Here is a 57,671-nt window from a genome sequence, read left to right as displayed (position 1 = left end):
TGGTTCTTTTGGGCGGCGATGGAACGCACTTGGGCCGTTCCCAGTACATGAGCGAGATTCTGGGCCGTGAAGAAGGTGCACCTCCTTCAGTTGATCTGGCGAAGGAAAAGCGAATCGGAACCTTTGTACGTGAAGCCATTCAAGAGGGCCATTTGAGCGCCGCCCATGATATTTCGGGTGGTGGACTTGCTGTGGCTCTGGCGGAAATGGCAATTTCAGGTAATATGGGCGCTTCCCTAAAAGTTTCTGGGGACGACTTGCACGCAATTTTGTTCGGCGAAGACCAAGGCAGATATGTTAGTGTGTTGAAAGCCGATCAGGTTTCCGCCTTTTTGAGCGATGCCAAGAAGAATGGCATCAAAGCTCAGGAGCTGGGAACAACTGGCGGCACGGATTTGACCTTTGCAGATGTTACCACCATATCCGTGGCGGACCTTGCGAAGGCCCACGGCAGTTGGTTCCCTGACTATATGGCGGGTAATCAGTAGAACTGCTTGTGCAATGGAAATGCCCCTGAGTTTCAGGGGCTAACGGGATAGATAAGGAGGCCGCTTATGGCTATGGACGCTGGCGAAATCCAGTTGCTGATCAAGGAAGCTTTGCCGGACGCGCATGTTGAAATCCGCGATCTTGCTGGAGATGGCGACCATTACGCGGCAGTTGTAATTTCCAAGGAATTTACAGGAAAATCCCGTGTACAGCAGCACCAAATGGTTTACAAAGCCCTCAAGGGACGTATGGGCGGCGAGTTGCATGCTCTCGCCCTGCAAACATCGGCTCCAGAATAATCACCAGCAATACTGCTGGTAAAAACCGCCGATTTTATTTACCGGTCATCAGGCCTTGACCCTGATAGAGCGAAGAAGGACTATATTAAATGAGTGATATCCAAAGCTGGATCAAGAACGAAGTAGAAAACAACGACGTGGTACTTTTCTTGAAAGGTACACCTTCGTTTCCGCAGTGCGGTTTTTCCGGTCAGGTCGTTCAGATCATGGAATACACTGGCGTAAAATACGTTGCTCATAACGTTCTGGAAGATGATGCGCTGCGTCAGGGCATCAAGGACTACAGCAGCTGGCCAACCATTCCACAGCTTTACGTTAAAGGCGAATTCGTCGGCGGTTGTGACATTCTGCGCGAGATGTTTCAAGCTCAAGAACTTAAAGCCGTATTTGAAGACAAGGGCATTGCAACAACTTTGCAAGCCTGATTTCTTCAAACTGGTATTTTGGAAGCGGCCCTTTTGGCCGCTTTTTTATTGAAAAACAGGAAGACGGTCCCAATGCCAACTATATTCGTAGTTCTCATCATCGTCTTTGCCCTGTGCGCGCTTGCCCTTCAGTTCATCGTGTTTGCATGCCTCCTGCTTATAAGAAAGCTATCAGGCCATAAAGCTGCAGGACTGGCAGGTGGGTTAGTCTCTTTCTTTTTCTTTTATGTAACCGCCCATTTCTTTTTTCTATGCTCAGGTGAAAATGCCGCTTGCCCAGCGAGTGCAGCCCCACTCGTGAATATACTCATATGGTATATCGGCCCTCTCAGCATTTTGACTAGCCTTGGTCAAACCCTGTGGTTCTCTCTGTCTCACAGGCAAACATAGTGAAAAAGTCGGATGAGAAGTCCTCACCTACTGTGTGTATGAACGGAACTTAAACACGCAGTTCAGCCCAGATACAGCTTGATAACTTAACGTCCTGTCAGGGTTAAAGGGAGAATGGGCAATGGTGCAACGGGCTGGGCTGTTTTTATTGCTGGCGCTATTGGGTGCAGGTTCCATTGGTTTTCTGGCTGCCCCCTCTTTTACGCGGACAGTAGATTGCCAAAAGCTTCGCATATTTACCGGTGACCACTGGCGCAGTTCCTCCGATATTTGTCGCGATTATGGGGGGATCAAAGCCATTATCCCCGAGCCGCTCAAATAGCGCCCCCTCTTAAACCGTTACCTTTGCATTTGAATAGGGCAAGCACTACCATAAAGCTGTCTTTTGTCGGCCCCGCCTGAGGAGGTACAACAATGAAGCTTATTGACCTTGCCCGCCCTTTGGAAAATACCCAGTACGCTGATCCACCCGGACTTGCGCCAAAAATTGAATATCACGCCCACAATGACACAACAGAGCGTATGCTCCAGTTCTTTCCCGGAGTCTCTCGCGATCAACTGCCCGGAGGTGAAGGCTGGGCTGTTGAGGAAGTTACCTTAAGCACCCACAACGGCACCCACATAGATGCCCCCTACCATTACCATTCGACAATGGATGAGGGAGAGCGGGCAATCACCATTGATGAAGTTCCCCTTGAGTGGTGCATGGGGTCCGGCGTTAAATTGGACTTCAGGGCATTGGCGGACGGGCATGTGGTCACGGCGGCAGAAGTTGAGGCCGAGCTTGAGCGTATAGAACACACTTTGGAGCCGGGTGATATTGTTCTGGTAAACACTGCAGCATCTGCAAGCTACGGCAAGCCGGAGTATGTTTCAAAAGGGTGCGGCATGGGACGCGAGGCAACGCTTTACTTGACCGAACGCGGTGTGCGCGTGACCGGAACGGACGCATGGAGCTGGGATGCGCCTTTCATTTACACGGCCCAAAAGGTTGCTGAAACTGGCAATGCGGACCTTATATGGGAAGGACACCGAGCAAGCATGGTGCGCGGTTACTGTCATATGGAAAAGCTGGGCAACCTAGAAAGTCTTCCTTCTACCGGTTTCACGCTCATGTGCTTTCCGGTCAAGATAAAAGGCGCATCAGCTGGCTGGTGCCGCCCTGTAGCCATGCTCAGTTAGAGCATTTTTCCCAAACAAACGGGAGATGAAAACACGCGGCTTTCCAGTTAAAGATACGCGCCCAAACAACCGGTAAAAGCAGTGGGCTATTTCAAAAAAACGTCTCGTCCCAAACTGCATTATTGGGAGCCTATAGGAAATCGCTTGCTAACTCAGATGGAACTGAACCCCGCATCAAGTGCGGGGTGATATCCTTGTTTTTTCACGGGTATTCCGGCCACCGAGGCCGGATGTGCTTAAATTTAGCCGGTCTGTTTCGTTGCAGCCAGAACGATCTCGCGTACATTTACGTTTTGAGGTTGCTGATAGGCATAGATAACCGCATTTGCCACGTCCTCAGCCCGCAGTGCGCCATCCATGTCCTTTTTCCAGCCTTCATAGGTATCCTTGATTTCCTCTGAAGTTGTATGGGAGAGAAGTTCTGTCTCAACAGCACCCGGCGCGATTGTGATCAGGCGAACATTGTGTCCACACACTTCTTCCCTCAAGTTCTCGCTAATGGCATGAACGGCGAACTTTGTTCCGCAATAGGCGGCGTGGAATGGGAACGTTTTTCGGCCCGCAAGAGAGCTGACATTGATGATGGAACCGCTGTTTCTCTCAATCATTCCAGCCAGAACCGCATGGATGCCGTTAAGAACGCCTTTTACGTTCACATCCACCATCTGGTCCCACTCCTCAGGGTTTTGGGTGGCAACTTCACCCAGAAGCATGCAGCCAGCGTTGTTTACAAAGCCATCTACCGGACCATACTGCTGCTCCGCTTCCTCAACCGCTTCCAGAATTTGCGAACGATTGGTCATGTCCACTTGCTTGCAAATGGTGTTGGGGAGGTTAAGCGCTTCCAAACGGTCCAGACGCCGTGCCAGAAGAAGGAGAGGATGACCTGCATCGCTGAAGGATTTGGCAACAGCTGCGCCAATACCAGAACTTGCGCCTGTTACAACAATGAGAGGTTTCGTCATTTTTTCTGCCTTTTTAAAATTTGAAGGTACGAGCCTTCACAAAGTAGTTGAGCACATCCTATAGAAGCTGATAATTTGATAAATATGGGTAATTTAAAAAAACTGTTTGAATAAAATGAACAATATCTATTGGAATGGACTGCGCTCATTTATGGCGGTGGCGGAATATGGAAGCTTTACAGAAGCGGGGGAGGCTCTTGGCCTCTCCAAGGCAAGCTTAAGCCAGCAAGTCACCCAGCTCGAGCTACTTTTAGGGGTCCAGCTCTTTTACCGCACTACTCGAAAACTGCGGCTAAGTGATGTTGGTGCCCAGTATCTGGAGCAGTGCAAAGCGGGTGTAAAAATCCTAAAAGATGCTAGCGATCTGGCCTCACAGGCAACAGATGCACTGGCAGGAACCGTTCGCCTGAATTCCGTTGGCGGCCTTTTAGGGGAAGAAGTTGTGGCCCCCCTTGCCATCGAGTTCCAGCGTATAAATCCGGCAATTGAAGTGGAGTTTGATTTCTCCTCTATTCGTGAGGACCTTTTGGAGAGCAATTATGACCTTGTGCTGCGCATGGGAGACTTGGAAGACAGTACCCTTATTGCCCGCAGGCTCCACACAATCACCACCCGCTATGTGGCAAGCATGCCCTATCTGGAGGAAGCGCCACATATTGAGCACCCCAACGACCTCAAGCAAGCAGCACTGATTAGTGGCAGCGTGAGCGAGTGGAGCTTTGCTGCCAAAGGCAAGGATATAACGGTACAGGCAGGAAACGGGTTTCGCATTGCCAATGGTCGCGTGATGATGCAGGCCGCCCTTTCCGGCCTTGGTGTCGCACGCCTTTCCGACCTTTACGTAGACAAGGCCCTTCAGGAAGGACGATTGCGCGAAGTTCTGGGAAACTGGGCCCAGACCACCCCTCTTTGGCTTGTGAGCCCGCCAACACGCCACCAACTGACCCGTGTGCGCAGCCTAATGACATTCATGGTGGAGCGCTTTGCCACGCAATACGAGAAGGTCAAAGCCGGAGACCGCTCGAGCTAAAGCAATCGGCATTCAAAGGAACTCTAAGACTTATCGGTTGCTCTCGTGGGTTCTGGGCTCGTCCTTAGGAGCGATTTTATAGCCCCCACGGTGTTTGTGGCTCGGACCAGTATGAGGGGAAACCCAGATTTCCTTCTGCTTTTGTCCAAAAAGCGCCTGCACCGGATCTTTAAAGCCCGGACAAGCGCCTTGCTCAAGCAAAGCATAGAATGAGCGCGGCCAGATATCGGGCGAATATTCTTCCGGATAAACGCCGCCGGTAAGCCGTGCTCCTTCAAAGTAGACATCTTGTAGCTTTGCCCTGTCAAAACAGGTGCCACGCACATCGGCAGCATCCAGCATCACAATGACCAATTTGGCGTCTATAAAGTCCACGCCCCGCAAGCGGGCACCATAAAAGGTCACATTACGCAGCTTCGCACCTCGAAAGCTTGCCCTGTTCAGATCCGCCAGTGTGAAATCTACATTACTGATGATTGCATCGGTAAAATCAGTACCAGAAAGGTCCGCATTCAGGAAACTGAGGTTCTTGAGCGTCTGCCCCCGAAAGCTGCGCCCAGCCCAGTGAACGCGGTTCAAATTACGCCCTACAATGTACCCGTTGGGATAGTCATTTCTGACTGAGGAGCTGGGAAGCAAGTCCAGCAGAGACGGGCTGACATTGTCGCAAGAGCTCAAGGCAAGCAGCAGCCCAAGCACTGTCCCAGAACGGAACAGCTGCCAGCCCTTTAAAGAACCCAGCCTCTCTCGCCAACGCCTACTCATAGAAAATAAGATGGCGGAGAGGCCGATAAAATCCAAGTATCAGATACTCATAGAACACCTCTTTTAAACAGAGAAGCGCGGACTACCTGATTAGTTACTTGTTATTATTTCTTAACCACTTAGAAAAATCAGAGCCTATACATCAAATAGGTTTGCTGTCATGGCCAAAGATGCTGCACAAGGCTCCTCGGCTTCACCGGCCTCATCATTTTTTCCAGTGGCCGGACGCAGGTTTGCAAAGTCGAACAGGTTAGAATCATGCAGATGAGACGGGCGCACATGTGCCAAAGCACGGGCCATGATTCCTAGGCGGCCCGGCGTTTCTTTTTCCCACTGCTGCAACATCTTTTTCACCTGCACCCGCTGCAGTCCATCTTGAGAGCCGCACAGGTTACAAGGAATGATGGGGAACTCCATTGCGGTAGAGAATTTCTCGATATCCGCTTCGCAGGAATAGGAGAGCGGACGCAGCACCATTAAGTCGCCTTCATCATTCACCAGCTTTGGCGGCATGGAAGCCATGCGGCCACCGTGAAAGAAGTTCATAAAGAACGTTTCCAGCGCATCATCGCGGTGGTGCCCCAGAACAATTGCCTCACAGCCCTGCTCCCGGGCGATGCGGTAAAGGATACCACGGCGCAGGCGGGAGCACAGGGAACAATAGGTTTTGTTCTCGGCAATCTTGTCGGTAACGATGCCGTAGGTGTTCTCGCGCACGATGATGTTGGGAATTTCGAACCGCTCGAAAAACTCTGGCAGTATGTGCTGAGGGAAGCCGGGCTGGGACTGGTCCAGATTACAGGCAATCAAGTCAACGGGCAGCAGACCGCGCCACTTCAGGTCCATGAGAACAGCCAGAAGGGTAAAACTGTCCTTACCACCGGACAAGCACACAAGCCACTTTGGCTTGGTTTTTGCAGCGTCCTCCCCCACCATGGCGTAATCAGTGATCGCCTGACGGGTCTCCCGCAGCAGGCGTTTGCGCAGTTTTTTGAACTCCACAGAGGCAGGCACCTGTCGAAACAGGGGATGGCAATCAGGGTCACTGACCTTTTCCGCGGTGGCTTCGATTGGGAGTTGCTGCGTCAGTTCTGTCATGGTTTCAGCTCAAAATAGCAATGGCGCTGTGCGGCCTGTTGAGGATACGGTCTTATTAAACGGAAAAAGGCCGCCCATAAAGAGCGGCCAATCCAAAAGCACAGAGGCTTTTCCAAATTAGCGGGAGTAGTATTCCACCACCAGATTTGGTTCCATCTGTACCGGATAAGGTACGTCAGAGAAGCTTGGTACGCGAACAAATGTTGCTGTCAGCTTGTTAGCGTCTGCATCAATGTAGTCCGGCACATCACGCTCAGCGAGCTGAACGGCTTCCAGAACGATTGCCAGCTGCTTGGACTTTTCGCGAACTTCTACAACGTCGCCCGGCTTAACTACGTAAGAGCCGACGTTAACGCGGCGTCCGTTCACATTCACGTGACCGTGGTTGATGAACTGACGAGCAGCAAAAACAGTTGGTACAAACTTGGCACGGTAAACAACCGCGTCCAGACGGCACTCCAAAAGACCGATCAGGTTTTCAGAAGTATCACCGCGCTGACGGGTTGCTTCTTCAAACACTTTACGGAATTTCTTCTCGGAGATGTTGCCGTAGTAACCCTTCAGCTTCTGTTTAGCGCGCAGCTGCACACCAAAGTCAGAAAGCTTACCCTTACGACGCTGACCGTGCTGGCCTGGGCCATATTCACGACGGTTCGCAGGGCTTTTTGGGCGACCCCAGATGTTTTCGCCCATCCGGCGGTCAATTTTGTACTTGGCGCTCTGGCGCTTAGACATCGCAGTTTCCTTTGCGTTGCTTTTAAAATTTTAACAAGGAAACGCGCCCTCCTTTTCCTCCAAGCCAAATAGACTTGAGACTGACAGAGATCTTGACAAACAGCGCCTGCCGGACCCCGCGGGTGCGTAAAAATCAAGGCGGTACCAAAATGGAACCGCCAAGACAGCCGAATGCTTAGTGGGAAAGGGTTCCCAAGTCAATATAGGTTCACAGGCAGCAACTAGGAATCTTTGCCTCAAGAACATAAGCTGCTTGCGTGTTACCGGCGTTGCCAGACCTCCACTTCGAAGACGGCTTTAGTGAGGTTTAACCCGCAGCCAATCAGTAACTCCCGCAGTTTCTCCAGCTTCTCACTGGAAAGCCTGTCTGGATGCACCTCCATAATCACGAGGTTCACCCTTTTGAACCACTGGCGATTTTGCCGGACCAGCACCAGTTCCGCTCCCTCTATATCAATAATGAAGGTATCGAAGGTGATGGAGTACTGCTTTTGTAAGGCATCGATTCGCAAGCCGGGCACAACGGTTTTGCGGGTTCTGGGTTTGGGCCGAGAGGAGCTACCACAAGACGTTGGAAAAAGGAAAAACGGGGCCTCTTTGTGCCGGCTAATGACACCATAGGCAATATGAAATTCTGCCTTGTTCCGTATCCTGTTTTGTTTCAAAGCTGCGAGGGACCGAGGATCTGGTTCGACTACAACATGATTTTTAGGATTGGAAAGACGCCTGTTGACGAAACACGACACTACGCCGAGCCCGCCACCAAGCTCAAGCACCTTGGCCTCCCGTGGCATATAGTTCTGAACAAGCTTGCGTTCGTTCCACTCATGAGAGCCCAACAAAAAACGACCGCGAAACTGCTTGCTGGTTCCCTCACTGGGAATGACAAAACTCTGTCCGTCAGTTCTGAAAATGCCACCAAAGAATCGGTCGAACATAGAGCCCATCACCTCTTCAACTGGTTTGAGGTGCCATCCCCGACGTTTCGCCGTTCTCGTGACTTTACTTAGAAGAACTTTATTAACCATGCCCACACTTAACCGATGGCTTTGTTCCAAGAAGAAGGTATGGGCCTGTACTTTGCAATCCATCGAAACTCAGGGCAAAAAAAGCCACGGATGAGTGGCTTTTTATTTTTATGAGGACGCATTGCCCAGCGGCTAGATTGTATTCCTTTTTTCTGTCCAGATGCCCTCTGCCACATCGCCCGTCAGTTCCTTGTGCTCGGCAATATCGAAATGAGGCACCTTCCCGGCATTGAGCTGCGAGAGATAGTCTTTGGTCAAGTAGCTCACCTTTGGAGAGAGAAGCAGGATTGCAAACAGGTTGATAGTCGCCATGAAGCCCATGGCTGCATCGGCCAGATTGAAGACCGTGCTTACAGCTTGCAAGGTTCCCCAAAATACCATGGCAAGAGCACCAATGCGTAGCAAAAGAATACCCGGTTTCCAGCCATGCTCTAGAAACATCATAGCATTTTCTGCATAGGAGTAGTTTCCGATGATGGACGTGAAGGCGAAAAACAGCACTGCCAGAGCAATAAAGTAGCTACCCAAATCGCCAATATGCACATCTACCGCCGCCTCCGTCAGGGCGGTACCTGTCAACATCCCATGAAATTCATAGACACCTGACAGCATGATAATCAGCGCAGTTGCCGTACAGATAACAATCGTATCAATAAATACACCAAAAGCTTGCACGAACCCCTGACTGGAAGGGTGATGAGGGTCAGGAGACGCACAGGCGGCGATATTTGGCGCAGACCCCATACCCGCCTCATTAGAGAAGAGACCACGGCGGACACCATTCATCATTGCCGCCATTACACCACCAGTAGCACCGCCTGCTGCAGATTCAAATCCAAACGCATGGCCGAAAATCTCACCAAAGATTGCAGGGACTTCGGTGATATTTACAAGAATCACATACAAGGCGATCAAGACATAGGCTGTGGCCATGAAGGGAACGATCCACTCCGCCACATGGGCAATCTTTCGAATACCGCCAAAAATAACCAGACCTGAAACAGCAACAAGAATAGCTCCTGTCGCCCACGGCGGGATTGTAAAGGCTGCCTGCAAAGCAACCGCGATGGAATTTGACTGTACTGCCGAGAAAATCAGGCCAAAGCAAAGGATCAGAGAAATTGCAAAGAGGTGAGCAAGAAACGGCATTTTAAGCCCTGCTTTGATGTAGTTAGCAGGACCGCCTCGGAACTGGCCTTTGTCGTCGTGTATTTTATATAGCTGCGCCAATGTACTTTCTGCGTAAGCTGTTGCCATACCTAGGAATGCAACAACCCACATCCAGAAAATCGCGCCCGGCCCACCTAAATTCAAGGCGACAGCCACACCGGCGATATTGCCAGTGCCGACACGGGAGGCCAGACTGGTACACAAAGCCTGAAACGAGCTGATACCTTCCTTATCTTCCTTGGTGGAACTGAAAAGAACTTTGAAAAAATGACCAAAGTATCTGACCTGCAGAAAACCGAGGCGCAGCGTGTAGAAAATTCCTACGCCCAGCAGCCCGTAGAGCAGAATGTATCCCCAAAAATAATGATTTAGTTCGCCAATAATTGTATCCAGCACCACCGTATTCCTTTGTCTTAATTTGGTAGTTCTGGATATTTCCTATAGCACAGAGGTCTTAAGGGAGCCTAGGTTGCAATCTTGAAAACTAGGTCCAAATGCCACATAATATTCACTATATCTCTGGGCATATCACCCTTGAATTAGTTGCAAAAACTCTTAGCAACCATGGATTGCTCTCAGTAGGTCCTCCTTTTTTCTTTCCGTCACATCTTGGGAAGACGTATAGAAAAGCCTGTGATTACTGGCGGATAACGCATGCTCATCTCTTGGGGGATCGGCCTGCACCTTAACGCCCAGTATTTTAGCTAGCTGGCGGGCGATTGCGGGCGCCGGATCAATCCAGTTCACAGGCCACGGTGCAACCTTCTTCAACTCATCCAATAAAAACGGATAGTGGGTACACCCTAAAACAACGGTATCAGTTTTCCCTGACCCCTTAGAGACGAAACAGGGGAGAACCTCTTCTTGCAAGAGAGACAGATCTACTGCCTCTCCCTCCAGTTTATGCTCTGCCAGCTGGGCGAGCGAGACAGCTCCCACAAGCTTCACATCCACGCCCTCGGCAAACTGGTTTATCAGCTCCTGCGTATAATCTCGCGCCACTGTTCCAGGTGTTGCCAGAACGGAAACCAGCCCTGAACTTGTCTGTTGTGCAGCAGGTTTAATGGCCGGAACCGTTCCGATAAACGGCAGGTCGAAATGCTCTCTGAGCGCTGGCAGGACAAGCGTTGAGGCCGTATTACAGGCAATAACCACCGCCCGCGGCTGCCACGTATTGATAGCCTCTTCCATAGTTTTAACAATATGGCGGACCAGTGCCTGCTCTTCCCAAGCTCCATAGGGAAAAGCCGCATCATCTGCCAGATAAACCGCATCCAGATCCGGCATCAATCTGCGGATTTGCCGAAGCACAGACAGGCCGCCAATCCCACTATCAAACACGAGTACCGGCCCGTAAAGCTGTACAGGGTTGCCCATCACCTCAGTTCCCACAGTATTTGCCCCAAATAAGCTCACAGCACTATATAAAAATAGTGTCTACTTTTCGACAAGTTGCCCTAGGAGTCCCGCCCCTTCATTCCATACTTGTCGAAACTAGCGATAATACCGCGCAGCGTACGCACTTCATTATCGGTCAAATTCGCCTTTTGGAAAATATTGCGGATGCGCCGAACGGTGGTCTGACGCTTTTCAACGGGCCGGAAAAAGCCGCGCGTGTCCAGCGCTCCTTCCAGATGCTCGAACATGCGGAACACATCGTCTTTGCTTGCAGGCTCCGCGCCGTAATCTTCCAGCGAAAACGGAAGTTGTCCGGCGGTTGCCACACGGCGCCACTCGTAGGCACACACCAGCACTGCCTGTGCAATATTCAAGGATGCATAGGTTGGGTCTACAGGCAAAGTGACAATCTTGTCGGCAAGGGCGACTTCATCGTTATTCAGCCCCCACCGTTCCCGGCCAAACATATAACCGGTGGCATTTTGCAGCATGCCGCGCGCCACACTTTCCTTGGCTGCCTCATCCGGCCCCACAACGGGCTTTGGAACATCTCGTACACGCGCCGTGGTGGCGAAGACCAGCTTCAAATCCTGAAGGGCTTCTTCCACCGTGTCGAACACCCTTGTGTTCTCGATCACGTGAAAAGCGCGACTGGCGGCAGACTGGGCCTTTTCACTGGGCCAGCCATCGCGCGGATTAATAATCCGAAGATCGCTCAGGCCGAAATTGGCCATGGCACGGGCAACCATGCCAATGTTCTCGCCCAGCTGAGGCTCGCACAAGATGACGGCGGGCGGCAGGGCGGTTTGGGGAAGTGCTTCTTGTTCTGACATGGCAGCTCCAATATCCGATCAAAACGACAATTTCCAGTCGTGTGTGCGTGTCCCCCAGTTTTTCTCGGGAAACTGCAAATGCCAAGATACAGCCAACAAGATCCTTGGATGTTTTGTCAGGGACCTTCACGCTATCCTCAAGTTTGAGTGCTATCCTTCTTCACAGCCAAGCAACCTCCCTGCGAGACCAGCATGACACACACCAGTAGCGGAACCGGAAATACCGAGAAAATATCAGCCCTCGTCCGCGATAAGTGGAAGCGCTTCTTAACCTTGGGCATCCTGCTTCTCATTGGCGGGTTTGTTGTCATCGCCATGCCTGCGGCCTCTTCCATTGCCGTTACACTGGTGATTGCCTTTGCCCTGATCTTTGTGGGAGCCGTGCAGATTGTCCATGCATTCTCAATCAAGGCGTGGAGCGGGTTCTTGTGGCAGCTGATCACCGGCCTCATCGCCGTTCTGGCAGGCGGCTTTATCGCCTATCAACCGGCGGCGGGCGTTGCCTTCCTCACCATTATTCTATGTGCGGCCTTCATTGCCCAAGGCATTTCCCAGCTGCTGCTCGCCTTTAAAATCAGACCCCACGATGGATGGGGCTGGATTCTGGCCTCCGGCTTTATCTCCATTATTGCGGGTCTTTGCATCTTCTTCGAACTCCCCTACTCCGCCACATGGGCGCTGGGGCTGGTGGCGGGCATTTCCATTATGTTTAACGGCTGGAGTTACATTGCCATTGCACTGGCGGCGCGGGCGGTAAACCGCTAAGCAGAGTAAAGTATTGTTGATGCTCACAAAAACGGGTGTGCAGTTTGCCCTCTTGTGCACCCAATACTCATAATATCGCTGCACAACTTACAGTTTTTAAACGCCTCTGGAAAAAATAAAAAGTACCCCCGTGGCCTTCACCTATGCCCTCATACGTTCTTCTGTTATAGCACTTCTGTTTAATCTCGAGATTCCCACTAGCGCTTGATTGCGCACATGTGTATACAACTCTCGACTTTCGGCTTGAGACAGCCGACCCTGACGCATATTGACAAACGAGGTTTGCACAATGGCAAAAATTAAAGTGGCCAACCCAGTCGTCGAACTCGACGGCGATGAAATGACCCGCATTATCTGGCAGTTCATCAAAGACAAGCTGATCCACCCATACTTGGACATTGATCTCAAGTACTACGATCTGGGTATTGAAGCTCGCGATAAGACCGACGACCAGATCACCGTTGATGCTGCAAACGCCATCAAAGAATACGGTGTTGGTGTTAAGTGTGCGACCATCACTCCAGATGAAGCCCGCGTTGAAGAATTTGGCTTGAAGCGCATGTACCGCTCGCCAAACGGCACCATCCGTAACATCCTCGGCGGTGTTATCTTCCGTGAGCCAATCATCATGGAAAACGTTCCTCGTTTGGTTCCGGGCTGGACACAGCCAATCATCGTTGGCCGTCACGCATTTGGTGACCAGTACCGCGCAACAGACTTCAAATTCCCAGGTAAAGGCAAGCTGACAGTCAAGTTCGTTGGTGACGACGGCACCGAGATCGAGCACGAAGTTTTCGACGCTCCTTCCTCCGGTATCGCCATGGCAATGTACAATCTGGATGACTCCATCCGTGATTTTGCCCGTGCCTCCATGAACTACGCTCTGGGCCGTAAGGTTCCTTGTTACCTGTCCACCAAGAACACAATCTTGAAGGCCTATGATGGCCGCTTTAAAGACCTCTTCCAAGAGATCTATGAAGCAGAATTCAAAGAAAAGTTCGAAGCAGAAAACATCTTCTACGAACACCGCTTGATCGACGACATGGTTGCTGCATCCATGAAATGGTCCGGTGGTTACGTTTGGGCCTGTAAGAACTACGACGGCGACGTACAGTCCGACACCGTTGCACAGGGCTTCGGTTCCCTTGGCCTGATGACATCAGTTCTCATGTCACCAGACGGCAGAACAGTTGAAGCAGAAGCTGCACACGGCACAGTGACCCGTCACTTCCGCCAGCATGAAAAAGGTGAAGAGACCTCCACAAACTCCATCGCTTCTATCTTTGCATGGACCCGTGGCCTTGCTCACCGCGCCAAACTGGACGACAACGCTGCTCTGAAAGACTTCGCTGAAACCCTTGAGCGCGTGTGCATCGAGACCGTTGAAAGCGGCTTCATGACCAAAGATCTGGCACTGCTCGTTGGCCCGGACCAGAAGTGGCTGACCACAACAGGCTTCCTCGACAAAGTCGACGAGAACCTGCAAAAAGCAATGGCTGCGAAATAAGCCGGAAGCTACTGGTAATTTTAAGAAAGGCGCTCCTTGGGGGCGCCTTTTTTATTGGGTGATGAGAACCCAGAGGTACAGGTTTACAGCATATCCCAGCCTTTTCCCTTGGCGGGTTTCCTATCTGGATACCGGATCAGCGCTTCGCTTGTCCGGCATGACACGGTGAGAGCTGTCAAAGCTTTTAGAAAAGTCGTTAGCTGCCCGCAGCTTGCAAGCTCCATTAACCAACAAGACCGCGATGGCGGAGTTTTGACAGCTACAACAGTCCCAGTACATAGTTACCTTAATTTGAAGCAGTGTTTGGTAAATGGGGCAATTCAATTTAATATGTTCTAACCGCAATCCGCTTTAAAGCGCGTCTCGCCTGATCGAGTTCGGTAAGCCCACACCATTTTACTGAACCTGCGTCTCTTTACCAAAAAACGATATTCCTTACTAAAGAGACACTTCGGGAAATGCGGAAAAGGGTTTTAAATGATGACCGACACCGCAAAACAAATGAAAAATGCCCCCGAAACTCGAGAGAGTGTCCGCCAGCTCATCTATGTGCCCATTGTCCATGATAGTGCTGATATGGGCTCGCAGGCGGAGAGCATGAAGCAAGTCTATCTGGAAAAATTTGGAGAGAAAGCCTGGGAGGAAAGCCGGAGGGCTGTTGCCGCGTTCTGGGAGTGCATTGAGCAGGAAATTAACGGGCTGGAGTTGAACTATGCCCGTGTGCGCCTTTATCAGGACGGGTTGCCGCTTTGCGGACAGGAGACGAAGATTATTGCCGATATCGCCAAGACAGGCAGCAACAACTTCCGAATCCTTCAAGACCTGATACAGCGCGGCGCAAAAGTAGAAGGTACGGAAGATCCGGAGCTGCTGCGGGCAGAACATGCGCTGGTCGCCTCGGGTGATCTTGGGAGCCTTGAGGTGAGCCAGAAAGCACGCGAGCTGATGGAAAAGCGCGACCTTTATATAAGCCAGCGCATCGATGCCACGCTTGAACCCGATGAAACAGGCATACTGTTTATTGGCGCCTTGCATAATATTCGCAGTGTTTTGCCCAAGACTATCAAGGTTCACCCACTTATTGAGATTTGAGAGTATGGCGGCTCCTGCCCGAGCTGACAGACAATACCAGAGTGCACGCCCTATTTTGAAACGCGGTACTCTGAGACCGCCGCGCTTTCAACCAGCTCAAACAGCCCGTCGTCGGGGCCTTCGCCTCGAAATTTTTGAAGCGCTTCCTCAGAGGTCCAAGCCTCGAATATGTTGACACGGTTGGGGTCAACGGGATCTGCGGAGACAGAAAAATCTATACACGCGCTGTGAGCTCGCGCGTGTTGCACCGCCTTGTGTGAGCGCTCTATGAATTCACGGCGTTTACCGTTGGCGATTCGCAGATTTCCCCCAACGATGATTTCAACATCAGATCCCATAGAGCCAAAATATAATGGGAAGCTGCAATGTCAATGGACCACTCCAGATCTCACTGAAGCGGTTTTTTTCAGAGCCGCGACCCAGTTTCTACGTCACCGGACACCAGTTCTTCCACGTTTCGGCGCTCAGCGCTCATTGGCATGCATTCCGCACACTCTATCTTCTTTATGCCGTGAAAATTCCTATGGTTTGTTTGGGGTGCACGTTAGGAAGGCCCTCCTTTATCTTCCTTCGCCTTCACAAAGTGTTTGCGCTCGATCTTCAACTGGTCCGTTTGGTTCTCCGGGTCAAACCCCTCATTCAAAAACGCCCGAATGGCCAGAGAGGCAGCCTTGCGGCAGTGCAGTTCAATATCCGCGCCGCTTCTGCCCTCACTCTCCACAGCAAGGGTCTTGAGTTTCACATCCGGACTCAAAGGTTTATCACGGGTATGGACACGGTAAATTTCCTGCCGTGCCTCAAGGCTTGGCAGGGGCAGGTCAACAACATAGTCAAAGCGCCCTGCCCGCAAGAGAGCCGTATCGACAAGGTCTTTGCGGTTGGTGGCTGCCAGAACCAGAACATCGCGCAGCTCTTCCACACCATCCATCTCGGTCAGCAACTGGGCGATAATGCGGTCGGTTACCGCACTCGTGTCGCCGCCGCCACGGCGCGGTGCAATGCTGTCCACCTCATCCAGAAATAAAATGCACGGGGAAGCAAGCTTGGCTTTATGAAAAACCTCGCGCACTGCCCGCTCGCTCTCGCCCACCCATTTACTCATGAGGGCCGGTCCCTTAATGGAAATGAAGTTGACGCCACTTTCGGTTGCAAGTGCTTTGGCTACCAGCGTTTTTCCAACACCCGGCGGGCCGTTTAACAACACGCCCTTGGGCGGGGAGATACCCACCTTATTAAACAGATCGGGGTAAGAAAGCGGCCATGTGATCGCCTCTTCCAAAAGCTGCTTCACATGGGACAAGCCCCCAACATCTCCCCATTTCACACTGGGAATTTCGGTAAAGACTTCTCGAATGGCTGAAGGTTCCACCACGGTCAGGGCGTGCTGGAAGTCTTCCATATCAACATTCAGTCCCTCAAGGGTTTCCAACTGAATAGTTTCAAATTCATACCCTTGCTGCTCGAAAACTCGGCGTAGCCGTGCCATGGCAGCCTCACGAGCAAGGGACTGCAAGTCCGCGCCAACAAAGCCGTAGGTTACTTGCGCAAGGCGCTCAAGGTCCACATCATCAGATAGAGGCATCCCACGTGTGTGTACGTTTAAGATTTCGTGACGCCCCAGACGGTCGGGAACGCCGATGACAATTTCACGATCAAAGCGGCCGGGGCGGCGCAAGGCCGGATCGATGGCATCTGGAAGGTTGGTGGCTCCGATAACAATCACATGTCCGCGCCCTGACAGGCCATCCATCAAGGTCAAAAGCTGGGAGACAACACGGCGCTCCACCTGCTGCTCGGTGCCCAGCGCGTTGCGTTTGGGTGCTATGGCGTCGATCTCGTCCAGAAAAATGATGCTTGGAGCTTTTGAGGCCTCTTCAAACACCTTGCGCAGGTGCGCTTCACTCTCGCCGTAGTGCTTGTGCATGATTTCCGGCCCGCTGAGGACAAAAAACCGTGCATCGGCTTCGTGTGCCACAGCGCGTGCTATCAAGGTTTTACCGCAGCCGGGAGGGCCATGCATCAAGACGCCCTTGGGGGCATCAATACCAAGTTGCTCGAACACCTGCGGGTATTTCAAAGGCAGTTCGATCATCTCGCGGATGGAGGAGAGTTCGCGCTTGAGACCGCCAATGTCCTCGTAGGTAATTATGGGTGAGCCATTACTGGCCTTCCCCGCCTCGCAGCGGATTGAAGACCCTGTGCCGATAAGCACCGGCCCCTTGGGCTTGGTTTCGCTTACGGTAAAGTGGCGGGCATTGGCGCCGAATGAGGAAAGGCGGACGCGGTCGCCTTTTGTGACGGGAATACCTTGCAACAGCCTTGTGAGCTGATGACCGGGAACCCCCCTGCCACTTTCGGGAACAAGCTTTACGGACTTTGCAGGCTCAACACTTGCCAAGCAAACGCTCACCTGCTCCCCCAACCCCGCGTCGGCATTTGAGCGCATAATGCCATCCATTGCGATCAGTTTCTGATCCCGATGTTCCGCATGAGCGGGAACCACGCGGGCAAAGGCGCTGCGTTTTCCCTTTATCTCAACCACATCGCCAATTTTGATTCCAACCCTGCGAATATCGGCGGGGTCCAACCTCACAAGGCCGCGTCCCACATCCGGCTGGGCAGCCTCTGCCACTTTCAGCTCGATTGGCACCTCAACATCTTTTGTTTCTACTTGTTTTTCGCTCATCACGTGGCTTCTTCTGCTGCGGCCAGATTAAGCAGCGCTTTGTGGTTTGTTCCGCCGTTATGGCCTGTCTTCACCAAGAATTTCTTTCAAATCCCCCAAGGATCCGAGACGAAGGGTCAAATCCTCCTGCTCCAGACCAAAATGCTCCTTAAGCTCTTCCATGCGTTGTTCCAGCCGCATCAAGGTCAGGCCGAGGTGTTCAATCTCCTCATCCTTGAGCGAGCCGTTCTCCACCTTGCGGATGGCCTGCTTTTCCATCAACTGGCGCAGGGTCTCAATCAAAGCCAGAACCAAGCGGACAAGATCATCTGCCGCATTATTGGCATCTGTTTCCAAGCGGTTTTCTAACGGCCCAGAGTGCCCGGTGCGCGGCTGCGAGGGGCTAACCTGTTCACCGCCGCTCAACTGGTCTTCAGGGGTAAAGGTATCTGCTGTGCTTTGTGCGTTACTCATGTCCCCACCCCTAATGCGGACATGCTGCTGACAAAGGAATAAGGTGCCCAAGGCCCCGTGCAGCTTATTTTGACTTCCGGCGTTTCCATCTCCTTCATGGCGCAAGCAAAGGCGGACACCTCATTGCGGCCAATCAGGCAAGACACTTTGTAGGGCTCCCCTTCAGCTGAGGGTTCTTGCCAGAGGCTTTGGCGGCAACAGGCCTCCAGATGGGCTTTCAACGGACTGAGGGGATAGGCCTGCGCCAGCCTTTGCTCGCGCTGCTTGACCCGCGAGAGAAGATAGGATCGCCCAGATATATGGGGGGGAGCGAGCTCCCTTGGCAATTCTTCAACAATAGGCGAGTTCTTCAAGCTAACCCGCAAAGCCATTTCCACCGCACCGTTTAAACGGCGAAGATCGGCGTTCAACACCTGTGTGCGCTCCCCTATGAAAGAGGCCAGATGCGTGTCCTCGCAGATCATTCCAAAGCGCATGGGCAAAACGGCGTGGTGCTCCAGCAACTGCGAGAGAACTTGCTCATGGAGCCAGACCCTTTCGACAGAGGCTTCCAGAACCTCACCGGACGCCTTGCTGACAGCAACCCAAAGGCCGCCCTGAGGAAGCAAAGTAATTTCGCAGCCCTCATGCCCCGATATCTTCGAGGTATGCGCACTATAGGAATCGGTGATGGCATAGACATGCACCAGCATCACGGCAGCTCCGGCTCTTCAGGAGAAACACTTTGTTTCTTCTGTACGGTATCGACAGAGGCGACCAGCACCTGCAGGCCCACATGAACCAAATCTACTCCAGCCAGAGAAATGGTTGCCTCACCGCAAATCACAATCCCCTTGTGCAGGGCACGGTCCAGAAGATCAGAAATTGCCAGCTCACGGTGGTTCGCGCTTTCAAACGGCATGCTCATCTCCCGTTAGTTTGCCCGGCACAAAACTGTAGGCTGGCCACGGGCCTGTAGTTTTGAATGTCACTCCTTTGGCCGCATAGGCTTTTTTCAATCCCGCAATTGCCGCATGGAACTCTTCTTCACGGCTTCGCTCTACCAAAAAGGCATCATTTAAAATCAACTCAGAACCGGAGGAAGTTAAGGTGTTGCTCTGTATTTTGCTTGGACGGTGCGCTTTGGAGACCCGCTTTAAGCAGATAATGGTATCGCGCAGGAAATTGGCAATAGCATTCTCCCCCGCTTCACTCGTCATTTTCTCCAGTTTTCGTTGCAGGAAAAACTTCTTGCCATCACTGGCGTTTCTCAAAGTATTTTGGAAATTCTTGATCTCAATGCTGTGCTGGCGCACATCTTCGTTGACAAGGTCCCTCTCGCAATAGATCTTTACCCCCCATTCCGATGAGGTTTCAAAGTCTCGAATGGTTTTCAAGAAGCGGCCTTGCTGCTCAGTCAAAATACTACGTAGGGGGCCTTCACTGGTGAACACACTACCAAATCGTAGTGGCAACACAGCTGTGCTAGCAGCCGCTGCTTCCAGTACCCTGTGATGATGCAGGACCAAGGCTTCTGCTTGCGCGGGCTCCTCCAGCAACTGCGAGAAACTACTGCCCTGTGAAAACTGCAAGGTACTAATGAGCGCGCAGATCCCGCCTTCGCTCAGATAGCGCAGGGAACCGAATTCGGCAGCTCCCAACTTTACGGGATCAAGGAAACCATCCACATGATCGCAACTACGAATAATGCCAAACAGGTAGATAAGTGACTGTGTCAATATAGCCGCCTCCTCTATTCTGCTCCGCCAGGCACTCCAAGCTCTAGCCGACAAACCGAAACCTGAACGGGTCCGCCAGATTCTGTAAAGGCGCAGAGTGTCTTGTAGGCGTCCTGCAGCTCTGACATCTGGTCATTTTCCTGAGTAGTCGCACCGGTATCGGGGTGCATCTGTTTCGCAAGACGGTGGTAGGCTGCCCTCACTTCCGCGGAGATGGCACCCTCCGCCAAGCCAAGCACCCCATGCGCCCACAACACTTTTGAAGGGTCAAGGAAGTTCACTTCGACTGTTGCAAAGCTGAAAGGAGGAAGTGGGCCGACGCAGCGGAAATTCAAAGCCCCGCCCGTTACCGTATCCAACATTTCCAGACAAGTATCCAACTCACCCGTCCTGTCCTTGTCTATCAAAGTCGCGAGGTTGAGAACCATACGATCATCCATCAGTACATTACTGATGGTATCGAAAGAGACCCCGCGCAGGGCTTGAGACAGCTGCTCGGCGAGAGCCTCGCGGCGGGCATCTATAAGATCTTTGACGGCAACACCCAGCTCGACAGCGCCTAGGCCAGAACTTTTCAGGGCGGTCACTTCTGGCGATTGGGAAAGATCGGCCAGTACTTCCTCTAGATTCCACATCACGAGAACTTCGAATTGTGTTTTTCCCGCAAGTTGCTCAAACGCCCTCAGGAATTCCGGTGCGCCATTTTCCAAAACGCGCTCTATGCTTGCCCGATCTGGCGCGACGCTCCCAAACTTAACCGGTAAGATGGGCGTAACAGGCATAATTGCCTCTACCGTTTGCTGATGGGCAAGCAATTGCCGTGACAGATCCTGACGGTTAAGGCTGGCCATCTGGACATCTGCAGCCCTGCGGCAAATTGCGGTAAATGATTGCTGTGAAATCAGCTGCAGCTCTTGCGGCATGATCCGGCGTACGCCCTCAGCCGCGCTTTGCGGAATAACTGCATAAATGTATAGTGCTTCGCTAAAATCAGATGGCTCGGATTTGATCATCTCAGTTCCTGTCCTTCACTACGCGCAACAAGCTGTTCCAGATGCTCTATTCGCTCTTGCAGGCTTTTGTTTTCCTCTTCCATTTTCGCAGCTTTGGCAGATAGGTAAGGATCCGTTTCCCACCAGTTGATGCCCATTTCCCGCGCTTTGTCGACGGAGGCAATCAGCAAGCGCAAGCGAATGTTAAGCAGCTCAACTCCAACGAGAGAGACCGTCACATCTCCGGCAATAACAACGCCTTTGTCCAGCACACGGTCGAGAATATCGGCAAGCGTTTCCCCTTTAACCGAATGCTCCATGGATACATCTTGCATATGGCACTCTTTCCCTTCCCCTATTGCGACAACCGTGCCGCTTGCATCACTATCGCCGCTGTTTTTTGCCGCAATTGTGAAAACTGGCGGCACATGCTGCAATTGGGATTGCTGTGATCATAACTTTGACACTCAAGCAGCGGCTCCAATGCCTCTGTCAGTTGCTGTGCATGCTGCGCTTTTTGCTCTACCTTTGACGCTTGATTGAGCGCGGTGGTGAGCTGCTCTACATGGCGCTCCACGCCCAAGAAAATTCCGATGGGACAGTCAATCTGCGCACCTGAGCTGTCCAAGGTCATTCCATAGCCCCGACATCACCGCGATAAAACCGCCTGCCACGGCGATAACTGATGATGTCTCCGTTTGGATCAAGGTCGATCAAGTACTCCGCAAGCACATCTGTTGAAGAGGGAATGCGCTCAAGCTCAATCACAGTTGAAGTCAGGCTCCATCCGCCTTCGATCTGTTTAAATTCGGCAATACTGTCCACCGGATAGCCGGTGAGCTCCTTCAGCTGCAGTTTCGCGCCCGCTATTAACGAGACCGGCTTGGCAGAGGCCATAATGGGTTTTTCCTTAGCAGTTTTTCGTTTAACGCCATCCTTGAGCGACTTGGCAACAGTGGCGCCCACATGAGGTGGTATTTTGGAAAGGGAACTGAGCCTTTCAGTTTCGCTAGATTTCACCATTTGCTTTCATCTCCCGGATCTCTTTGAGCCGCCCTAACAGCTGCTCTTCCTGTTCTTCGTATTCCTCCAAACTAATTTCTTTCAGGTCCAGCATGAGCTCCAGTTCAGCCAGACTGCCGCGCACTTTGTCCTCATCATAAAGTTCTTTCTTGAGTTGATCATCAATGAGACGGGCAATCCCGACCAATCCACTCAACGGGCCAGACACCGGTGCACTCAGGACTTTTCCAAGGATACTCATGCTGACCCCTGCGCCTTCCAATCAACGACAATATTGACAAAATTATAGGGTGCGACGGGGCCTACGTATTTGAACATCAAGCGCGTCCCGAACTCCTCATCGAGTTTCTGGACTTCAAGGTCGACATCCTTTTCCTTGTCACGGTCCACGAGAAAGGCAGCATTAAGCACCATTCTCTCGCTGATAATCTTGTTGCTTCTGGTTTTTCGAACATGGGGGCGAATGCGGGACAAGATGGTTTCTTCGTCAACCCTGCGCTTCTCTGTCAGGGCTTTCTCAACGGCTTCGCCAAGCCGGATACGATCAAAATGGCTCTCTGTTGGGGACTTGCCTGCCAGAGAATCCCGTAGCTCACGGATACTCGGGTTTTCCTGAATCACTTCATCAAAAACCACATCCTTATACCAAAACGCCTTCAGGCCCAGTTCCACCCGCCCATGCATTTGTCCAAGTAACTGAGAGAACTCTTCATAGCGCCGTTCCAAAAGCCGCTCGCAAATGGAATCTGCCTCTGGGGCAATTGTGCCAAAGCGCACCGGAAGAAGGTCAAACTCTTCCATCGCCTCTTCGAGCACCAAAGTGTGCGCCATCATGTTGCGCCGGCTATTGTCGTACTCGACAACGGGAGAGTCACTCACCAACGCGGCAATGCGGCCCTTATTGATGGTGTAAACCGGATCGCTGCGCTCACCAATGCCACGCTCCTTAAACTCTCGTGCTTCCGGACAGTTGATAATAGCATAAAGATATTTGCCGTTTTCATGCTCCGTCGCACTCATATCGTTTCGTTCCTTTAGTTCCCGCGGTACGGGCTATTTGGCTTTGTTCACGCGTAATTCCAGCACACCGTTGTTGTAGGACTGCTTAAGGGTTTTGGATTTCACCTTGGAAGGTAGCTCAATTTCCTTTACGTATTGCCGTCCTCCAGAGGTTTTTATTGTGAGCTGATCCCCCTTGAAGGTGGTGGTGATATCTGCTTTTTTTACGCCCGGTAACTCGGCGGTTATGACAAACTCATCCCCTTCATCAAACACATCAACAAGCGGCTCGCGGACGTCGTTCACTTCCACGCCGTCATCGCTTGAATAAACATTGCCAAACGGTTCGACTTTTGCGCTCTGGCCACCCAGACCTGAGCGAATGCTGAAGCCGTAAACGCCCTTTGCCTGATCGCCCAATCCTTTGACCTTAAACTCACCCTGACCGGATTTTTGCTTTTCACCAGCTTCTGCAAGCTTACCGACCAGATCGATCATATTGCCAAGGCCCTTGAACAATCCGCCAAAGTCCATATCAACCGCGCCCTCGCCAAACCTGACGCCCTTGTCCGCTGATCCGCTTTGGTCTGTTGTCTTTTTCTTCGTCATTGCAAGCTTTCCTTCTTGAGCGGTGGAGTTGGCTTTATGCGGATCTGTCTTTCTCAACCCATTCCAGCCGGTGCATCAGTAATCGAGATGAAAACTGTGCGATGGCGGACGAGCCTTTCCCGCCGCCTCTGTACTGGCTTGTGGCCGATGCTGTGCCTTTGCTTTGCGGGCAGCTGGTACCTTGACCGGTTGCTCCATAATGAGTTGTTGCAGATCATCAATCTGGGTGCGGACCTTGGTGAGCTTTTCTTCGGTAGCCTTCACGCGCATGGTCCACATTTCACATTCACGTTCCAGCCGGGCGCGTTCGTTCTCCAGTTGCGAAAAACGGCTCACAAGGTGGTGACGCTCTCCTGAAAGGCACTCACGGTTCAGCGTTTGCAAGGTTGAAACATTGCGCAGAGCACTTTGCAGTTTTTTATTCGCCTTGGGCATGGGGGCCGTCCTTTCGCAATACCTTCATCTCAGCGGGTTTGGATTTGCTTTTCCTGCCACCGGACTTTGGTTTGGAAGTGGTTGGTGGTAACGGCGGGCAGTGGTGCTGAATAAGGCTGGTCAGAAGTTTTTGCTGTTGCAGGCGTTTATCATCGGCCCGCCCGATAAAGACCGATTTGGCACCCAAGACATCGAGACAAATCTGCACGAAGTACGGGTCATCTATGGTGGGACTGATGTTTTCCTGCGCGGCCACTTTGCAAATGGTGATGCTGGCCCGCAAAGTGGGGGTTTGATCATATTCGCCTGTTTCACGAAAATCACGCACCATACCCACAATCTGTGAGACTTTAGAACGCTCAAGGCCAGAGCGGGCAGCGGCCACACTCACTTCCAGATCCAGATCGGCATGCCCCACATCAATGGTGACAATACGGTCGCCTAAAGCATCTTGGGATTCATGAACCCCCGCATACTCCTGCGGATTGCTGGTGAAGATTGCACGAAAATCTGGATGGACTTTGATATAAGGTTCGTCCTGATTTTGTGCGGGCAAGACCAAAAGCCCCTCTTCCAAGACACCCAGCAGGACATTGTTGGCTTCTGCCCGAGAGCGGGTGAACTCGTCATAGATAAGAGTGTATCCTTCGCGGCAGGCTGTGGTCAGCCTATGGTCGGCCCACCGTTTGTCTGCGGCAACTTCAACCTTTTTGACCGAGTGAATGTAGCGGTCCACCACCTGACGGTAACTATACCCGTGCTCTGCCCCGACCAGATTGGAGGTCACCATCTCCTCATCACCGGTAATCATCACCGCCGGGCGGCTTAGTAGGGATGCTGTATGCAAAGCAAGAGTGGTTTTTCCTGTTCCAGCAGGCCCGCGAAAGTGGACGGAGTATCCTGCTCTGAGATAGGCAAGAGCTCGCTTGGTTAGGGATTTCACACTTTCGGTTTCAACGAAATCTGCCCGAGCCTGCGGCGTCAAAGTTGTAACGCCCTGAAAATGGTTTGATCCCAAAACTGCCGACATATTGATTGTACCTCTCGCCCGATCTTAAATTTTTGAAGTCGTATGGTGGTCTAGGTAGAGTCTGCGGCCCGCCATAGGGCGGACCGGTTTTCGTAGTTTATTTCTACTTTTCGCTATGCTCACAAAGAGCATGGAGAACTACTTTTTAGGCTTTGTCTGAGCTCTTGTTTTCTTGGAAGCGCTCTTCTTCGGGGTTTCAGCACCACCAGTATGATTAGGTTGTACGGTTGCCTGCCAGGCTTTTCTGGCCCCCAAACGGTCTGCCTTCAAGCCGCCTATCATTGAGGAAACCTGAACATCCAAAATAGATCTGAAATCTTGCAGTTCCTTGCGCTTTTCACTTGCGTTTTTCTTCTGCTCTTTTTGGATCTGAGATATGGATTGCGCAGTATTCTTTCGGATCATTTCGACTTCCCCGAAAATTCCTCCAAGGTCCGCCGAGATTGATGATTGAAGACTACTCATCGCCGCTTGTCTATCCTTGCGGTCTTTTTGAGACTTCTTCTTCCTATTTGGCTTTATCGCTGCAACATCTTGTAGGCGCTGCGCTCTTGTTGCGATGATGCCTTCGGCCAACTGGGCCATCTGATCGGTTAAACTCATTGTGCTACCTCACACCTTTGATCATCGGGGAGGTCATCGGGGAGACCCTATCCCCTTACTTGCTTGTAGGGTTAGACCGGCCCCGTTTCCGAAGCCGGCCTGGACAACAAGCCCCGGCAGTTAGGCTGCGGTTTGCTCGCCAGCTGTCAGGCCAACAGCTTCGGCATACTTCAGATAAGTGTCGACACTTGCTACAACAACGCGTGCTTCGATTGCCAGCAATTCAATGCCAACCAAAGAGACACGTGCCCATGCATCAACGACAATACCCTTATCCAAAATCCGGTCTATAACTTCTGCAAGACTGCTAGATGCGTTCATTTTTTCAATTGCCATGGAGTTTCTCCGTGGTTGAGGGGTTATTCTTGTTTTATGCAGCTACAGGTTAGCAGAATAAATTCCAAGCAACATCCAATAATAGGTAAGAATTCTGATATTCCATTCAACTGGTTAGGCAATTGCTTATAGATAAAATCATGCAACAATTTTATAAAAGCTTTCCTTCATAACGATTTATATGAATATCAATTAACATATACAAATTTCTACATATAAATAATAATAATTAATCTTAGCATCATGACCATACATTCATTTATTAATTAAAATTACTTCGATAGATATCCAAAAATACTATTTTTCATTCCGACTTTTCTCACGCCGGAACTCCTGACGCGCTTTGTAGATAATTTTCTTGGCGACTTTGGGCTTTCGGTCCATAAACCGGCGCAGGTCTTCCAGTTGCAGGACCAGAAGCTGCACAGTTCCCTCCGCCTCTGCCACAATCCTTGTCGGCTTCTGGCTTTCCACAAGAGGGAGGTTTCCAAAGAAGTCCCCTGTTCCCAAGGTACACTCCTTTCCATTAATGGTGGCGATGACACGGCCTGAGACAATGAAGAACAACCTGTCATCAACTTGTGAGAGATCTTGCATCCGATGACCTTCACGTATGGTGCGGGCATGAAGCAGCAGGCATAGGTCCGCAACCTCACTCGGTGACAATTTTTGGAACAGGGGAACTTCTGCCACCATGCTCCAGCTCACGACAAAGTCCCGGCTGTTAATCTCTCTCACAAAAGCAGTGCCCACAATGCCCACGGGTAACGCAAACAGGCAGTACCCCAGAAGCATGACAAGGCTTGCAATAACTTTGCCCAGTGGAGTTATGGGAATGACATCCCCGTAACCAACAGTGGTCAAAGTAGAAAAGGCCCACCACATGGCAGCGGGAATAGAGCCCAGCGCGTCCGGCTGCGCATCCCTTTCCGTGAGATACATAAAGGTTGCAGCTGTCAGGATGGTTCCTAAAATCACCAGAAGGCTGGCCCCTATCGCCTTGCGCTCCACCAGAACTGCGGAGAGGAGTGAGCGCAGGGCGGGGGAATAGCGGGCGAATTTGAAAAACCTTAGGAGCCGCAGGACAACAAAGGCTTTCAAGGACTCTTCATCCAATATAAGCGAGAGCAGAAATGGCAGAACCGCCAGAAAATCGATGATTGCAATTGGTTGAAGCGCATAATCAAGTCGCGCCCTCCAAGGGGAGAGCTGCCTGAGCGGCGGGTACAGGTCAGAAACCCATAGGCGCAATGCATATTCACTCAGGAAAATGATACTGGCGACAATACTGAACCAGACAATAAACGTCTGGTGGTCTTTGAAAAAACTCTGCTTAGTGGCAAGCACCGTCATCGCCACAGTCAAACTAATCAGACTGATCAGAACAATATCAACAATGCGGGCACTGCGATTATTCGCTGTTCCCGAATCCAAAGCGCGAAAGACTTTTAACTTTACCGTCTGCAGCATGCCTCAGCTCATCCACCAAACCTTCCCGAAACTAGCAGAGTAAGGTGAGGTGACAATTAAGAGCAGACAATAAAAAAGGGAGGGTTTCCCCTCCCCCTTATTTTTTCAATTAAAGAGCTGCCAAGTGTTCGCCGATGGCGTCCAGAGCCTCATTAGCTTTGGAGCCGTCGGTGCCGCCGGCCTGTGCCATGTCTGGACGTCCGCCGCCGCCGCGCCCGCCAAGGGCTGCAGAGCCGATGCGCACCAGATCAACAGCAGTGACTTTGTCGGTGAGGTCGGAAGTGACACCCACGACGATGGAGGCTTTGCCCTCTTCCGCCACATTGATCAATGTAACAATTCCGCTGCCAAGAGCTGTCTTGCCTTCATCTGCCAGACCTTTCAGGTCTTTTGGATTGATGCCTTCCACCACGCGGGCCATGTATTTGAAGCTGCCTGCATCGCGCACGGTGTTTTCTGCGGAGCCACCGCCGCTCATGGCCAGCTTTTTCTTGGCTTCGGCCAGCTCACGCTCAAGTTTCTTGCGCTCGTCCAGCAAGGCACTTACACGGGCTGGAACGTCTGCCGCGCTTGTCTTCAAGATACCTGCAGTCTCACGCATGCGGGCATCTTGTTCCGCCAGATACTCGCGGGCTGCCTGACCGGTGAGCGCTTCAACACGGCGCACACCTGCTGCAACGGCCCCCTCGGAGACGATTGTCACCAGTCCGATATCACCGGTGCGCTGCACATGAGTACCGCCACAAAGCTCCACTGAGTAAGTTTTACCAGCTTTTTCGCCCTCAACGGCGGTGCCCATGGACACCACGCGCACTTCGTCGCCATATTTTTCGCCAAATAAGGCCATGGCACCGGATTCGATGGCATCATCAACGGCCATCAAGCGGGTTTCCACTGGGCTGTTTTGCAAAACCATGGTGTTGGCAAGCGCTTCAATACGCACCGCTTCTTCATCTGCCACCGGCTTTGGATGGGAGAAGTCAAAACGCAGGCGCTCTTGTGATACCATTGAGCCTTTCTGGGCCACATGGGTGCCAAGAACTTCACGCAGAGCCTCATGAACAAGGTGTGTGGCGGAGTGGTTGGAACGAATGGCGGTACGCCGTGTGCTATCCACTTCCAGCTCCAGCGCCAGATCAGCTTTTACGCTTCCCTCAACCACTTCCACCTGATGGACAAACAAGCCATCAGCTTTCTTCAAGGTATCCAGAACCTGAAGCTTGATCCCATCGGCAAACATGATGCCGGTATCGCCAACCTGACCACCGGATTCGCCGTAGAACGGTGTCTGGTTCACAATCACAAAACCAGAATCGCCCGCATTCAGGCTGTCGACTTCTTCGCCGTCTTTGACGAGGCCAAGAACAACACCTTCAACTTTTTCGGTTTCATAACCAAGGAACTCGGTGGCACCCAGCTTTTCTTTCAAGGCAAACCAGACAGCATCGGTTGCCGCTTCACCGGAACCGGACCATGCAGCACGGGCATCGGCGCGCTGGCGCTCCATTGCGCTTTCAAAGCTATCGGTATCCACGGTGATCTCACGGCTGCGCAGAGCGTCTTGCGTCAGATCCAGCGGGAAGCCGTAGGTGTCGTAGAGTTTAAACGCTGTCTCGCCGTCCAGCCTATCCCCTTTACCGAACGTGGCTGTGGCATCTTCCAAAAGACCTAGACCGCGCTCAAGTGTTTTAATGAAGCGCTTTTCTTCCAGCTGCAATGTTTCGGTGATCAAAGGCTCGGCGCGAACCAGTTCAGGGTAAGCCTGCCCCATTTCACGTACCAGAGTTGGCACCATTTTAAAGATCAGCGGGTCACGGGCACCCAGCAGGTTCGCATGGCGCATGGCGCGGCGCATGATCCGGCGCAGCACATAGCCACGGCCTTCGTTGGATGGCAGAACTCCATCTGCAATCAAAAACGCTGTGGAGCGCAGATGATCTGCAATCACCCGGTGGCTTGCCAGAGCTTTGCCCTCTGCATCCACGCCCGTCAGGTTTTCTGAGGAACCGATCAACGCCCGGAACAGATCAATCTCGTAGTTGTTGTGCAAACCTTGCAAAATTGCTGCAAAGCGCTCCAGACCCATTCCCGTATCAATGGAGGGATGCGGCAGGTCCACACGCTTATCGGCGAGCTGCTCATATTGCATGAATACGAGGTTCCAGATCTCGATAAACCGGTCCCCATCTTCCTCGGGAGAACCTGGAGGGCCGCCCCAAACCTTTTCACCGTGGTCATAGAAAATTTCAGAGCACGGACCGCAAGGCCCTGTGTCGCCCATGGACCAGAAGTTGTCGGAGGTGGCGATGCGGATGATCTTGTCATCGCTCAAACCACCGATTTTCTTCCACAGATCAAAAGCTTCCTGATCCTCGGAATACACGGTGACAAGGAGCTTTTCCGCAGGAATTCCGTATTCCTTCGTCAAAAGCTTCCAAGCAAGCTCGATGGCATCTGCCTTGAAATAGTCTCCGAAGGAGAAGTTGCCCAGCATTTCAAAGAAGGTGTGGTGGCGGGCCGTGTAGCCCACATTGTCCAGATCGTTATGCTTGCCACCTGCACGCACGCACTTCTGGGAGGAAGTGGCGCGTACATAGTCGCGCTTTTCCAGACCCGTAAATACGTTTTTAAATGGTACCATACCCGCATTGGTGAACATCAACGTAGGGTCATTACGAGGCACTAAGGGGCTAGACTGCACGACCTCATGGCCGTTTTTCTTAAAGTAGTCGAGAAATGTCGACCGGATTTCGTTCACACCGCTCATAAGTTCAGCTGTCCGTCTTGTTCTATTTTACCACGAAGTAAAAATGGCTTCGGGGCATGAAGTCTTACTCTTGGCCTACCCAAGTTCATTAAATAGTTATCCGGTGTTTTATCGATGAAGACTGCGACTGTCCATGTGTTTGGACAGGGAACCGTTTAAAACTACTCCGAACCGGTAAATTTCTGTAGGCTTTACAGGTTTTAGCGGCGCGATACACAGCAAAAACACTCCTGCACATTTTAAGGGAAGGCTGCGTGCCATTCCAGCCACACACGCGCATACAAAAAGGGCCAGTCCTTTACGGGCTGGCCCCTTCACATAAAACTCAGTGCATGAGAGCTTAAGAGCGTCGAAGGAGCCTTATTCAGCCCCAAGCCATGAAGGACGCGCTATTCGCTTTCCTGCCCTTTTTCCGGATCAGCGATCACTTCAGCAATCAACCCCGCATTCTGGCGGATTGCCAGTTCAATTTCATCGGCGATCTCAGGGTTTTCTTTCAAGAAGTTCTTGGAGTTCTCACGGCCCTGCCCAAGGCGCTGGCTGTTGTAGGAGAACCAGGCACCGGATTTATCCACGATACCGCCTTTAACGCCCAGATCCAGCAACTCACCATTCTTGGAGATGCCTTCACCATAAATGATATCGAACTCAACCTGCTTGAAAGGAGGCGCCATCTTGTTCTTCACCACCTTCACGCGGGTCTGGTTGCCCACGATCTCGTCCTTGTCCTTGATGGAACCGATGCGGCGAATATCCAGACGCACGGAAGCATAGAACTTGAGAGCGTTACCGCCTGTTGTGGTTTCTGGCGATCCAAACATGACACCGATCTTCATACGGATCTGGTTGATGAAGATCACCATGGTGTTGGACTTGGAAATAGATGCGGTCAGCTTGCGAAGGGCCTGACTCATCAAACGCGCCTGAAGACCTGGCAGGCTATCGCCCATTTCGCCTTCCAGCTCCGCTTTTGGTGTCAAGGCAGCAACGGAATCGATGACCAGAACATCAATGGCACCGGAGCGCACCAGCGTATCAGCAATTTCCAGAGCCTGCTCCCCAGCATCGGGCTGCGAAATAAGCAGGTCATCGATATTTACACCCAGCTTGCGGGCGTAGATGGGATCAAGCGCGTGTTCGGCATCTATGAAGGCGCAAATGCCGCCTTCCTTTTGGGCCTCGGCAACAGTGTGCAGGGCCAGCGTTGTTTTACCGGAAGATTCAGGACCGTAAACTTCAACGATACGCCCCTTTGGCAAACCGCCTATGCCCAAGCCGATATCCAGCCCCAGCGAGCCGGTTGAAACGGATTGAATCTCCACCGCCTGCCCTTGGCCCATACGCATAATAGAGCCCTTACCGAAGGCTCGCTCGATTTGTGAAAGCGCTGCATCCAGTGCTTTAGTTTTGTCCATCATATTGCTCTCAACAAGGCGGAGTGAAGTTTGTGACATTGTATACCTGTTCCTTATTCCACGATGGACGGGCAGATTCAAAGCTTCCCTTTTGTACGCTTTTTGTTCCCATTTTTCAACACACTATAACCCATTGTATTTATGCCTTAAAATTCAATATGTTCTCCAATTGTTCCATGTGCGTAACTTAAAGATATTCACAGGCACCTATTTGGGGATGATTCTGAAACCTCCAGTTTTCGCGGGTTTTCGCCGCATGGTTAACCCATTCCTATCGCCCACGCTTCTTTACGCATTGCCACAAGTGCCCTGCCCTGATACGAAAAACCCTTGTAATGTGAGTAGTGAGCTAGAATGACCACAACTTCCCGCCCGATCGCCGTTTTCGGTGCCATTCATGCAGACCGCGTCGCCCATGCTTTCCAATTGATTGCCAAGGATACATCCACGCCGGGAAAAATTTCCCTGTGCGCAGGAGGCGTTGGCACCAACATCGCCCTGGCCCTTGCCCGGCTGGACCTCTCCCCCGCCATCGTTGGCTGTGTGGGAGATGACGCCGATGGGCGGTGGATCTCCGATTTCTTGGGGGAACGTGGCGTTCTCACCCAGTGTATTCAGCGGATTGAAGGTGCTCGAACGGGAAGTTATCTGGCCCTGCACAATCCTGCTGGCGACCTTTTTGCAGCTATTTCAGACAGCGAAATTACAGCCAAAGTGGCCTTGCCAACCAAAGAGCTTTGGCCCGCGCCGCTGGAAAACTCTGAAATCTGGTTTTGTGAAACCAATCTGGAGCCCCAGCTGTTGCAAATCATTGCCGAACAGAAGGGACACAGAAAACTGGCGGCGGATACGGTGTCCATTGCCAAGGCGGGCAGGCTGCGTCCAATCCTTTCACAAATCGACTGCCTGTTCACCAACCGGCACGAAGCTGCCGCCCTTCTGGAGACAAGAACTGAGCAGCCAACCAAAGACATGGCCAAGGCCTTGATAGACTTGGGCTGCAAGCTGGTGAGCATTACCGATGGACCGCAGGCACTCACTGTTGCAAAGGGCAGCGCACTGCACTCCCTGCCCGTGACACGGCGTGAAACAGTGGACGTGACCGGAGCGGGTGATGCGTTTATCGCCGGATTTTTGCGGGCCCAGTGGCAAGGCAAGCCCACGCTGGACTGCGCCTATGATGGACTGGCCGCCTCCTCCATCACCATTGAGGCAACAGGCGCGGCCCCTGCCACACTCACAGTGGCCGCCATGGACAAACGCTGCAAGGAACTGCAGTTGAAACAGGATAACCACCCCCAACCATAAGCAGAAAATACGGGATAGATGACAATGAAAATTTATCACTCCAAAGAAGTGGAAGAGGCGCTCAAAACCGGCGCTCCTGTTGTTGCTCTGGAATCCACCATCATTACCCACGGCATGCCCTACCCGCAAAACGTGGAAACCGCCCGTGAAGTGGAAGCGATTATTCGCGAAAACGGTGCTATTCCGGCAACAATCGCTGTGCTCGAAGGCAAGCTGCACGTTGGACTTGAAGATGCCGAGCTGGTTGAGCTGGCCCAAGCCAAAGACGTGATGAAGTGCTCGCGGGCAGACTTGAGCATTGCAATTGCCATGGGGCGCAACGGCTCCACCACTGTCGCCGCCACCATGATGGCAGCCTATGCTGCTGGCGTAAAAATTTTCGCAACGGGCGGCATTGGCGGTGTGCACCGCGGCGCTGAAACCACCTTTGATATTTCTGCAGACCTTGAAGAACTTGCAAGAACCCCTGTTTGTGTTGTTTCTGCTGGTGCCAAAGCACTGCTTGATATTCCAAAGACTTTGGAAGTTCTGGAAACACGCGGCGTTCCTGTCATCACCTATCAAGCTGACACAGTCCCTGCATTCTGGTCTCGCGACAGCGGATTGAAAGCACCTTACCGGCTGGACAGCCCCGAAGACATCGCCAAAGTTCTCAAGGCACGCGAGGAGTTCAGTAGTCAAGGTGGCTCCTTGATCACCAACCCTGTTCCTGCCGGTGATGAAATACCCGTTTCCGAAATGTCCGAGTTTATTACTGCTTCCATTGAGGAAGCAAACAAGCAGGGTATTACGGCCAAAGATGTGACACCATTTGTACTGGGCCACCTTTTCGAAATCACCAAAGGGCGTAGCTTGAAAACCAACATTGCGCTTGTGAAGAACAACGCAAAACTCGCAGCTCAATTGGCTGTTCAGTTGGCAAAGCAAAACTGACCTGAAGACAGAAGGAGGCCTTTATGGCTTCCTTCATTTTTGCAGGGGCATGGGTGAACCTCAGACAACACTCCGCTTCCCCCCTACCTTCAAAGCACACCTTATGTGTCTTTGATCTCTGATTTTAGAGTTTCCATCAGTCTCTCGGCTGGCATCGCCCTAGTGAGGGGGGCTCCCTGCCCTGCCCAATGGGCCGCGAATCCGTAGTTTCCTTTCGCAGTAGCCGCAGCATTCAAAGCTTTCCCAGCGTGATATGCAATGGGATAATCAGGGACAACCTCGTTTGCGACGGTTTGCCCCCAACGTGAAACTTTGTTCAGCACGCACCGTGCGGGACGGCCAGAAATTACGCGCGTCATCACAGTGTGGTAGGCCCCTTCTCCATTAAGGGCCGCAAGATATTCATCATTGGCATTGCTTTCATCGCAAGCAACAAAGGCCGTCCCCAATTGAGCGGCAATTGCACCTAAACCCAAAGCAGCGCTAATGCCCTCCCCATCCATAATTCCGCCTGCGGCAATAACCGGGATCTGTAGTTTTTTAACCAGAAGATGTGTCAGCGGAAACACGCCATACTCATCATCGGGAGCGTTTTCATCAAAGCAACCACGATGCCCACCTGCTTCCCAGCCTTGCGCGATCACGGCATCCATACCAGCGTCTTGCGCCTGCAGCGCTTCGCTCAAATTTGTAACACTGGCCAACAAGGTGCTGCCCTGTGCCTTTAAAATTGAGATCTGGTCCCGATCAGGCAGGCCGAAATGGAAACTTATAACCGGACATTTCTCTTCGACAAGCACATCGAACATCGGCTTATTGCTCAAAAAACTCTCGTAGATTTTCTTAAGCTCACTCGGCCTTTCAGCATCATACTCTGAAAACATCGGGGAGATGCGATCCAACCAGGCGCTTTCTTTAACCGGGTCCCGTAAAGGCGTCCTATTGCAGAAAAAGTTCAAGTTAAAAGGCTTAGTGGTCAGAGCCCTTGTCTTTTGAATCATTGAACGAGCCGTCTCAGCCGATGCTGCCCCAAGTCCCAAAGAGCCAAGCCCCCCACAGTTGGAGACAGCTGCGGCAAGCTCCGAGTTTGAGATACCGGCCATGGGTGCTTGAATAATGGGGGACGAAATTCCCAGTTTCTGTAAGAATTCATAGCTTTTACTCATTTGGAGCGCTCCGCCTATAAACTACTTGAATTTCTTTCATAGCTCAGAGCATAGAACTATCACTACTCTTAATTCCCCAAAACCGGATAAAAAGACTCCTAAGCTTAAGTTAGGCCTCTCATGCCTTCCGGGGCGCATACTCAAACCAAAACACTGCCGGTTACGCGGTCAGCGTACCTGCTAAAGCCCCCACATCACCTTCAAATCGTAATTTAGAAAATCTAAATGAATGGTTTTATCCATACTCTGGATTCTTCCAGTGAAAGCCTTTATACCGATCCATTGATTGTTTTTTCGCAACCAGAACTGTTGGCGGTGACAAACCGCACCTGACTAGAACCTAAAAGATATTAAGGTTTACCTATGCGCAGACTTATTGCAATTGGCTTGGCTCTTGTTGCTGCTGGCTGTCAACCCAGTACACGATCCAGCTTTTCTGTCATCAGACCACAGGCAGGTTCCCAAACAATAGAGGTCAGGGCCTCTCCTGAAAAAGTGCGTGAAACCCTTGTGAGCAGCGCAACAAAACGGGGTTCCTACATTATTCAGGATGACCCCAACATGGTTATTATTGAAAATGCCATGCGCAAAGCCAATCCGGTTCTCGATGAGGAATTTGGACCATCGGAAGTGGGTGAGCGGGTTATCCGTGTTCGGGTTCGATTCTCCGGTACGCGCTGTGACACAACCGTGGTGCAGGATCTGGCCTTGATCAATGATTCCAGAACTCCGGGAGAGCGTTCCTTCCGTCTGCCCGGTGACAGCAATACCTTGAGAAGCCTGCAGCGCTTGAAAGCAAACTCTGAAAAGGGCAGTGGCTGCTAAAGCCATACACTTGAAAACCTGATCTGGAGCATATTCCGCGCTTGTTCTTGGCCGGATACGTTCCAGATTTATCTATCAGCTTTTTCCAGTTGCCCTTGATCCAGAACCTCTTTCACAGTGACAGCCAGCTGCTTGAGGGAGAAAGGCTTTGGCAAAAACGTAAACTGCTCTCCCTCCGGCAAATTCTTTTCAAATGCCTCCTGCGCATAGCCTGAAACAAATATTATTTTCAGGCTGGGACACGTTTTGCGCAGCTCGATCAAGAGGGACGGTCCATCCATCTCCGGCATAACAACATCGGATACCACGAGATCCACCGAGATATCCGTATCCTCCAAAAGCTCCAGAGCTTCCGTACCGGACCCTGCCTCATACACTTTATAGCCCCGCGAGCTTAAGGCCCGCGCTGCAAAGGCGCGCACGGCTTCTTCGTCCTCTACCAGCAAGATGCTGGCGGACCCCGTCAAGTCAGTCAATGGCGGGGACTTGACCTTATTTTCCGGTTCCTCGGATTTTTCCTCGCTCAAATGGCGGGGCAGGAAGATATTGAAAGTGGCTCCCTTGCCCACTTCACTTTGACAAAAAATAAACCCGCCTGTCTGCTTGATAATGCCGTAAACCGTTGAAAGGCCGAGCCCCGTCCCCTTGCCAACATCCTTGGTAGAAAAGAATGGATCAAAGATTTTGGAAATCACACTAGCAGGCATTCCTTGTCCGCAATCTTTTACCTCAATCAAAACATATTCGCTTGCTGGCATTCCCCGCGTATTTTCAAAGCTCTCACAGTCTTTCCGCTCCACGTTTCGGGTGCGGATACTCAACGTTCCCCCATCCGGCATGGCATCACGCGCATTCACGGCAAGGTTCACAATCACTTGCTCAAGTTGGTTCACATCCGCCATAACCGGCCACAGGTCGCGCCCATGAACTACTTTCAGTTCGACCTTCTCACCAAGCAAGCGGTCCAGAAGGATTGTGAGCTCCTGCAACACATGGGAGAGCTCCAACTCCTTGGGGCGTAGGGTCTGCCGCCTTGAGAAGGCCAGTAGCTGGCGCACGAGACCAGCGGCACGATTGGCATTTTGCTTAATGTTCATAATGTCCTGAAACGCTGGATCTGTTGGCCGGTGGCTGGCCAGAAGCAGGTCTGAAAACCCGATAATAGCCGTGAGGACATTATTGAAATCATGGGCAACTCCGCCCGCCAGCTGCCCGACAGCCTGCATCTTCTGACTTTGGGCAAATTGCACTTCCAATGTTTTTTGCTGGGTTGTTTCCAGGACATAAACCATTGAGGTGCCTTCGTCGGCCTCCGTATCAAGTACTCCTGACACATAAAAGGTGCCGGAGCGCTCTTCCCCGCCAATGCCCAGCGTCAAGTCGAGAGGTTGTATATTGCTGTGCCCCTTCCCTGCACTTTCCAGAGCCGCCAGCAGGTCCTTTCTCCCCCCCTCTTGAACAAGATCAGCCAGCTGACTTCTGTTCACGGCAGAATCGCTTGTGCCGAACAACTTGGCAAAAGGTGCATTGGTGCGCTCAATTCTCCCCTTGCTGTCCACGGATGCAATTGCCATGGGAGCACTGTTGAAAAACCTAGAAAATCGCACTTCCGCCGCCCGAAGAGCCTCGGCACTTTCCTCGCCTTTCGAACGGTTAAGAACCAATGTCCGGCTTTCTCCAGGCTGCCCCTTGCTCCCGAATGTGACCCGGTGAAGCAGGCGAACGGGAAGTACTATTCCCTTGCGCGTGACAAGGTCTACATCAAAACTACCGGTTTTGACTTCCCCCTCGCCCCCTGCCATGGACAGAATAAGAGAGGCACCATCCCCACGAACGATATCCGAGAGCTTAAGCTTTCCCGCCTCAAACGCTGTCAGATCATGCCCCAGCCATTCTGCGAGAGTGGCATTAAGATAGACCAGTTTCCCAAGAGGGTCGCAGGACATAAAGCCGGAGGGGGCGTGATCGAGAAAATTTATGGCCCGTTGCAGTTCGCGAAAAGACGTTTCCTGATCCAGCCTATCCTTTGAAATGTCTGAAACATGCCAGATAACCAAGCCGCTTTTGCTTTCAACGCCGGCCTCATTATGGATTGGCTGTACTTTGATCCGGTACCAGCAACTCTTTCCCTCCGGCTGGTTCAACGGGTGTTTAAGGCGGATTTCCGCCTGTGATTTTCTGCCTTCGCTGATGTCTCGGCAGAGTTGGTAAATAGCCTGATTAGCTTCCGGTTCATTGGCAAAGGCCCGCTCCACTGAACGGGCCTTGGACATTTGCTCAGCACCAGTTAGCTGCAAATAGGTGGTGTTGGCAAAGTGAACGTGGCCTTGAGGGTCTGTTATTACCGCGCCTTCATCTATCGAATTCCAATAGGCTTGGGCAAAGGGCATCTCCTGAGCTGGCAGTGACAGCCTGAGATAGCCAAGGGCATAGGCAAACAAGGCCAGAAGCCCCAAGCAAGAGAGTACCGCCAACAGGCCAAGGATATACCCCTGCACCAGTCCTTCTCCCGCAAAGGCAATGGCCAATACGGCGCTAAGCAGCAGCCCTCCAAGGAACACAAGCGCTGTTGTACTGCCCGGCTTTGCCAGCGGCTGCACACGCTGTTGAAGTGCGTGCAAATCAACTCTCGTCATCAGATAGTGTCCCCAACGGCTCCGCGGTTCTGATTCGTTTTTCTATTGTAGTCTGTCTTATGCCCATCAAAATCACTATTTCCCCACCCAAGGATCATTCCTTTCGCTGCCTGAGTTCATTCGGGCAGGCGCAGCTCCGATCTAGGGACTCTGCATACAAGGGGATACGCTCTTTGGAGCAGCCATTCCGCCTGCGACTTTTTGTCTAGGCCTGTGAACTATCGTTAATACTTGGAGGCCATTTTTTCTTATCCAAAGCTCCCCATTAATGAAATAAAAAGTTAAAATTCAACTATTTGAAGAAACCTAATCGCGAGTTATTAGTAAAATAAACCCTCAAATTCCCAGATGCCTATGGTTTTTACCTGTATTGCATTTGATGGGAAGACACGACTGAGTGGGGCGGAGCAAACTGTTTAGAAACTTGCTTACTGCGAACGGGCAAGCTTGGGAAAAGGAAGTCGCTCCAATAAGCTGCTCATAGGTCGCACCTTACATATTACATATTGGCTTTATCTGATCACAATATATATTGGTGCAATTAAACTTAATTTGAATTTGGTGGTATTCCCCTCGGGCACTTCAGGCACTTGGGATTGCGTGTTGCTATAGTGAGGACAGAATGCAGGAATGGCTAATCTCGACACTGAACATGTCACCGAAGGCAGCCTTTGTAACTATAGTCTTTGTTACAGTTGCTTTTGTGTTCGGGTTGGCTGCTATCACCGTGCCACTCTTGAGACGCCTGGCACGCACCACTTATCGGGGCTCTAGAAATCGCCAACCACGAATCGCCATCATGGATGCGGCCGATGTGGACAATCGCAGGCGTTTGCTTCTGATCCGCCGGGATAATGTGGAGCATCTCATTTTGGTGGGCGGCCATAATGATGTGGTCGTGGAACAAAATATCATCAGAGGTGTTCCTGTCTCCAGTGGTCTTGGTCGGCGCTCGCCCCTTCACGATGTCTCGAACCAGCAAGATGGAAGCTATGAGCAGGCCCCAAAGGCAGCTGACGAGGGAGCCATTGCAGCCTCCTCTTTATCACCTGCTGCAAGCACAAATGCTAACACACACCAAGGCTTGGGAGAGCACCGTCCCTATACACCTCCCAAGGCAATGGAGCCGCGAACTGCTTCCGCGCCCTTAGCCAAGCCTGAGGCTTTGAAAAGTGTAAGTCCTGCTGCGCAGAATAAACCAATTCCGAGCGCCGGTGTCTCAAAACCTCCTCAAAAGGCTTTGGACAAACAACCTCCGGTCAGAGCACGCGCGCCCATTAAAAGTGCCTTAACACCGCCGCTCTCTTCTTTGACAAACAAAGCCACCGCACCAGTTGGCAAAGCTGCAGACACAACCAAGGCAACTACCGCCAATCCCTTTTTAGGAAAAACAAGCGCTGCTCTGCCCAATGCCCCGCACCATAATGCTATTGCAAGGTCTCAAACCAAAGAAAGTCCTAAACTGCAAACTACCGGTAAGGACACGGGCACCGCCCGAAAAGCTCCCCCAGAAAAAGTCATTGAAAAGAAAGTTCCGAATAAGACTGTGGGAGCGGCTCTCCAAAAGGAAACAGCCTAGAGCGTATAGCCGAAAAGTGGATACTGATTTTCTGTTAAATATACACCCCTAAATAATAGGTTATAGAAGTGAGCTGTTTCAACAAACAAAAGCTCGCTTCAGCACAAAAGTACGTTAAAGCGAGCTCGTTATATCCTTGACGGGATATAAAAGGGCTCACACAAAGCTTGCGCAGCCCTCTCAGGACTTGTTAATCAATCATCCCGATAGATTTTCTCACGGCGCTCATGCGCTTCTTGTGCCTCAATGGACAAAGTGGCAATGGGACGCGCATCCAGTCGGCGAACTGAAATTGGCTCCCCTGTTTCCTCACAGTATCCATAGCTTCCATCTTCGATACGCTCCAGCGCTGCATCAATTTTGGAAATAAGCTTGCGCTGGCGATCGCGCGCACGCAGCTCAATGGAACGATCGGTTTCTGACGAAGCGCGATCAGCCAAATCAGGATGATTTTGGCTCTCCTCTTGAAGAGTTGCTAGGGTTTCCTTGCTCTCTTTAAGAATCTCTTCTTTCCAGGACTGAAGTTTTCGACGGAAATACTCCACCTGTTGCTCGTTCATAAACGGCTCGCCCTCTGAGGGGTGATAGTCAACTGCGATATCAACCGCCATGTGTAACTCCGGATACCTCTGTTCGCGGCTGGAATATAGCCAGATGAGTACAAAACAACAACTTACTTGTAGCCATCCTCACAACCTAAATTGAATATCTATTTAATTTCAAATGGATAACTAACATTTACGTTGTTATTAATAATGTCCTTACCCTAAACCATGCCAACAAAAAGCCAAATTTCCCAAATGCGATTCTATTTAATCACAATGCCGCATTATAAGTATGACACTTTACATACACAAATTTAAGTAATTCCTCTTTGAGATAGGTTGGGTGAAACTCTTGAAAAGTTGAAAAATCACGCTCCGAATAAAGTGAAGCTCACATTTCAAGTGGTTATTTAAACGCAAAGACGAGAATCACCGGGAGTAGCAAGCCTCCACGAACCGTAGACACATTTGGAAGTTGCTCAATCGCAGCCCCTCCCGCCCACTTTAGCTTTCAAACGCCAGAAGCAATTGCATGAACTGAGAGTTGTCCGATCTTAGATGCGCAATCAGCTACAAATACCCCAAAGTAAAGCAGTAACCAGCGAGAGATCCTCCATTAAATGTTTACTTAAAATAGACCAGATAAATTATGAGGATGTTTGCAACCTATCGATAAAAAGGCATAATCATTAATATTAGATTATCCATTTGCGGGGGCAGAACGATGGATGTAGGTACGCAGCGTATATCTCACCAGCAATTAAACATTACTCCTCAACCGGTTAATGCAAAGGAAGAAAAAACCTCTGTAAAAACCGAGCTTACCGAAGGCTTGGCTGTGAACCTTGCCCAAGAGAGTGATTCGTCTGAAACATCTTCCGATAAGGGTCATCAATCAGATAGCCGTATTGGGTTTCCCGCAACGGATCTGCCAAAGTTGACCGAGTTGACGGAAGAGCGTGTCATCAAAGAACATGTTCACGACGAGGAACTTGGCTCCTCCGTATATCGCTTGAGAAAAGAACCTGAGGGTGCTGTTATCTTTGAGGTCCCTTCCGAAGCAGTTCGGAAAATGCGTCTGTTTGTGGACCAGCTCCTGTCCGTTCAAGAAACCGGACTGTCCCACCATAAGGCCGTGGGCGAAGCCATCGAGGCAACAAAGCAGCACGAAGAAGCTTCCTAAGCTCACTTGCCAATTACTGCAACCATACTAATTCCCCCTCGGTACACGTTCAGGGCGCGCACTCTTTTGCGCGCCTAAGCTGTCTCTAACACAGCCTGTGCGCCTGCAACGAGCATACTCCCAATTTTCCCCTTCCAACGGCAATTCCATTACGAATTTTTAACAGGGTTCCTGCGCGGCTGCTCAAGTCCTCTGCGAGATGTAAGGACTGATTTAAACTTATGGTCAGTCTTGCTCTCAGCTTCCCTAAAGATTAATCTCCCTGAAATTGAACCCAACAGTTTTTAAGGACTCCCAATGAAATTTACTGGAACTTCCGATTATGTCGCTACGAACGACCTGACCGTCGCCGTAAATGCTGCAATAGCATTGGAGCGGCCACTTCTCATTAAGGGGGAACCGGGAACGGGGAAAACTGTCCTTGCGCACGAAGTTGCCAAAAGCCTTGGTGCCCCCCTTCTGGAATGGCACATCAAGTCCACGACCAAAGCGCAGCAGGGCCTTTATGAGTACGATGCGGTCTCTCGTCTTCGAGACAGCCAGTTGGGTGACGAGCGTGTTAAAGACATCAACAACTACATCCGAAAGGGAAAGTTGTGGCAGGCATTCCAGATGGGAGAGCGCCCTGTCTTGCTCATAGACGAAATCGACAAGGCAGATATCGAGTTTCCAAACGATTTGCTGCTAGAGCTGGATAGAATGGAATTCCACGTCTACGAGACAGGCGAGACCGTTAAAGCCACTCAGCGCCCCATTGTGATTATCACATCCAACAACGAAAAAGACCTACCGGACGCCTTTTTGCGCCGCTGCTTCTTCCACTTCATCAAGTTCCCCGATACGCAGACAATGCAAGACATTGTGGGAGTGCACTTTGGCAACATTAAAGAGCGCTTGCTGGCAGAAGCCCTGAAGACATTCTATTCCTTGCGCGATATTCCCGGCCTCAAGAAGAAGCCTTCAACCTCTGAGCTTCTGGACTGGATTAAGTTACTTTTGAATGAAGATGTGGATGCCGAGACCTTGAGAGAAACGGAGTCCCGAAAAGTGATTCCACCTCTGCATGGGGCTCTTTTGAAAAACGAGCAGGACGTTCACCTGTTCGAGCGACTGGCATTTATGCGTAACCGCTAACTCCCCCTCCGGTTTTCAAAGATACAAAAAGGGCTGTCACAAATTTAGGAATGTGACAGCCCTTTTGTATTTTAACTTCTGCGGCCAATCATTAGTTAAATATGTATACTACATGCATTATTATTCAATAATTTGAAAATGAGTAAATTCTGTCATTCCAGTGCCAATTAATTGCTCAGATGAAGTAATATTGAGCAAATTTCGGAGTTTTTCTGCCCATTACTTTTAAGGGGTCAATAAATTCTTTTCTTTAAACCAATAGACATATATGATCGCTTATAACATTAATAAATAACAATTATTTTGCATCGCACAATATATTTCCATTTCATTATAAAAGCGCAAAATTACTCTGCGCGAAAGTGGAGGAAAATTCAATGCTACGGTTGATGTTACTTCGTCATGCTAAATCTGATTGGGCCGATACTGCAGTGCACGATCATGATCGACCACTGAGTGGGAGGGGTTGGTCTGCTGCAGAAGCCGTTGGGCTTCACATGCACCAACACAACCTTTGTCCATCCACAGTGCTGTGCTCAACAGCTTTAAGAACCCGGCAAACCCTCATCGAAATTATGCCCTATATGCGGGACAACACCAAAATCCATCTCCTGCGCGATCTCTATAACAGTTCAGAATCCGATTACGTGGATACCATCTGTTCTCTGGGCGCCTTTAGCCCAACCTTGCTGGTGGTCGGGCACAACACGGCCATTCAGGAAACCGCACTGGAACTTACCGGGTCAGGTAGCCCTGAGCTTATCTCACAAATGGAACAGAAGTACCCGACAGCGGGAATGGCCATAATTGATTTTGATGCCCGCCGCTGGTCTGAGGTGGGAAGGGCAGCCGGGAGGCTTGTCTCATTCTTCCAACCGCGGACACTGAAGGCCGTAAGTAACTAACGGCCTTCACAGTAATAAGTTTGCGCTTTTCAATTGTAATCAACCGAAGGACACCCCACATTGCCCTTCGGAGGTCGCACTTGATAAAGCTTTCAAAAATCATTTCCGAATCGAAAATCGCTCTCGATACCATTGGGGAAACAGCTAGTGATTTAGCCACTCCTTCAGTACGGTTAGGGGTTACCGGTCTGTCCAGATCCGGCAAGACCGTTTTTATTTCGGCGCTGGTACACAATCTGATTGCGGGTGGACGTTTGCCTTTGCTTTCAGCGGTAGCCCGCGGACGGCTGGAAAAGGCATATTTGCAACCCCAGCCCGACGATACGGTACCGCGATTTGACTATGAAACCCATATAGGTTTGCTGGCAAAAGACCGTGTCTGGCCGCAATCAACCCATCAGGTTTCAGAGCTACGTCTTACGATCGAGTTCGAATCCGCTTCCTATTTGCAGCGCAAACTGGGGAGGGGAAAGCTCAATCTAGACATTATCGACTACCCTGGTGAGTGGCTGCTTGACCTGCCGTTGCTGAACCAGAGCTTCAAGCAGTTCAGCACCAACGCTTTGCAACGCGCGCGCCAGCATCCAGAACTTTCCAAGGATTTTCTCGAGCTGCTCGAAAAACACAAGGGCGCAATTGATCTGGAAGCGAGTGAAGAGGTTGCCCGCCAACTAGCCAAAACCTTTACCGCTTACCTTGGCAAGTGCCGCGGCGAAGACCATGCCCTTTCCATGCTCCCCCCAGGTCGATTTTTAATGCCCGGTGATATGGAGGGCTCCCCCGCCCTCACCTTCGCGCCGTTGGAGCTGAAACATGACGCGGGAAGTGCGCAAGCGGGAAGCCTGCGGGCTCTCATGGAAAAGCGTTATGAAGCCTACCGCAAATATGTCGTACGCCCGTTCTTTAAAAATCACTTTGCCAAACTGGACCGACAGATCGTTCTTGTTGATGCTTTGCAGGCGCTGAATGCGGGTCCGGCAGCCGTTGAGGACTTGAACACGGCCCTTACCCAGATACTGAGCGCCTTCCGCCCCGGAAAAGCCAGCTGGCTCGCCTCAATATTGCGTCACCGTATAGACAAAATTGTATTTGCGGCCACCAAGGCCGACCACCTGCAAAAAGAAGATCACGACAAGCTTCAGGTACTGTTACGAAAGCTCGTTGACGGGGCCATTTCGCGAGCGGAGTTTGCAGGTGCTTCTGTGGAAGTTCTGGCCCTCGCGTCTGTTCGCGCCACACGGCAAGCGACAGTTCGTCAAAACAGCCATGCCATACCTGCCTTGATCGGAGTGCCCATGCCCGGTGAGGTGATCGACAACATCCGTTTTGACGGAAATGAAGAGGCAGCAATTTTTCCCGGAGACTTACCGGAGGATCTGGAGAGTCTGTTTAGGCAAGCGCAGGACCGCCAAAGCCTCAAATATGTGAGGTTTCGACCGCCGGAGTTGGAGGAAACTGCAGAGGGCTTTCGTTTATCCCTGCCCCATATCCGGCTGGACCGCGCCCTTGAATTTCTTTTGGGAGATAAACTGTCATGAAAACGACACCAAAAAAAGCGGCTTCCCAAGGGCGTGCCCCAGCGGCTTTCAAACTCAATGAAACTTCCATAAAGATCGAAGAACTCCCGCCTGCGACGTCTTTTGAGAGCATAGACGAGACAGGAAAGCCACAGAGCATTGCCCCGGAACCTGAAGCAAAAAAATCCAAATGGGGCCACGCTCTGGCAATTGGCCTCAGCGGGCTGGCCTCCCTCGCCCTTGGCCTTGCGGTTGATAGTTTGCTGCGCGATCTGTTTTCCCGCTACGAATGGCTGGGCTGGGTAGGGGTTGGCCTGACTGTGCTGACACTTATCGGTATTTGTGGTTTTGTCATCAAAGAATATCGTGCCCTCTCCTACCTCGCTCATGTGGATGAGTTGAAACAGGGGCTTGGGAAGGCTGCATATAAGAATGACCAGTTGCAAGCGCAGCAGAATATTCAAAATCTCATAAAACATTATGAGCAAAGACCCGAAACAGCGCATGGAAGAGGCCAGTTGAGCGCCCACCTCAATGAGGTTATTGACGGTGAGGACCTTATAAAGCTAGCGGAAGCGGACTTGATGGCTCCGCTGGATGCACGTGCGCGCATTATAGTTATGGAAAGCGCAAAGCGGGTGTCGGTGGTGACCGCCGTCAGCCCCCGCGCCCTTATTGATATTGCCATAGTCTTTTACGAGAATGTCCGCGTGATCGGACGCATCTCACGCCTTTACGGCGGGAAGCCCGGGACCCTCGGCTTTTGGCGTCTGGCGCGCAAAGTGGCAACGCATCTGGCTGTGACGGGAGGTCTTGCGGCTGGTGACAGCATTTTGGAGCAGTTTATTGGCCAAGGCCTTGCGGCCAAGGTTTCGGCCAGATTGGGCGAAGGGCTGGTCAACGGCTTCCTTACTGCACGTGTGGGCCTTGCGGCCATCCACACCTGCCGCCCCTGCCCGTTCACAGCAACAAAAGGCCCTGCCCTTTCTGAGTTCATGAGCGAGATTGTCAAATCCTCGCAAAAGACGCCCAACAAGGATTAGGGCCGCCAAGGACTGGGGTTTTGCAAACAGAAATCCAACTCTTGGCCTAAGGCTGTTTATTGGCTCTCGACATTCCAATAAACAGCTTTTACTCTCGCCCCATGTTTATTGAATTCTTCCAAGAGCTAAAGTCTGCTGGCTTGCCCGTTTCCGTTCGTGAGTACCTTCTGTTGATGGAGGCACTTGATAGTGATCTTGCAGGCAAGGACGTGGAACAGTTTTACTATCTTTCCCGGGCAACGCTGGTGAAGGATGAGAGCAATCTGGACAAGTTCGACCGTGTATTTTCCCATTGCTTCAAGGGAATTGAAAGCCTTTCCGAGGATCTCAAGGCAGATATTCCAGAGGAGTGGCTGCGCAAGCTGACGGAAAAATATCTCACGGAAGAAGAGAAAGCCAAAATTGAATCCCTTGGCGGTTTTGACAAGCTCATGGAGACCTTGAAGAAACGCCTTGAGGAACAAAAGAAACGTCATCAGGGCGGCAACCGCTGGATTGGAACCGGCGGCACCTCTCCCTTCGGTGCCTATGGCTATAACCCTGAGGGTGTCCGCATTGGTCAGGACGGCAGCCGCCACCGGCGCGCTGTGAAGGTCTGGGATAAGCGCGAATACAAGGACCTTGATAGCAGCGTGGAGCTGGGTACACGCAACATCAAGGTGGCCCTGAAGCGCCTGCGCAAGTTTGCCCGCCAAGGCGCTGCCGACGAATTGGACCTGAACGACACCATCCGCTCCACTGCCCACAAGGGCCTTCTGGATATCAAGATGCGGCCAGAGCGGCGCAATACGGTGAAGGTTCTGCTATTTTTCGATATTGGCGGGTCCATGGATGACCACATCCGTGTTTGTGAGGAATTGTTCTCCGCCTCTAAAACCGAATTCAAGGTGATGGAATACTTCTACTTCCACAACTGTCTCTATGAATTCGTCTGGAAAAATAACAACCGCAGGCATACCGAGCGCATTCCCACTATGGATGTGCTGCATAAATACCCAAGCGACTACAAGGTTATTTTTGTCGGCGATGCTTCCATGAGCCCCTATGAGATCGCCTATCCCGGCGGTTCCGTGGAACACTGGAACGAAGAGCCCGGTCAGGTGTGGATGGAACGCATGAAGCAAACATACCAAAGAATGATCTGGCTGAACCCTGTGAAAGAGGGATACTGGAACTACACGCAAAGTATCCAGATGATTCACGATATAATGGAAAAGCGCATGTATCCGCTTACCCTTGAAGGCTTGGAAGACGGCATGAAAGAGCTTGCACGCTGAGTGTAGCTTTCCAAGCTCTATTATTCATGTTGCATTCATAAGCTATTCTATAGGGTCCTCTCTAAAGCAGGTGCCTTGGGCGGGCACCTGATAAAGCTGCAAGTTAAGGCATTTAAGATGACATCACCAAAGGTTCGCCAGTGGCCCCTTTCACTCGTTCTAAGTGGACTGGGGATTTTTGCTATGGCGCTCCCCCAATCCGTGCGGGCGCAAGATAATTTTGTACTTCCAGAAGCGCCTATGCAGATCTTTCAGGCCTGCCTGTTGGAAACCGGCGGCGCGGTGGGGTCAAAGGAGTTCCGCCAGTGCCTGTTGGACAAGGCAGTCGGCGGCCCTGTTGCAGGGCCGGAACCGGTACCAGCACCCGAGCCCATCCCCCAGCCGCAGCCGGTGTACCCACCCAATCCAGCGCCCACTCCAATGCCCAATGACGCGGATATGATTGGCTGCAACTCAACCTTTAACGAGCGCAATCATTGTTTCTTGCGGCCCGCGCGCAGGAATTATGTAGCTCTCGCCCGCCAAACCAGCCCCAAACCCTGCATTGCTGGCAGCAGCTGGGGTGTAGATGCAACTGGCATATGGGTAGACAAGGGCTGCCGCGGTATCTTCTACACAGGCCGCACCACCAGCACCTCCCCCGATTACCAGCGGTGGTCTACCTATACCGGCAGACACGGCAAACCAACGCCCGTTCCCGGCCTGCCCATGAAAACCAAGGATGGCTGGATCAGATGTGCACTGGAGCACCAAGCCTGTGAAGTGCCTTCAAAGACGTTAGTGCGCTTTGGGACGCCCGGACATTTTACCGAGCGCGAAGTCAAAAATAGCATCAACTGCACGCGGAAGAACTTCGGGGATCCAGCTCCACTGCAAAAGAAGGCTTGCTACTACCTGCCGCAAAAAGGGTCAGGAACGCCGCAGCCACCAGCGCCGGAACCCGTTGATTTAACGAAAGGCCCTGTGCGCAATGCCCGCCACCTTTGTGAGGCTCAAGCCAGCCGCGTTCTCACTGTAATGCAACAGGCCAAGAAGCCCGTTTCTGTTACTCTGGGGCTAGGCTCTTTTTCAAAGGCAAAAGAAAACCACAAGCCGGTTCTTTCGCTCAAAGGCCAAATGCTCAGTGGCCGAGGTATCTATAAGACTGGAAAAAACTGGCGTCCGTTCTCGTTCCAGTGTCTTTTGGACAAAAAGCGGCAGGCTGCCTTTAATATTACTATCAATGAAGAAAAGAAGACAAACCTAAGCGGGAAAAGCTTCCCACTCAGGGATCGGTTTACCAAGAAACCAGCTCCTGTCAGCGGTTCGGAGGGTCCGCTTCAATGGCAGTTCATAGGAGGAACGGCACCGCGCTTGACCCACGGCGTGCGCGAAACGGATGATCGTGATTTTATCGCAACTTGCAACAAGCGCACAAAAACAATCGATATTGTCATGATAGCCCCGCCTGCCAGTTTCTTTCAGGGCCAAAGCACCCGTGTGTCCATCAGCTCTAAAACCTTGAGTGAAGATTATTCTGCCTTTGGCAGCTCCCCCGATAGTGAAGGCGGGGTGTCTTTGCCTGTTGTGCGGGTAGGCCCTTCGGCCCCTTTATGGAAGCAGATGATTAAGGATCGAGAGCTTGCCATTAACATTGGCGGTTATCTCAGCCATAAAATCAGCCTTTCCGGCAGTGCCAAGCCTATCAAGACTTTTTTGAAGGCCTGTCAATAGCATCTAGCGCATGTGATTCCCGGAAATACTGTCCGGGGGTCACGCCGAAAGCGGTTTTGAACCGATGGATGAACGCACTTGGCCCTTCATAGCCCAGCTTGTGCGCCACATCGCCAACACTTCGCCCCACAGCAAGGAGCTCCAAAGCCCGAAACAACTTGGCTTGATTGCACCAACTGCGAAAACTCAGCCCCGTTTCAGCCGAAAATCGGCGCTCAAAGGTGCGCTGAGACAAGGCGCAGCTGGTTGCAGCCTCCGCCAGCTGGGGAATGTTTGAGGGGCAACGCACGATCCCTTTCGCCAGTGTTTTGAGCCTGTCATCTGTGGGAAACGTGAGCTGCAGAGGAGCCACGGGCAGTTTAGCCATCTGATCCACCAGCACCCGCGCCAGCCGACCCACCGGACCTCCGGCTTCATAATCGCGCGGCTCGCCCATCAAGGCCATAATCAACTCACGCAGAAGCGGGGTTACCTGAATTACCTGAGGAACTTGCGGCAGGTCCTCACACCACTCCGCGCACACATAAAGGGTGCGGAACTTGGCAAAAGCCATGTAACTCGTTTCATGAAAAACGCCCACAGGCATCCAGACCGCCCGCTCAGGTGGAACCACAAAACTCCCGTGATCTGTTGTCACCGTCATGGTGCCGGATAGGATATGAAGCAACTGCCCCCGCTCATGACAGTGACGCGCCCCACCCGCTTCCTTTTCCATATCAATGGCATAGGCAATAATGGGAGTTTCTTCCCGATGAGACGGGCGGGTGAAGATTTCCGGATGTTCCTTCATGGCAACCACTTTGGCGAAATATCAATATTAAATGGCAAACTAGCGATAACACGGCAGAACTAACCTATCATACAGATAGTCTTTCAAACAATACACGTTGAAGAGGCAGGAATGTTCAGCAGCCTGAAAGACCCCAAATACGGGTGGCGCTCCCCCGTCATCTTGCTCATGCTGATGGCTGTTGCCATGCAGCTTTCTTTCGCGAGCTGGTGGAATTTGGTCAACAATTTCGCAGTGAATACCATCGGCTTTACGGGTAAGGAAATTGGTATTCAGCAATCCATCCGTGAGATTCCAGGTCTTCTGGCATTCACTGCGGTTTTTGCGCTCCTCTTGTTTAAAGAGCAAACCTTTGCTTACATTTCGCTGCTGCTTCTTGGCATTGGTGTCTCAATTACCGGGTACTTTCCCTATGAGATCGGATTTTACCTGACCACACTGCTCATGTCCTTCGGGTTTCACTACTATGAAACCATGCAGCAGTCCCTTTCCTTGCAGTGGCTGCCCAAGAAGAGCGCGCCTGCGACCATGGGGAAAATTCTGTCCGTTGCCGCTGCCGCCCAGCTGATGGCCTACGGAGCTATCATGCTCACATGGCAAACGCTGGAGCTTTCTTTCCAAACAGTTTTCCTGATTGCAGGCATCTCCACCATTCTTCTGGCCATCGCCATTTATGCGGTATTTCCCCGCTTTGAAGGCGGTGTAGCCCAACACAAAAAGCTGATTCTGCGCAAGCGCTATTGGCTCTATTACATGCTCACGTTCATGGGCGGGGCGCGGCGCCAGATTTTTACCGTTTTCGCTGGCTTCTTGATGGTGGAACGTTTTGGCTATGCAGTGCACGAAGTGGCGGGCCTGTTTTTAATAAACGGGCTGATCAATATGTTTATTGCCCATAAAATCGGCGCTCTCATTGGCCGCTTTGGCGAACGCACCACACTCACATTCGAGTATATCGGATTGATTGGAATATTCCTGCTTTATGCATTTGTGAGCAACCCATATGTGGCCGGTGCCCTTTACGTCATAGACCACGCCTTCTTTGCCATGGCCATTGCCATGAAGACCTATTTCCAGAAAATCGCAGACCCTGCCGATATCGCACCAACCGCAGGCGTTGCCTTCACTATCAACCACATTGCAGCGGTATTCATTCCGGTTGTATTTGGGTTGATCTGGCTTTATTCGCCCGAAGCCGTGTTTATTGCGGGTGCGGGAATGGCAGCTGTGAGCCTGTGTCTATCGCGCCTTATTCCACGTGATCCCTCACCGGGGAATGAGTTGGCCTGGGGCTCGGCGGACAAATCTTTCGTCCAGCCAGTCGCTGCCGAATAATCTACCGACAAAAAAGCCCGCAAACTCTGCGGGCTTTTGCATTTAAAGAACTATTTTCTCAGCCTTGAGTTTCAGGAATGTGCACCACAATCCCGTCCAGAGAATCGTCCAGCTTAATCTGGCAGGATAGACGGGAGGTATCGCGAATGTCCTGCGCGAAATCCAGCATATCCTCTTCCATTGGCTCAGGCGAACCGGTTTTTGCAGCCCACTCCGGGTCAACATAAACATGACAGGTAGCACAAGCGCACGCACCTCCACATTCCGCCTCGATACCGGGGACCATGAATTTAATTGCTGTTTCCATTATCGTGGAACCGCTTGCAGCATCCACATCATGGCGCTCGCCCGCCGCGGTGATAAAGGTAATTTTCGGCATCTCTACTTTTGCTTTCGACAGCGTCTTGAATATCAAAGTTTCACTCAGATACTCATTAACTGTCAATCATTCAAGAAAAACTACAGATCTCCAAACCTCATCAAGTAATAGCCCTAGGGGTAAAGCATGAAGATCTCCCCCCGATTCTAGCGAGTACCTCGACTTGGAACAGGCCAGTTTCACAGAATGGATTTTTCTTACTTATGGTACACGACAGGCCGCGTTGCCTTCAAACGACCCCACCAACAATTCATCAATTTACTCAATATTTTAGAGCGGAGTCTCACCTGATTTACTAGATTATAACAGATGAGAAATCTACCGTTGGGGAAGAGACAAACTTTATCGAAGCCGACTGCCATAAAATAGCCTTAATTTGAAAGGTCGTCCCAATATGATTCTACCGTTAAGAGAATCACAGTTTGCCAACAGGGTTTTCCAAAGGGGAACATCAATTTATATTAAAAAGAGCCTCCTAGATCAGCTGAGTAAAACCACGTTTCACGCTAGGGGATTTAGTTAAACTTTTAGCATCTTATTGCAAAGATACGGCATGTTTTCCTCATCTCAAACCACTTTTTGAAAAATCAAATTGTTAACGACCCTATCCTTCCTCACAGCCTCCACTCTCCAAGGGAAAATCCAGTCAACACATAAAATCCATCAAATATAAAACGATATAATCGTTTAAATACAACAAGATAACAAAATTTAAAAAATCAATTTCAGCAATTTGGGCACATTGATTATTCGGATATTCATCAAGTATTCACTACCAAAACACAGCAAATTCCCTGATCTTTGTTAAGGAATATTGACAGGCATGTCCCAACGGAGGTGCTCAGCGCTCACAACTATGACCTTCACTCATTCCTGTTTTCACCAGTAAGCCCTTTCACGCTCACAGGCTTTTGCCCTCACAACGTTCTTCGAATCAAGCTCAAGTTCTGTTGTGCAGATTGCCGGTTTATGTCATTAGATAGTTTTATCGGGCAATATGGGAGCAATTCTCCAAAACCCCATCGTTAAAGATGACGAGCGGTATGCGGTGGATAGTTTCAATCGGAAATTAGGGCACACTCTTTCAACAGCGGCACCTGTTTTTCAGATCCCATCATTGAGCCGATATCTCAAGCAAAGGTGGCGAATACCAATGCTTGCGGGTCAGAAGTTTAGAGTACGGACACGAGGCGACAATTATGGCAAACACCCCGAAGGCGAAAGCTCCGTCGGAAGTGGCACTGTCGGCAGTTGAGGAAGCATTGGCCAACGATTTTGGCTCCACAACAAATGCTGAATCACTTTTCGGAATGGATGCAAAAGGCAAGGGCGAACCGGCAACGGTTCCAACAGAAGCCTCCAACACCAACCAGAGCAGTGACACCTCACAGCCCGATGCAGACGGTTCAAGTTCAGGGTCTTCCGCCCAACGTCGGCGCAACCGTGGCATTCGCCCGCCAGCCGCCCACAACGATGACCGCCAGTCCATCGGCAGCCTCATGTTCTCCTTGCAGCGCAAACCGTCCAAAGCTCCTTTCTGGTTTGCTCTGGCCATGTCGATCATCTGGACAGGCCTTGGTTCGTTCTTCAGCTGGAAAACATTCTCCATTTCAAATGAAGGCTCCACCTTAGAGCAGTTGATCACGAATCCGCAGATCCTGCTCTCTGCTGTAGCTATTCTTGTCCCTGTTGCTTTCTTCTGGATTATGGCTGTGATGCTGTGGCGTGCGCAGGAGATGCGCAATGTCGCCCAGAGCATGACACAGGTTGCCATGCGCCTAGCTGAGCCTGAGGAAGTTGCCAAAGAGAGCATCTTGAATGTTGGACAAGCCATCCGGCGCGAAGTTTCCGCGATGGGAGATGGCATCGAGCGCGCCATTGCCCGTGCAAGCGAGCTGGAAGTCCTCATTCACAAAGAAGTTTCCTCATTGGAAAACTCCTACCACGACAACGAGCTGAAAATTCGCCGTCTCGTGGAAGAGCTTGTGAGCCAGCGCGAGGCCATCAAAGCCAATGCCGAGCTGGTGCGCGAGACGATTTCCGGTTCTCATGAAACTCTTTCCACCCAGCTTTCAAGCACCTCCGAGGAATTCGCCTCCTCTGTCGACAGCGCCCGTGAACGCCTCACACACGCTATTGATGATGCCCTTGAAAAAATGTCTGGCAAAGTTGAAACCCGCATCAACTCAGCTGCTGACAGCTTCAGTGAAGCCGGATCAGAACTGGTCTCCTCCCTTTCCGTACGCGGGGAAGACTATGTCGAGCGCCTCACATCAACCGGCTCCAATCTGGTGGATGACCTGACGAAATCCGGCAACCAGATTTCCGTTCGTCTGGAGACCCATGGAGACGACATCAACAAGCAGTTTGCATCAACAGCAGACAAGTTTGTTGAAGGACTGACCGAACGGGGTAACGAGCTTAACAACCGTCTTGCAGGCACCTCTGAAAGCCTGATTTCAACCCTCTCTTCCAGCAGCTCCGAAATTGGCGGCGCTCTGAGCACAATTGGTGGTGAAATCATTGAGGGCCTGTCAACGCGTGGAAACGAGATTGCAGAACTGCTTTCCAGTAAAGGCAACACCTTGAACGAAACACTGGCCTCTGCCGGTGAAGAGCTCTCACGTACAATTTCTGAACAAACCAATGCCATGAACACCTCGCTGCTGAAGCAAGGTGAGGACCTGAAAGGCACCATTGAGGGAACAGCGTCGTCTGTAACCGGTCAGTTCACCGAGATCAGTACCCAGCTGAGCGATACAATCGTTACAGCGACAACACAGGCAACCGCGCAATTCACTGCGGCTCATACGCAGCTGAACGAATCTGTGAATACGAACCTGACAATGTTCACAGATGCAGTGAGCACATCCGGCTCCTTACTTTCCGACACAATCGTGGAAGCAACTTCTGTGGTTACACAGGAGTTCAAGGAAGCCAACACCCAGCTGAACAGCACTCTGGATGAAGGCCTGTCCCTGTTTACTGATCGGGTAAGCGCATCTGGCAACCAGATTGCGGAGCAGATCGTTGAAACAACCTCCAGCGTCACAGGACAGTTTGAGGCTGCAAACAGCAACCTCTCCAGTACTCTTGAAACAGGAATGACGACGTTTACAGACACCGTAAATGTTTCAAGCAGCCAAATTTTTGAGAAGATCACCGAAGTGTCCTCGGCTGTAAGCAGCCGCATTGATCACGCTAACACCAGCCTGACAAGTTCACTGCAAGACGGCATGGCAACCTTTACCGACACGGTGAACGTTTCAAGCAACCAGATCTTTGACAGGCTGAACGAGGTTTCCTCCACTGTGAGCGAGCGTATTGACCTTGCAAACAGCAGTCTGACAACTTCGCTGCAAGGCGGAATGGAAACCTTCACTGAAACCGTGAATGTTTCAAGCAGCCAGATCTTTGATAGACTGAACGAAGTTTCTTCCACTGTAAGCGAGCGTATCGACCTTGCAAACACCAGTCTGACAACTTCGCTGCAAGGCGGAATGGAAACCTTTACTGAAACGGTGAGTGTTTCAAGCAGCCAGATTTTTGACAGACTGAACGAAGTTTCTTCCACTGTGAGCGAGCGTATCGACCTTGCAAACACCAGTCTGACAACTTCGCTGCAAGGCGGAATGGAAACCTTTACTGAAACAGTGAATGTTTCCAGCTCTCAAATCTCCGAGCAGATTATCGAGGCAACCACTTCCGTTGCTGAACGCTTCGACCATGCCAACAGTTCTCTCAGCGCAACACTGCAAAACGGCATGGCCACGTTTACAGACACAGTGAGCGCCTCCGGCAACCAGATTTCTGAGAAGATCACTGAAGTCTCATCTGCTGTCAGCCAAAGCATTGATCATGCAAACAACAACATGGCAGAATCGCTGCTGAACGGCATGGCGACCTTCAATGAAACTGTGAATGTTTCCAGCTCGCAGATTTCCGAGCAGATTGTGGAGGCAACAAGCACTGTTACAGATCGCTTTGTTCATGCCAACAGCACGCTCACAGCAACGCTGCAAGACGGTATGGTTTCCTTCGCTGACACTGTGAATATCTCCAGCTCGCAGATTTCAGAGCAGATCATCGAAGCAACTTCGGTTGTTTCTGGCCGCTTTGATACAGCAAGTACTCAGCTTAATGATACACTCGATCAAGGTCTTACAAGATTTACCGATACTGTTAAGGTGTCCAGTGATCAAATCACCGATCAGGTTCTGGCGGCAACATCAACAGTATCTGAGCGCTTCGATAGTGCCAACAGCGAGTTGAACACAACCTTAAGCTCCGGCCTGCTGGCATTTTCTGAAAACGTCAACAATTCCGGCGCACAGATTTCTGAGCACATCATTTCCGCTACATCAACTGTTACCCAACAGTTCGAAGCGGCAAACGGGCAGCTCACCACAACCCTCACCGACAGCCTGACAAACTTCACAGACAAAGTGGACGTTACTAGCCAGAAGCTGAGTGAAACAGTTTCCACCTCCAGTGAGATTGTCAGCAGCCAGATTCATGAGGCTAACCAGTCTATTACGCAGGTGCTGACAACAGGTATTGAGCAATTCAACGAGACCCTTGGCGGATCCAGTGGCCAACTGGCAGAAGCCTTGATGCAAACAACCGTTTCGGTGACAGGTGAAATCAGCCGGGCGAACCTGCAGCTGAACACCACCTTGAGCGGCGGAACCGACAAAATCGCGAAAAGCGTCAGTGAAGCAAACCAACAGCTCAGCGATACGCTGACCGGCTCCCTTGAGCGTATGCGAGGTGAGTTCGGCAACGCCAACGAGCAGCTTCACTCGACCCTTGAAACAACCATTAACGGTGTTACGACACACTTTAGCGATGCAAGCGGCAAGCTTTCTGGCGAGGTCCTTGCCCGGAGTGAGGAAATCAGTGCAAATCTGTCTCTCACCAGTGGCCGCTTAATTGATACAATCTCGGCTCGCACTGAAGAGCTGATTGGTACAGTCGACGAACGTGTGACCTATCTGGACAACACTTTGCGCGAGACCGGGGCACAAGCAGCCGACGGCATTGCCCAGCACGGACGCGAAATCAACGAGTCCATTGCCTCACAAGCCTCTGATTTCATTGAAGTGCTTTCCGCACGTTCCTCAGAGGTTTCCCAGTCTCTGCGCGGTGCCGGAGAAGCACTAGTAGAGAATATGGCAACACGTGGACACGAGATTTCCACCTCTCTTGAAGAAACAACCAAGTCCCTTAGTGAAACAATTATTGTTGGTGGCAGCGGCCTTGCGGATCGTCTGGAAACCGTCAGTGGTCAGATTCATGAGAGCATTATTGTAGGCGGCTCGGCCCTTGACGGGGCAATCTCCAAGCGCGGTGCGCAGGTGGTTGGCCTCATTGGCGAGCAGACAGACCAGTTCCGCGTGGCAATTGCTACAGCCACAACCGATGTGACCTTCGCACTGAACGAGCGAACACAGGAGCTGGCCTCCAAGCTTGCAGACACAGGTACAGACCTTGCCCACCTGATTGGTGCCCGCGGTGAACGCGTAACGGGTGATCTGTCCGAGATCGGTGATTTGATCTCAGAGACAATCGAAGTCCGTGGCCGCTCCTTGAACGAGGGCCTTGCCACCCACCTGAACCAGCTTGAACAGGTGGTGGGTGAAAATGGCGCTCAACTGGTTGAGGCTATTGATCTGCGTAGCCAGAAAATCACAGCA

55 protein-coding genes and 1 pseudogene (2 of these 56 only partly in view) are annotated in these 57,671 nt (G+C 51.4%); 22 read left to right on the top strand and 34 right to left on the bottom strand.

All coding sequences use genetic code 11. The features are described from left to right. From purL to P6574_RS04810, 5 genes are all read left to right on the top strand, one after another. Positions 1-488 carry the 3' end of a phosphoribosylformylglycinamidine synthase subunit PurL gene (purL, locus tag P6574_RS04830; RefSeq protein ID WP_310619255.1) on the top strand. Its footprint begins 1,720 nt before the window's first position, so 488 of the gene's 2,208 nt are visible here — the last part of the coding sequence; its start codon lies off the left edge, out of view; the stop codon is at positions 486-488. Positions 489-554: 66 nt separating this feature from the next. Continuing rightward, on the top strand, positions 555-788 hold the full coding sequence (locus tag P6574_RS04825) for a BolA family protein (protein WP_310619254.1): 234 nt from the start codon (positions 555-557) through the stop codon (positions 786-788). Between the two features lie 89 nt (positions 789-877). Further along, a complete protein-coding gene (gene grxD / locus P6574_RS04820) occupies positions 878-1,213 on the top strand; it encodes a Grx4 family monothiol glutaredoxin (protein WP_310619253.1) in 336 nt (111 codons plus the stop codon). Positions 1,214-1,724: 511 nt separating this feature from the next. Then, positions 1,725-1,925 carry a hypothetical protein gene (locus P6574_RS04815; protein WP_310619252.1) on the top strand — a complete coding sequence of 67 codons (201 nt, stop codon included), beginning with the start codon at positions 1,725-1,727 and terminating at the stop codon, positions 1,923-1,925. Between the two features lie 92 nt (positions 1,926-2,017). After that, positions 2,018-2,785: a cyclase family protein gene (locus tag P6574_RS04810; RefSeq protein ID WP_310619251.1), complete on the top strand. Its 768-nt coding sequence runs from the start codon at positions 2,018-2,020 to the stop codon at positions 2,783-2,785. Between the two features lie 242 nt (positions 2,786-3,027). Here P6574_RS04810 and P6574_RS04805 read toward each other — a convergent pair whose 3' ends face one another. Beyond that, the gene (locus P6574_RS04805; RefSeq protein WP_310619250.1) at positions 3,028-3,750 is read right to left on the bottom strand and encodes an SDR family oxidoreductase; all 723 of its coding nucleotides are present in this window, start codon (positions 3,748-3,750) and stop codon (positions 3,028-3,030) included. Positions 3,751-3,865: 115 nt separating this feature from the next. Between P6574_RS04805 and P6574_RS04800 the strand changes: the two genes are divergently transcribed. Further along, positions 3,866-4,780: a LysR family transcriptional regulator gene (locus P6574_RS04800; RefSeq protein WP_310619249.1), complete on the top strand. Its 915-nt coding sequence runs from the start codon at positions 3,866-3,868 to the stop codon at positions 4,778-4,780. A gap of 30 nt (positions 4,781-4,810) precedes the next feature. Here the strand turns inward: P6574_RS04800 and P6574_RS04795 are convergent, their stop codons facing one another. The 7 genes from P6574_RS04795 to P6574_RS04765 all read right to left on the bottom strand — a co-directional run bounded on the left by P6574_RS04795 (position 4,811) and on the right by P6574_RS04765 (position 11,807). Continuing rightward, positions 4,811-5,545, bottom strand: a complete 735-nt coding sequence (locus P6574_RS04795) for a pentapeptide repeat-containing protein (protein ID WP_310619248.1) — start codon at positions 5,543-5,545, stop codon at positions 4,811-4,813. A gap of 135 nt (positions 5,546-5,680) precedes the next feature. After that, the gene (ttcA, locus tag P6574_RS04790; RefSeq protein WP_310619247.1) at positions 5,681-6,643 is read right to left on the bottom strand and encodes a tRNA 2-thiocytidine(32) synthetase TtcA; all 963 of its coding nucleotides are present in this window, start codon (positions 6,641-6,643) and stop codon (positions 5,681-5,683) included. A 117-nt stretch (positions 6,644-6,760) separates the two neighbouring features. Next, positions 6,761-7,378, bottom strand: coding sequence for a 30S ribosomal protein S4 (rpsD, locus tag P6574_RS04785; protein ID WP_310619246.1), 618 nt, complete (start codon positions 7,376-7,378; stop codon positions 6,761-6,763). Between the two features lie 260 nt (positions 7,379-7,638). Then, a complete protein-coding gene (locus P6574_RS04780) occupies positions 7,639-8,469 on the bottom strand; it encodes an FkbM family methyltransferase (protein WP_310619245.1) in 831 nt (276 codons plus the stop codon). 69 nt (positions 8,470-8,538) lie between these two features. After that, positions 8,539-9,969, bottom strand: a complete 1,431-nt coding sequence (locus P6574_RS04775) for an alanine/glycine:cation symporter family protein (RefSeq protein ID WP_310622104.1) — start codon at positions 9,967-9,969, stop codon at positions 8,539-8,541. A gap of 162 nt (positions 9,970-10,131) precedes the next feature. After that, on the bottom strand, positions 10,132-10,953 hold the full coding sequence (gene murI / locus P6574_RS04770) for a glutamate racemase (protein WP_310619244.1): 822 nt from the start codon (positions 10,951-10,953) through the stop codon (positions 10,132-10,134). Between the two features lie 80 nt (positions 10,954-11,033). Then, the gene (locus tag P6574_RS04765; RefSeq protein WP_310619243.1) at positions 11,034-11,807 is read right to left on the bottom strand and encodes an RNA methyltransferase; all 774 of its coding nucleotides are present in this window, start codon (positions 11,805-11,807) and stop codon (positions 11,034-11,036) included. A gap of 192 nt (positions 11,808-11,999) precedes the next feature. Between P6574_RS04765 and P6574_RS04760 the strand changes: the two genes are divergently transcribed. From P6574_RS04760 to P6574_RS04750, 3 genes are all read left to right on the top strand, one after another. Continuing rightward, complete coding sequence (locus tag P6574_RS04760) at positions 12,000-12,572, top strand: HdeD family acid-resistance protein (RefSeq protein WP_310619242.1); 573 nt, start codon at positions 12,000-12,002, stop codon at positions 12,570-12,572. 289 nt (positions 12,573-12,861) lie between these two features. After that, positions 12,862-14,079 (top strand): NADP-dependent isocitrate dehydrogenase, encoded by a 1,218-nt coding sequence (locus tag P6574_RS04755; protein WP_310619241.1) that lies wholly within the window; start codon positions 12,862-12,864, stop codon positions 14,077-14,079. Between the two features lie 501 nt (positions 14,080-14,580). Next, on the top strand, positions 14,581-15,171 hold the full coding sequence (locus P6574_RS04750; protein WP_310619240.1) for a hypothetical protein: 591 nt from the start codon (positions 14,581-14,583) through the stop codon (positions 15,169-15,171). A 50-nt stretch (positions 15,172-15,221) separates the two neighbouring features. Here the strand turns inward: P6574_RS04750 and P6574_RS04745 are convergent, their stop codons facing one another. From P6574_RS04745 to recA, 21 genes and pseudogenes are all read right to left on the bottom strand, one after another. Continuing rightward, positions 15,222-15,509 carry a putative quinol monooxygenase gene (locus P6574_RS04745; RefSeq protein WP_310619239.1) on the bottom strand — a complete coding sequence of 96 codons (288 nt, stop codon included), beginning with the start codon at positions 15,507-15,509 and terminating at the stop codon, positions 15,222-15,224. Positions 15,510-15,715: 206 nt separating this feature from the next. Beyond that, positions 15,716-17,857, bottom strand: a complete 2,142-nt coding sequence (locus P6574_RS04740; protein WP_310619238.1) for a CDC48 family AAA ATPase — start codon at positions 17,855-17,857, stop codon at positions 15,716-15,718. A 57-nt stretch (positions 17,858-17,914) separates the two neighbouring features. Beyond that, positions 17,915-18,310, bottom strand: a complete 396-nt coding sequence (locus tag P6574_RS04735; protein ID WP_310619237.1) for a gas vesicle protein K — start codon at positions 18,308-18,310, stop codon at positions 17,915-17,917. Next, a complete protein-coding gene (locus tag P6574_RS04730; protein ID WP_310619236.1) occupies positions 18,307-19,002 on the bottom strand; it encodes a GvpL/GvpF family gas vesicle protein in 696 nt (231 codons plus the stop codon). The genes P6574_RS04735 and P6574_RS04730 overlap by 4 nt, the downstream gene beginning before the upstream one ends. After that, positions 19,002-19,211: a gas vesicle protein gene (locus tag P6574_RS04725; protein WP_310619235.1), complete on the bottom strand. Its 210-nt coding sequence runs from the start codon at positions 19,209-19,211 to the stop codon at positions 19,002-19,004. The genes P6574_RS04730 and P6574_RS04725 overlap by 1 nt, the downstream gene beginning before the upstream one ends. Further along, positions 19,201-20,028, bottom strand: a complete 828-nt coding sequence (locus P6574_RS04720; RefSeq protein ID WP_310619234.1) for a GvpL/GvpF family gas vesicle protein — start codon at positions 20,026-20,028, stop codon at positions 19,201-19,203. Before P6574_RS04720 ends, P6574_RS04725 begins: the two co-directional genes overlap by 11 nt. Before the next feature lie 14 nt (positions 20,029-20,042). Continuing rightward, positions 20,043-21,041, bottom strand: a complete 999-nt coding sequence (locus tag P6574_RS04715) for a GvpL/GvpF family gas vesicle protein (RefSeq protein ID WP_310619233.1) — start codon at positions 21,039-21,041, stop codon at positions 20,043-20,045. After that, positions 21,038-21,355: a gas vesicle protein gene (locus tag P6574_RS04710; protein WP_310619232.1), complete on the bottom strand. Its 318-nt coding sequence runs from the start codon at positions 21,353-21,355 to the stop codon at positions 21,038-21,040. The genes P6574_RS04715 and P6574_RS04710 overlap by 4 nt, the downstream gene beginning before the upstream one ends. A gap of 20 nt (positions 21,356-21,375) precedes the next feature. Then, positions 21,376-21,654 (bottom strand): hypothetical protein, encoded by a 279-nt coding sequence (locus P6574_RS04705; RefSeq protein ID WP_310619231.1) that lies wholly within the window; start codon positions 21,652-21,654, stop codon positions 21,376-21,378. Next, positions 21,651-22,043: a gas vesicle protein GvpO gene (gvpO, locus tag P6574_RS04700; RefSeq protein ID WP_310619230.1), complete on the bottom strand. Its 393-nt coding sequence runs from the start codon at positions 22,041-22,043 to the stop codon at positions 21,651-21,653. Before gvpO ends, P6574_RS04705 begins: the two co-directional genes overlap by 4 nt. Next, positions 22,030-22,284 (bottom strand): gas vesicle protein GvpG, encoded by a 255-nt coding sequence (locus tag P6574_RS04695; protein WP_310619229.1) that lies wholly within the window; start codon positions 22,282-22,284, stop codon positions 22,030-22,032. Before P6574_RS04695 ends, gvpO begins: the two co-directional genes overlap by 14 nt. Further along, positions 22,281-23,063, bottom strand: coding sequence for a GvpL/GvpF family gas vesicle protein (locus P6574_RS04690; RefSeq protein WP_310619228.1), 783 nt, complete (start codon positions 23,061-23,063; stop codon positions 22,281-22,283). Before P6574_RS04690 ends, P6574_RS04695 begins: the two co-directional genes overlap by 4 nt. A gap of 33 nt (positions 23,064-23,096) precedes the next feature. After that, positions 23,097-23,651 (bottom strand): Hsp20/alpha crystallin family protein, encoded by a 555-nt coding sequence (locus P6574_RS04685; protein ID WP_310619227.1) that lies wholly within the window; start codon positions 23,649-23,651, stop codon positions 23,097-23,099. A 75-nt stretch (positions 23,652-23,726) separates the two neighbouring features. Then, positions 23,727-24,086 carry a hypothetical protein gene (locus tag P6574_RS04680; protein ID WP_310619226.1) on the bottom strand — a complete coding sequence of 120 codons (360 nt, stop codon included), beginning with the start codon at positions 24,084-24,086 and terminating at the stop codon, positions 23,727-23,729. Further along, positions 24,070-25,116: a gas vesicle protein GvpN gene (gene gvpN / locus P6574_RS04675; RefSeq protein ID WP_310619225.1), complete on the bottom strand. Its 1,047-nt coding sequence runs from the start codon at positions 25,114-25,116 to the stop codon at positions 24,070-24,072. The genes P6574_RS04680 and gvpN overlap by 17 nt, the downstream gene beginning before the upstream one ends. 138 nt (positions 25,117-25,254) lie before the next feature. Beyond that, the gene (locus P6574_RS04670) at positions 25,255-25,719 is read right to left on the bottom strand and encodes a hypothetical protein (RefSeq protein ID WP_310619224.1); all 465 of its coding nucleotides are present in this window, start codon (positions 25,717-25,719) and stop codon (positions 25,255-25,257) included. A 120-nt stretch (positions 25,720-25,839) separates the two neighbouring features. Further along, complete coding sequence (gene gvpA, locus P6574_RS04665; protein ID WP_310619223.1) at positions 25,840-26,055, bottom strand: gas vesicle structural protein GvpA; 216 nt, start codon at positions 26,053-26,055, stop codon at positions 25,840-25,842. Positions 26,056-26,352: 297 nt separating this feature from the next. Further along, on the bottom strand, positions 26,353-26,652 hold the full coding sequence (locus tag P6574_RS22055; RefSeq protein ID WP_405048130.1) for a cyclic nucleotide-binding domain-containing protein: 300 nt from the start codon (positions 26,650-26,652) through the stop codon (positions 26,353-26,355). A 192-nt stretch (positions 26,653-26,844) separates the two neighbouring features. Continuing rightward, a pseudogene (locus P6574_RS22050) lies at positions 26,845-27,408 on the bottom strand (ion transporter); the annotation flags it as partial. 226 nt (positions 27,409-27,634) lie between these two features. Continuing rightward, positions 27,635-30,292 carry an alanine--tRNA ligase gene (gene alaS, locus P6574_RS04655; RefSeq protein WP_310619221.1) on the bottom strand — a complete coding sequence of 886 codons (2,658 nt, stop codon included), beginning with the start codon at positions 30,290-30,292 and terminating at the stop codon, positions 27,635-27,637. A 389-nt stretch (positions 30,293-30,681) separates the two neighbouring features. Next, a complete protein-coding gene (gene recA, locus P6574_RS04650; protein ID WP_310619220.1) occupies positions 30,682-31,746 on the bottom strand; it encodes a recombinase RecA in 1,065 nt (354 codons plus the stop codon). A 315-nt stretch (positions 31,747-32,061) separates the two neighbouring features. Here recA and P6574_RS04645 point away from each other — a divergent pair, with 315 nt between their 5' ends. Together P6574_RS04645 and P6574_RS04640 are read left to right on the top strand one after the other, a co-directional pair. After that, positions 32,062-33,015: a carbohydrate kinase family protein gene (locus P6574_RS04645; protein ID WP_310619219.1), complete on the top strand. Its 954-nt coding sequence runs from the start codon at positions 32,062-32,064 to the stop codon at positions 33,013-33,015. Between the two features lie 18 nt (positions 33,016-33,033). Beyond that, a complete protein-coding gene (locus tag P6574_RS04640) occupies positions 33,034-33,948 on the top strand; it encodes a pseudouridine-5'-phosphate glycosidase (protein ID WP_310619218.1) in 915 nt (304 codons plus the stop codon). 101 nt (positions 33,949-34,049) lie between these two features. Here the strand turns inward: P6574_RS04640 and P6574_RS04635 are convergent, their stop codons facing one another. Next, positions 34,050-35,114 carry an NAD(P)H-dependent flavin oxidoreductase gene (locus tag P6574_RS04635; RefSeq protein WP_310619217.1) on the bottom strand — a complete coding sequence of 355 codons (1,065 nt, stop codon included), beginning with the start codon at positions 35,112-35,114 and terminating at the stop codon, positions 34,050-34,052. 363 nt (positions 35,115-35,477) lie between these two features. On the opposite strand from P6574_RS04635, the gene P6574_RS04630 reads away from it, so the two are divergent. Beyond that, complete coding sequence (locus tag P6574_RS04630; RefSeq protein WP_310619216.1) at positions 35,478-35,939, top strand: hypothetical protein; 462 nt, start codon at positions 35,478-35,480, stop codon at positions 35,937-35,939. A gap of 68 nt (positions 35,940-36,007) precedes the next feature. Here P6574_RS04630 and cckA read toward each other — a convergent pair whose 3' ends face one another. Beyond that, the gene (cckA, locus tag P6574_RS04625) at positions 36,008-38,575 is read right to left on the bottom strand and encodes a cell cycle histidine kinase CckA (protein ID WP_310619215.1); all 2,568 of its coding nucleotides are present in this window, start codon (positions 38,573-38,575) and stop codon (positions 36,008-36,010) included. A 652-nt stretch (positions 38,576-39,227) separates the two neighbouring features. On the opposite strand from cckA, the gene P6574_RS04620 reads away from it, so the two are divergent. Further along, positions 39,228-40,154 carry a flagellar biosynthetic protein FliO gene (locus tag P6574_RS04620; protein ID WP_310619214.1) on the top strand — a complete coding sequence of 309 codons (927 nt, stop codon included), beginning with the start codon at positions 39,228-39,230 and terminating at the stop codon, positions 40,152-40,154. A 194-nt stretch (positions 40,155-40,348) separates the two neighbouring features. Here the strand turns inward: P6574_RS04620 and dksA are convergent, their stop codons facing one another. Continuing rightward, complete coding sequence (gene dksA / locus P6574_RS04615; RefSeq protein WP_310619213.1) at positions 40,349-40,765, bottom strand: RNA polymerase-binding protein DksA; 417 nt, start codon at positions 40,763-40,765, stop codon at positions 40,349-40,351. 658 nt (positions 40,766-41,423) lie between these two features. Here dksA and P6574_RS04610 point away from each other — a divergent pair. The 7 genes from P6574_RS04610 to P6574_RS04580 all read left to right on the top strand — a co-directional run bounded on the left by P6574_RS04610 (position 41,424) and on the right by P6574_RS04580 (position 49,471). Next, entirely contained in the window at positions 41,424-41,882 is a 459-nt protein-coding gene (locus P6574_RS04610; RefSeq protein WP_310619212.1) for a hypothetical protein, read from the top strand. A gap of 297 nt (positions 41,883-42,179) precedes the next feature. Beyond that, positions 42,180-43,016, top strand: a complete 837-nt coding sequence (locus P6574_RS04605) for an AAA family ATPase (RefSeq protein ID WP_310619211.1) — start codon at positions 42,180-42,182, stop codon at positions 43,014-43,016. 377 nt (positions 43,017-43,393) lie between these two features. Beyond that, positions 43,394-43,921 carry a SixA phosphatase family protein gene (locus P6574_RS04600; RefSeq protein ID WP_310619210.1) on the top strand — a complete coding sequence of 176 codons (528 nt, stop codon included), beginning with the start codon at positions 43,394-43,396 and terminating at the stop codon, positions 43,919-43,921. A gap of 80 nt (positions 43,922-44,001) precedes the next feature. Then, positions 44,002-45,459 carry a YcjX family GTP-binding protein gene (locus tag P6574_RS04595; RefSeq protein ID WP_310619209.1) on the top strand — a complete coding sequence of 486 codons (1,458 nt, stop codon included), beginning with the start codon at positions 44,002-44,004 and terminating at the stop codon, positions 45,457-45,459. After that, a complete protein-coding gene (locus P6574_RS04590; RefSeq protein ID WP_310619208.1) occupies positions 45,456-46,481 on the top strand; it encodes a YcjF family protein in 1,026 nt (341 codons plus the stop codon). Before P6574_RS04595 ends, P6574_RS04590 begins: the two co-directional genes overlap by 4 nt. Positions 46,482-46,582: 101 nt before the next feature. Then, complete coding sequence (locus P6574_RS04585; RefSeq protein WP_310619207.1) at positions 46,583-47,758, top strand: vWA domain-containing protein; 1,176 nt, start codon at positions 46,583-46,585, stop codon at positions 47,756-47,758. Positions 47,759-47,875: 117 nt separating this feature from the next. Continuing rightward, positions 47,876-49,471 (top strand): DUF3011 domain-containing protein, encoded by a 1,596-nt coding sequence (locus P6574_RS04580; RefSeq protein ID WP_310619206.1) that lies wholly within the window; start codon positions 47,876-47,878, stop codon positions 49,469-49,471. On the opposite strand, the gene P6574_RS04575 is transcribed toward P6574_RS04580, so the two are convergent. Continuing rightward, on the bottom strand, positions 49,443-50,261 hold the full coding sequence (locus P6574_RS04575; protein WP_310619205.1) for an AraC family transcriptional regulator: 819 nt from the start codon (positions 50,259-50,261) through the stop codon (positions 49,443-49,445). The two genes, P6574_RS04580 and P6574_RS04575, sit on opposite strands and share 29 nt — an antisense overlap. Before the next feature lie 111 nt (positions 50,262-50,372). Here P6574_RS04575 and P6574_RS04570 point away from each other — a divergent pair, with 111 nt between their 5' ends. Then, positions 50,373-51,596 carry an MFS transporter gene (locus P6574_RS04570; protein ID WP_310619204.1) on the top strand — a complete coding sequence of 408 codons (1,224 nt, stop codon included), beginning with the start codon at positions 50,373-50,375 and terminating at the stop codon, positions 51,594-51,596. Positions 51,597-51,654: 58 nt separating this feature from the next. Here P6574_RS04570 and P6574_RS04565 read toward each other — a convergent pair whose 3' ends face one another. Continuing rightward, on the bottom strand, positions 51,655-51,975 hold the full coding sequence (locus P6574_RS04565; RefSeq protein ID WP_310619203.1) for a 2Fe-2S iron-sulfur cluster-binding protein: 321 nt from the start codon (positions 51,973-51,975) through the stop codon (positions 51,655-51,657). Positions 51,976-53,174: 1,199 nt separating this feature from the next. On the opposite strand from P6574_RS04565, the gene P6574_RS04560 reads away from it, so the two are divergent. Then, positions 53,175-57,671 carry the 5' portion of an apolipoprotein A-IV repeat region-like domain-containing protein gene (locus P6574_RS04560; RefSeq protein ID WP_310619202.1) on the top strand. The gene runs 3,468 nt beyond the window's last position, so only the first 4,497 of its 7,965 coding nucleotides appear in the window; its start codon is at positions 53,175-53,177; its stop codon lies beyond the right edge, outside the window.

Source organism: Pseudovibrio sp. M1P-2-3 (assembly GCF_031501865.1).
Lineage (GTDB): Bacteria > Pseudomonadota > Alphaproteobacteria > Rhizobiales > Stappiaceae > Pseudovibrio > Pseudovibrio corallicola.
The sequence above is the reverse complement of the archived record's forward strand: the minus strand, read 5'-3'. Positions and strand labels throughout refer to the sequence as shown.

Coding starts and splice junctions, on each gene's coding strand:
- P6574_RS04825 (WP_310619254.1), top strand. CDS start 555: ATGGCTATGGACGCTGGCGAAATCCAGTTGCTGATCAAGGAAGCTTTG.
- grxD (WP_310619253.1), top strand. CDS start 878: ATGAGTGATATCCAAAGCTGGATCAAGAACGAAGTAGAAAACAACGAC.
- P6574_RS04815 (WP_310619252.1), top strand. CDS start 1,725: ATGGTGCAACGGGCTGGGCTGTTTTTATTGCTGGCGCTATTGGGTGCA.
- P6574_RS04810 (WP_310619251.1), top strand. CDS start 2,018: ATGAAGCTTATTGACCTTGCCCGCCCTTTGGAAAATACCCAGTACGCT.
- P6574_RS04805 (WP_310619250.1), bottom strand. CDS start 3,750: ATGACGAAACCTCTCATTGTTGTAACAGGCGCAAGTTCTGGTATTGGC.
- P6574_RS04800 (WP_310619249.1), top strand. CDS start 3,866: ATGAACAATATCTATTGGAATGGACTGCGCTCATTTATGGCGGTGGCG.
- P6574_RS04795 (WP_310619248.1), bottom strand. CDS start 5,545: ATGAGTAGGCGTTGGCGAGAGAGGCTGGGTTCTTTAAAGGGCTGGCAG.
- ttcA (WP_310619247.1), bottom strand. CDS start 6,643: ATGACAGAACTGACGCAGCAACTCCCAATCGAAGCCACCGCGGAAAAG.
- rpsD (WP_310619246.1), bottom strand. CDS start 7,378: ATGTCTAAGCGCCAGAGCGCCAAGTACAAAATTGACCGCCGGATGGGC.
- P6574_RS04780 (WP_310619245.1), bottom strand. CDS start 8,469: ATGGATTGCAAAGTACAGGCCCATACCTTCTTCTTGGAACAAAGCCAT.
- murI (WP_310619244.1), bottom strand. CDS start 10,953: ATGGGCAACCCTGTACAGCTTTACGGGCCGGTACTCGTGTTTGATAGT.
- P6574_RS04765 (WP_310619243.1), bottom strand. CDS start 11,807: ATGTCAGAACAAGAAGCACTTCCCCAAACCGCCCTGCCGCCCGCCGTC.
- P6574_RS04760 (WP_310619242.1), top strand. CDS start 12,000: ATGACACACACCAGTAGCGGAACCGGAAATACCGAGAAAATATCAGCC.
- P6574_RS04755 (WP_310619241.1), top strand. CDS start 12,862: ATGGCAAAAATTAAAGTGGCCAACCCAGTCGTCGAACTCGACGGCGAT.
- P6574_RS04750 (WP_310619240.1), top strand. CDS start 14,581: ATGAAAAATGCCCCCGAAACTCGAGAGAGTGTCCGCCAGCTCATCTAT.
- P6574_RS04745 (WP_310619239.1), bottom strand. CDS start 15,509: ATGGGATCTGATGTTGAAATCATCGTTGGGGGAAATCTGCGAATCGCC.
- P6574_RS04740 (WP_310619238.1), bottom strand. CDS start 17,857: ATGAGCGAAAAACAAGTAGAAACAAAAGATGTTGAGGTGCCAATCGAG.
- P6574_RS04735 (WP_310619237.1), bottom strand. CDS start 18,310: ATGAGTAACGCACAAAGCACAGCAGATACCTTTACCCCTGAAGACCAG.
- P6574_RS04730 (WP_310619236.1), bottom strand. CDS start 19,002: ATGCTGGTGCATGTCTATGCCATCACCGATTCCTATAGTGCGCATACC.
- P6574_RS04725 (WP_310619235.1), bottom strand. CDS start 19,211: ATGCCGTTTGAAAGCGCGAACCACCGTGAGCTGGCAATTTCTGATCTT.
- P6574_RS04715 (WP_310619233.1), bottom strand. CDS start 21,041: ATGATCAAATCCGAGCCATCTGATTTTAGCGAAGCACTATACATTTAT.
- P6574_RS04710 (WP_310619232.1), bottom strand. CDS start 21,355: ATGCAAGATGTATCCATGGAGCATTCGGTTAAAGGGGAAACGCTTGCC.
- P6574_RS04705 (WP_310619231.1), bottom strand. CDS start 21,654: ATGACCTTGGACAGCTCAGGTGCGCAGATTGACTGTCCCATCGGAATT.
- gvpO (WP_310619230.1), bottom strand. CDS start 22,043: ATGGTGAAATCTAGCGAAACTGAAAGGCTCAGTTCCCTTTCCAAAATA.
- P6574_RS04695 (WP_310619229.1), bottom strand. CDS start 22,284: ATGAGTATCCTTGGAAAAGTCCTGAGTGCACCGGTGTCTGGCCCGTTG.
- P6574_RS04690 (WP_310619228.1), bottom strand. CDS start 23,063: ATGAGTGCGACGGAGCATGAAAACGGCAAATATCTTTATGCTATTATC.
- P6574_RS04685 (WP_310619227.1), bottom strand. CDS start 23,651: ATGACGAAGAAAAAGACAACAGACCAAAGCGGATCAGCGGACAAGGGC.
- P6574_RS04680 (WP_310619226.1), bottom strand. CDS start 24,086: ATGCCCAAGGCGAATAAAAAACTGCAAAGTGCTCTGCGCAATGTTTCA.
- gvpN (WP_310619225.1), bottom strand. CDS start 25,116: ATGTCGGCAGTTTTGGGATCAAACCATTTTCAGGGCGTTACAACTTTG.
- P6574_RS04670 (WP_310619224.1), bottom strand. CDS start 25,719: ATGAGTTTAACCGATCAGATGGCCCAGTTGGCCGAAGGCATCATCGCA.
- gvpA (WP_310619223.1), bottom strand. CDS start 26,055: ATGGCAATTGAAAAAATGAACGCATCTAGCAGTCTTGCAGAAGTTATA.
- P6574_RS22055 (WP_405048130.1), bottom strand. CDS start 26,652: ATGCAAGATCTCTCACAAGTTGATGACAGGTTGTTCTTCATTGTCTCA.
- alaS (WP_310619221.1), bottom strand. CDS start 30,292: ATGAGCGGTGTGAACGAAATCCGGTCGACATTTCTCGACTACTTTAAG.
- recA (WP_310619220.1), bottom strand. CDS start 31,746: ATGTCACAAACTTCACTCCGCCTTGTTGAGAGCAATATGATGGACAAA.
- P6574_RS04645 (WP_310619219.1), top strand. CDS start 32,062: ATGACCACAACTTCCCGCCCGATCGCCGTTTTCGGTGCCATTCATGCA.
- P6574_RS04640 (WP_310619218.1), top strand. CDS start 33,034: ATGACAATGAAAATTTATCACTCCAAAGAAGTGGAAGAGGCGCTCAAA.
- P6574_RS04635 (WP_310619217.1), bottom strand. CDS start 35,114: ATGAGTAAAAGCTATGAATTCTTACAGAAACTGGGAATTTCGTCCCCC.
- P6574_RS04630 (WP_310619216.1), top strand. CDS start 35,478: ATGCGCAGACTTATTGCAATTGGCTTGGCTCTTGTTGCTGCTGGCTGT.
- cckA (WP_310619215.1), bottom strand. CDS start 38,575: ATGACGAGAGTTGATTTGCACGCACTTCAACAGCGTGTGCAGCCGCTG.
- P6574_RS04620 (WP_310619214.1), top strand. CDS start 39,228: ATGTCACCGAAGGCAGCCTTTGTAACTATAGTCTTTGTTACAGTTGCT.
- dksA (WP_310619213.1), bottom strand. CDS start 40,765: ATGGCGGTTGATATCGCAGTTGACTATCACCCCTCAGAGGGCGAGCCG.
- P6574_RS04610 (WP_310619212.1), top strand. CDS start 41,424: ATGGATGTAGGTACGCAGCGTATATCTCACCAGCAATTAAACATTACT.
- P6574_RS04605 (WP_310619211.1), top strand. CDS start 42,180: ATGAAATTTACTGGAACTTCCGATTATGTCGCTACGAACGACCTGACC.
- P6574_RS04600 (WP_310619210.1), top strand. CDS start 43,394: ATGCTACGGTTGATGTTACTTCGTCATGCTAAATCTGATTGGGCCGAT.
- P6574_RS04590 (WP_310619208.1), top strand. CDS start 45,456: ATGAAAACGACACCAAAAAAAGCGGCTTCCCAAGGGCGTGCCCCAGCG.
- P6574_RS04585 (WP_310619207.1), top strand. CDS start 46,583: ATGTTTATTGAATTCTTCCAAGAGCTAAAGTCTGCTGGCTTGCCCGTT.
- P6574_RS04580 (WP_310619206.1), top strand. CDS start 47,876: ATGACATCACCAAAGGTTCGCCAGTGGCCCCTTTCACTCGTTCTAAGT.
- P6574_RS04575 (WP_310619205.1), bottom strand. CDS start 50,261: ATGAAGGAACATCCGGAAATCTTCACCCGCCCGTCTCATCGGGAAGAA.
- P6574_RS04570 (WP_310619204.1), top strand. CDS start 50,373: ATGTTCAGCAGCCTGAAAGACCCCAAATACGGGTGGCGCTCCCCCGTC.
- P6574_RS04565 (WP_310619203.1), bottom strand. CDS start 51,975: ATGCCGAAAATTACCTTTATCACCGCGGCGGGCGAGCGCCATGATGTG.